49 protein-coding genes and 1 tRNA gene (2 of these 50 only partly in view) are annotated in these 57,671 nt (G+C 63.4%); 24 read left to right on the top strand and 26 right to left on the bottom strand.

Features of this window, described 5'->3' with window-relative positions; all coding sequences use genetic code 11:
* Positions 1-1,196: the 5' portion of a lysine--tRNA ligase gene (locus I0K07_RS05430; protein WP_203291802.1), read on the bottom strand. 394 nt of this gene lie to the left of the window's left edge; 1,196 of the gene's 1,590 nt are visible here — the first part of the coding sequence; the start codon lies at positions 1,194-1,196; the stop codon falls past the left edge of the window.
* A 555-nt stretch (positions 1,197-1,751) separates the two neighbouring features.
* Here I0K07_RS05430 and I0K07_RS05425 point away from each other — a divergent pair.
* Together I0K07_RS05425 and I0K07_RS05420 are read left to right on the top strand one after the other, a co-directional pair.
* Entirely contained in the window at positions 1,752-2,963 is a 1,212-nt protein-coding gene (locus I0K07_RS05425; RefSeq protein ID WP_203291801.1) for an RtcB family protein, read from the top strand.
* A gap of 39 nt (positions 2,964-3,002) precedes the next feature.
* Positions 3,003-3,488: a hypothetical protein gene (locus tag I0K07_RS05420; RefSeq protein ID WP_203291800.1), complete on the top strand. Its 486-nt coding sequence runs from the start codon at positions 3,003-3,005 to the stop codon at positions 3,486-3,488.
* Here I0K07_RS05420 and I0K07_RS05415 read toward each other — a convergent pair.
* Entirely contained in the window at positions 3,485-3,937 is a 453-nt protein-coding gene (locus I0K07_RS05415) for an ABA4-like family protein (RefSeq protein WP_203291799.1), read from the bottom strand. The two genes, I0K07_RS05420 and I0K07_RS05415, sit on opposite strands and share 4 nt — an antisense overlap.
* A gap of 111 nt (positions 3,938-4,048) precedes the next feature.
* On the opposite strand from I0K07_RS05415, the gene I0K07_RS05410 reads away from it, so the two are divergent.
* From I0K07_RS05410 to I0K07_RS05395, 4 genes are read left to right on the top strand one after another with little or no spacing between them, the layout of a single operon-like run.
* The gene (locus I0K07_RS05410) at positions 4,049-4,684 is read left to right on the top strand and encodes a TetR/AcrR family transcriptional regulator (protein ID WP_203291798.1); all 636 of its coding nucleotides are present in this window, start codon (positions 4,049-4,051) and stop codon (positions 4,682-4,684) included.
* Entirely contained in the window at positions 4,684-5,634 is a 951-nt protein-coding gene (locus I0K07_RS05405; protein WP_203291797.1) for an HlyD family secretion protein, read from the top strand. The genes I0K07_RS05410 and I0K07_RS05405 overlap by 1 nt, the downstream gene beginning before the upstream one ends.
* A complete protein-coding gene (locus I0K07_RS05400; protein WP_203291796.1) occupies positions 5,631-6,557 on the top strand; it encodes an ABC transporter ATP-binding protein in 927 nt (308 codons plus the stop codon). Before I0K07_RS05405 ends, I0K07_RS05400 begins: the two co-directional genes overlap by 4 nt.
* Positions 6,554-7,660: an ABC transporter permease gene (locus I0K07_RS05395; protein ID WP_203291795.1), complete on the top strand. Its 1,107-nt coding sequence runs from the start codon at positions 6,554-6,556 to the stop codon at positions 7,658-7,660. Before I0K07_RS05400 ends, I0K07_RS05395 begins: the two co-directional genes overlap by 4 nt.
* On the opposite strand, the gene I0K07_RS05390 is transcribed toward I0K07_RS05395, so the two are convergent.
* From I0K07_RS05390 to I0K07_RS05380, 3 genes are read right to left on the bottom strand one after another with little or no spacing between them, the layout of a single operon-like run.
* Complete coding sequence (locus tag I0K07_RS05390) at positions 7,657-7,857, bottom strand: helix-turn-helix transcriptional regulator (RefSeq protein ID WP_203291794.1); 201 nt, start codon at positions 7,855-7,857, stop codon at positions 7,657-7,659. The two genes, I0K07_RS05395 and I0K07_RS05390, sit on opposite strands and share 4 nt — an antisense overlap.
* Positions 7,854-8,264 carry a hypothetical protein gene (locus I0K07_RS05385; protein WP_203291793.1) on the bottom strand — a complete coding sequence of 137 codons (411 nt, stop codon included), beginning with the start codon at positions 8,262-8,264 and terminating at the stop codon, positions 7,854-7,856. Before I0K07_RS05385 ends, I0K07_RS05390 begins: the two co-directional genes overlap by 4 nt.
* The gene (locus tag I0K07_RS05380; RefSeq protein ID WP_203291792.1) at positions 8,261-8,524 is read right to left on the bottom strand and encodes a hypothetical protein; all 264 of its coding nucleotides are present in this window, start codon (positions 8,522-8,524) and stop codon (positions 8,261-8,263) included. The genes I0K07_RS05385 and I0K07_RS05380 overlap by 4 nt, the downstream gene beginning before the upstream one ends.
* A gap of 223 nt (positions 8,525-8,747) precedes the next feature.
* On the opposite strand from I0K07_RS05380, the gene I0K07_RS05375 reads away from it, so the two are divergent.
* Positions 8,748-9,239, top strand: a complete 492-nt coding sequence (locus I0K07_RS05375; RefSeq protein ID WP_203291791.1) for a SixA phosphatase family protein — start codon at positions 8,748-8,750, stop codon at positions 9,237-9,239.
* A 69-nt stretch (positions 9,240-9,308) separates the two neighbouring features.
* On the top strand, positions 9,309-10,892 hold the full coding sequence (locus I0K07_RS05370) for a glycosyltransferase (RefSeq protein ID WP_203291790.1): 1,584 nt from the start codon (positions 9,309-9,311) through the stop codon (positions 10,890-10,892).
* Between the two features lie 152 nt (positions 10,893-11,044).
* Here I0K07_RS05370 and I0K07_RS05365 read toward each other — a convergent pair whose 3' ends face one another.
* The 5 genes from I0K07_RS05365 to I0K07_RS05345 form a co-directional block, all read right to left on the bottom strand.
* The gene (locus I0K07_RS05365; protein WP_203291789.1) at positions 11,045-13,015 is read right to left on the bottom strand and encodes an alpha/beta hydrolase family protein; all 1,971 of its coding nucleotides are present in this window, start codon (positions 13,013-13,015) and stop codon (positions 11,045-11,047) included.
* A 114-nt stretch (positions 13,016-13,129) separates the two neighbouring features.
* Positions 13,130-15,139 carry a hypothetical protein gene (locus I0K07_RS05360; protein ID WP_203291788.1) on the bottom strand — a complete coding sequence of 670 codons (2,010 nt, stop codon included), beginning with the start codon at positions 15,137-15,139 and terminating at the stop codon, positions 13,130-13,132.
* A gap of 66 nt (positions 15,140-15,205) precedes the next feature.
* Positions 15,206-15,279: transfer RNA gene (locus I0K07_RS05355), tRNA-Gly, on the bottom strand.
* A gap of 106 nt (positions 15,280-15,385) precedes the next feature.
* Positions 15,386-17,269, bottom strand: coding sequence for an alpha/beta hydrolase family protein (locus tag I0K07_RS05350; protein ID WP_203291787.1), 1,884 nt, complete (start codon positions 17,267-17,269; stop codon positions 15,386-15,388).
* A gap of 200 nt (positions 17,270-17,469) precedes the next feature.
* Positions 17,470-18,483 (bottom strand): 2'-deoxycytidine 5'-triphosphate deaminase, encoded by a 1,014-nt coding sequence (locus I0K07_RS05345; RefSeq protein ID WP_203291882.1) that lies wholly within the window; start codon positions 18,481-18,483, stop codon positions 17,470-17,472.
* 159 nt (positions 18,484-18,642) lie between these two features.
* On the opposite strand from I0K07_RS05345, the gene apaG reads away from it, so the two are divergent.
* Together apaG and I0K07_RS05335 are read left to right on the top strand one after the other, a co-directional pair.
* Complete coding sequence (apaG, locus tag I0K07_RS05340; protein WP_203291786.1) at positions 18,643-19,035, top strand: Co2+/Mg2+ efflux protein ApaG; 393 nt, start codon at positions 18,643-18,645, stop codon at positions 19,033-19,035.
* 33 nt (positions 19,036-19,068) lie between these two features.
* A complete protein-coding gene (locus tag I0K07_RS05335) occupies positions 19,069-20,523 on the top strand; it encodes a TrkH family potassium uptake protein (RefSeq protein ID WP_203291785.1) in 1,455 nt (484 codons plus the stop codon).
* Between the two features lie 12 nt (positions 20,524-20,535).
* On the opposite strand, the gene I0K07_RS05330 is transcribed toward I0K07_RS05335, so the two are convergent.
* The 4 genes from I0K07_RS05330 to I0K07_RS05315 all read right to left on the bottom strand — a co-directional run bounded on the left by I0K07_RS05330 (position 20,536) and on the right by I0K07_RS05315 (position 24,827).
* Positions 20,536-21,705: a GGDEF domain-containing protein gene (locus I0K07_RS05330; RefSeq protein ID WP_203291784.1), complete on the bottom strand. Its 1,170-nt coding sequence runs from the start codon at positions 21,703-21,705 to the stop codon at positions 20,536-20,538.
* A 114-nt stretch (positions 21,706-21,819) separates the two neighbouring features.
* On the bottom strand, positions 21,820-22,743 hold the full coding sequence (locus I0K07_RS05325) for an Hsp33 family molecular chaperone (protein ID WP_203291783.1): 924 nt from the start codon (positions 22,741-22,743) through the stop codon (positions 21,820-21,822).
* 15 nt (positions 22,744-22,758) lie between these two features.
* Positions 22,759-23,943: an aspartate aminotransferase family protein gene (locus tag I0K07_RS05320; protein WP_203291782.1), complete on the bottom strand. Its 1,185-nt coding sequence runs from the start codon at positions 23,941-23,943 to the stop codon at positions 22,759-22,761.
* Positions 23,944-24,014: 71 nt separating this feature from the next.
* On the bottom strand, positions 24,015-24,827 hold the full coding sequence (locus tag I0K07_RS05315) for an ABC transporter permease (protein ID WP_203291781.1): 813 nt from the start codon (positions 24,825-24,827) through the stop codon (positions 24,015-24,017).
* A 205-nt stretch (positions 24,828-25,032) separates the two neighbouring features.
* Between I0K07_RS05315 and I0K07_RS05310 the strand changes: the two genes are divergently transcribed.
* Both I0K07_RS05310 and I0K07_RS05305 read left to right on the top strand, forming a co-directional pair.
* Positions 25,033-25,572 carry a GcrA family cell cycle regulator gene (locus tag I0K07_RS05310; RefSeq protein ID WP_203291780.1) on the top strand — a complete coding sequence of 180 codons (540 nt, stop codon included), beginning with the start codon at positions 25,033-25,035 and terminating at the stop codon, positions 25,570-25,572.
* Positions 25,573-25,731: 159 nt separating this feature from the next.
* On the top strand, positions 25,732-26,118 hold the full coding sequence (locus I0K07_RS05305; protein WP_203291779.1) for a TM2 domain-containing protein: 387 nt from the start codon (positions 25,732-25,734) through the stop codon (positions 26,116-26,118).
* A 3-nt stretch (positions 26,119-26,121) separates the two neighbouring features.
* Here I0K07_RS05305 and I0K07_RS05300 read toward each other — a convergent pair whose 3' ends face one another.
* Positions 26,122-27,072, bottom strand: coding sequence for a cellulase family glycosylhydrolase (locus tag I0K07_RS05300; protein ID WP_203291778.1), 951 nt, complete (start codon positions 27,070-27,072; stop codon positions 26,122-26,124).
* Between the two features lie 243 nt (positions 27,073-27,315).
* Here I0K07_RS05300 and I0K07_RS05295 point away from each other — a divergent pair, with 243 nt between their 5' ends.
* Positions 27,316-28,047 (top strand): carbonic anhydrase, encoded by a 732-nt coding sequence (locus I0K07_RS05295; protein ID WP_238934563.1) that lies wholly within the window; start codon positions 27,316-27,318, stop codon positions 28,045-28,047.
* A gap of 85 nt (positions 28,048-28,132) precedes the next feature.
* On the opposite strand, the gene I0K07_RS05290 is transcribed toward I0K07_RS05295, so the two are convergent.
* Together I0K07_RS05290 and I0K07_RS05285 are read right to left on the bottom strand one after the other, a co-directional pair.
* Positions 28,133-28,438, bottom strand: a complete 306-nt coding sequence (locus I0K07_RS05290; RefSeq protein WP_203291777.1) for a hypothetical protein — start codon at positions 28,436-28,438, stop codon at positions 28,133-28,135.
* Positions 28,438-29,403, bottom strand: coding sequence for a sodium-dependent bicarbonate transport family permease (locus I0K07_RS05285; RefSeq protein ID WP_203291776.1), 966 nt, complete (start codon positions 29,401-29,403; stop codon positions 28,438-28,440). The genes I0K07_RS05290 and I0K07_RS05285 overlap by 1 nt, the downstream gene beginning before the upstream one ends.
* A 205-nt stretch (positions 29,404-29,608) precedes the next feature.
* Here I0K07_RS05285 and I0K07_RS05280 point away from each other — a divergent pair, with 205 nt between their 5' ends.
* Positions 29,609-30,517, top strand: a complete 909-nt coding sequence (locus tag I0K07_RS05280; RefSeq protein WP_203291775.1) for a hydrogen peroxide-inducible genes activator — start codon at positions 29,609-29,611, stop codon at positions 30,515-30,517.
* Between the two features lie 27 nt (positions 30,518-30,544).
* Here I0K07_RS05280 and phoB read toward each other — a convergent pair whose 3' ends face one another.
* From phoB to I0K07_RS05250, 6 genes are all read right to left on the bottom strand, one after another.
* Complete coding sequence (gene phoB, locus I0K07_RS05275) at positions 30,545-31,234, bottom strand: phosphate regulon transcriptional regulator PhoB (RefSeq protein ID WP_203291774.1); 690 nt, start codon at positions 31,232-31,234, stop codon at positions 30,545-30,547.
* A gap of 25 nt (positions 31,235-31,259) precedes the next feature.
* Complete coding sequence (gene phoU / locus I0K07_RS05270; protein ID WP_203291773.1) at positions 31,260-31,949, bottom strand: phosphate signaling complex protein PhoU; 690 nt, start codon at positions 31,947-31,949, stop codon at positions 31,260-31,262.
* A gap of 28 nt (positions 31,950-31,977) precedes the next feature.
* Positions 31,978-32,763: a phosphate ABC transporter ATP-binding protein PstB gene (gene pstB, locus I0K07_RS05265; protein ID WP_420828479.1), complete on the bottom strand. Its 786-nt coding sequence runs from the start codon at positions 32,761-32,763 to the stop codon at positions 31,978-31,980.
* 32 nt (positions 32,764-32,795) lie between these two features.
* Positions 32,796-34,538 carry a phosphate ABC transporter permease PstA gene (gene pstA / locus I0K07_RS05260; protein ID WP_203291771.1) on the bottom strand — a complete coding sequence of 581 codons (1,743 nt, stop codon included), beginning with the start codon at positions 34,536-34,538 and terminating at the stop codon, positions 32,796-32,798.
* Entirely contained in the window at positions 34,531-36,231 is a 1,701-nt protein-coding gene (gene pstC / locus I0K07_RS05255) for a phosphate ABC transporter permease subunit PstC (protein WP_203291770.1), read from the bottom strand. Before pstC ends, pstA begins: the two co-directional genes overlap by 8 nt.
* A 149-nt stretch (positions 36,232-36,380) precedes the next feature.
* Positions 36,381-37,778, bottom strand: coding sequence for a sensor histidine kinase (locus I0K07_RS05250; RefSeq protein ID WP_203291769.1), 1,398 nt, complete (start codon positions 37,776-37,778; stop codon positions 36,381-36,383).
* 271 nt (positions 37,779-38,049) lie between these two features.
* Between I0K07_RS05250 and I0K07_RS05245 the strand changes: the two genes are divergently transcribed.
* The 7 genes from I0K07_RS05245 (at position 38,050) to I0K07_RS05215 (ending at position 50,343) form a co-directional block, all read left to right on the top strand.
* Positions 38,050-39,450, top strand: a complete 1,401-nt coding sequence (locus I0K07_RS05245) for an efflux transporter outer membrane subunit (protein WP_238934561.1) — start codon at positions 38,050-38,052, stop codon at positions 39,448-39,450.
* Between the two features lie 2 nt (positions 39,451-39,452).
* Positions 39,453-40,730: an efflux RND transporter periplasmic adaptor subunit gene (locus I0K07_RS05240; RefSeq protein WP_203291768.1), complete on the top strand. Its 1,278-nt coding sequence runs from the start codon at positions 39,453-39,455 to the stop codon at positions 40,728-40,730.
* A gap of 27 nt (positions 40,731-40,757) precedes the next feature.
* Entirely contained in the window at positions 40,758-43,976 is a 3,219-nt protein-coding gene (locus I0K07_RS05235) for an efflux RND transporter permease subunit (RefSeq protein ID WP_203291767.1), read from the top strand.
* 90 nt (positions 43,977-44,066) lie between these two features.
* Positions 44,067-46,130, top strand: coding sequence for a M13 family metallopeptidase (locus I0K07_RS05230; RefSeq protein WP_203291766.1), 2,064 nt, complete (start codon positions 44,067-44,069; stop codon positions 46,128-46,130).
* Between the two features lie 153 nt (positions 46,131-46,283).
* Positions 46,284-48,398: a M13 family metallopeptidase gene (locus I0K07_RS05225; RefSeq protein WP_203291765.1), complete on the top strand. Its 2,115-nt coding sequence runs from the start codon at positions 46,284-46,286 to the stop codon at positions 48,396-48,398.
* A gap of 269 nt (positions 48,399-48,667) precedes the next feature.
* The gene (locus tag I0K07_RS05220; protein ID WP_203291764.1) at positions 48,668-49,657 is read left to right on the top strand and encodes a hypothetical protein; all 990 of its coding nucleotides are present in this window, start codon (positions 48,668-48,670) and stop codon (positions 49,655-49,657) included.
* An 80-nt stretch (positions 49,658-49,737) separates the two neighbouring features.
* Positions 49,738-50,343: a hypothetical protein gene (locus tag I0K07_RS05215; protein ID WP_203291763.1), complete on the top strand. Its 606-nt coding sequence runs from the start codon at positions 49,738-49,740 to the stop codon at positions 50,341-50,343.
* Here the strand turns inward: I0K07_RS05215 and I0K07_RS05210 are convergent.
* Positions 50,321-51,967 carry an aminotransferase class V-fold PLP-dependent enzyme gene (locus I0K07_RS05210; RefSeq protein ID WP_203291762.1) on the bottom strand — a complete coding sequence of 549 codons (1,647 nt, stop codon included), beginning with the start codon at positions 51,965-51,967 and terminating at the stop codon, positions 50,321-50,323. The two genes, I0K07_RS05215 and I0K07_RS05210, sit on opposite strands and share 23 nt — an antisense overlap.
* 99 nt (positions 51,968-52,066) lie before the next feature.
* Here I0K07_RS05210 and I0K07_RS05205 point away from each other — a divergent pair, with 99 nt between their 5' ends.
* The 3 genes from I0K07_RS05205 to I0K07_RS05195 all read left to right on the top strand — a co-directional run bounded on the left by I0K07_RS05205 (position 52,067) and on the right by I0K07_RS05195 (position 54,710).
* Positions 52,067-52,522, top strand: a complete 456-nt coding sequence (locus tag I0K07_RS05205; RefSeq protein WP_203291761.1) for an Lrp/AsnC family transcriptional regulator — start codon at positions 52,067-52,069, stop codon at positions 52,520-52,522.
* A 35-nt stretch (positions 52,523-52,557) separates the two neighbouring features.
* Positions 52,558-53,958, top strand: a complete 1,401-nt coding sequence (locus I0K07_RS05200; protein WP_203291760.1) for an MFS transporter — start codon at positions 52,558-52,560, stop codon at positions 53,956-53,958.
* 251 nt (positions 53,959-54,209) lie between these two features.
* Positions 54,210-54,710 (top strand): type 1 glutamine amidotransferase family protein, encoded by a 501-nt coding sequence (locus tag I0K07_RS05195; protein WP_203291759.1) that lies wholly within the window; start codon positions 54,210-54,212, stop codon positions 54,708-54,710.
* An 82-nt stretch (positions 54,711-54,792) separates the two neighbouring features.
* Here the strand turns inward: I0K07_RS05195 and I0K07_RS05190 are convergent, their stop codons facing one another.
* Together I0K07_RS05190 and I0K07_RS05185 are read right to left on the bottom strand one after the other, a co-directional pair.
* Positions 54,793-56,010, bottom strand: a complete 1,218-nt coding sequence (locus I0K07_RS05190; protein WP_203291758.1) for an alginate export family protein — start codon at positions 56,008-56,010, stop codon at positions 54,793-54,795.
* Positions 56,011-56,030: 20 nt separating this feature from the next.
* Positions 56,031-57,671: the 3' portion of a methyl-accepting chemotaxis protein gene (locus I0K07_RS05185; RefSeq protein ID WP_203291757.1), read on the bottom strand. It continues 33 nt past the right edge of the window; the window shows 1,641 of its 1,674 coding nt (coding positions 34-1,674); the start codon falls outside the window, past its right edge; its stop codon occupies positions 56,031-56,033.

The raw sequence follows: 57,671 nt of genomic DNA, 5'->3' as shown, positions 1-57,671 counted from the left end.
ATAAAGCCCCACATCACATCGGTGGAGTGGGCCGAAGCCGCCGAAGCCAGGTTGAGCAGGAGCGCGAAAGAGATCGGCGAGGCATCCTGCGGCGGATTGCCGTTATGGATGTGCCAGGCCGGGTTCTCCAACTGCTTGTCCGGCGTCTGGCCGTGATAGGCGGCCAGGTGCTGCATATACTCATCGACGGCCTTCGGGATGACGTCGAAATAGAGGCGCTTGGCCGTCTTCGGCTTGACGAAGTTGTAGTAGGCCAGCGATTGCTGCGGCGCATATTTCAGCCAGTCCTCGACCGAGAGCCCATTGCCCTTGGACTTGGAGATCTTCTCGCCCTTCTGGTCCAGGAAGAGCTCGTAGACGAATTGCGTCGGCGGCTCGGCACCGAGGATGCGGCAGATGCGCGAATAGATCGGCGCATTGGTCTGGTGGTCCTTGCCGAACATCTCGAAATCGACGCCGAGGGCCGCCCAGCGCATGCCGAAATCCGGCTTCCACTGCAGCTTCACATGGCCGCCGGTGACCGGCAGCGTCATTTCCTCGCCATCCTCGTCGTCGAAGGTCACTGTGCCGGCCTCGGCATCGACGGCCTTCATCGGGACATAGAGGACCCGGCCTGTCTTCGGTGAGATCGGCAGGAAGGGCGAATAGGTCGCCTGGCGTTCCGCGCCCAGCGTGGGCAGCATGACGTCCATGATGGCGTCATACTTCTGGGCCGCCTTCAGCAGCATCGCGTCATAGGCGCCGGACTTGTAGAGCTCGGTCGCGGACTTGAACTCATAGGTGAAGCCGAAACTGTCGAGGAAGCCCTTGAGGCGGCCATTCATGTGGGCGCCATAGCTCTCCGCCGTGCCGAACGGGTCCGGCACTTCGGTCAGCGGCTTTTGCAGATGTTCGGCCAGCATCTCCTGTTGCGGGAGATTGTCGGGAACCTTGCGCATCCCGTCCATGTCATCGGAAACGCAGATCAGCTTGGGCTCGTAGGCGCCGTCCGTCAGCGCATCGAAGGCGCGCAGGACCATGGTCGTGCGCACGACTTCACCGAATGTCCCCATGTGCGGGAGGCCCGACGGCCCATAGCCGGTCTCGAACACGACCGGCCCCGATTTTCGGCCCATCTTGTCCAGACGCTTTTTCAGCAGGCGCGCTTGTTCAAACGGCCAGGCTTTCGCGTTTTGGGCAAGATCGGCGACAGACATCGGGATCACTTTCTTTTCAGGGATACAGAAGCCGAGCGAGGTAGAGGGGAAGGCGCACAGCGTCAAGCACTGCGGCGCGCAGAGCGGGTTTGCGGAACGGGCCCGCCACCGCCCATCTCGTTGCGAAAAAGCCACATCAAGACGAATAGCCATATTCAACGGGCCGATTTCGCTTGAAAGGCGAACCGGGCAGGCTCATAAGCCGCATCCCGATTAACCAACCGCCCCATACGGGGTGCGCAGCAAGAGACGAGCATGAACCAGGTTCAGCGTACATATCGCCTCGATCGCACGGCCATTTGGCCGGTCGCGTTTGCGCGCGCAAAGGGATCGCAGATCACCCGGTAGACTGTCCGACACAGTCCCGGTGACCCGCCCTCCCGAGCGCCGCTCGAGGAGGGCTTTTTTGTTCCGGCTGGCCGCCCTTATCCCCCAAATGGCCGCCTGGAACAGCCCCGGGAGGATGCGTGACCCCAACACGCATCCTCCCCTTGGGCGCCCACCATCACAACGAAAGAAAGAGAAAGGCCCCGCCGGCAAGCGGGGGTGAGAATCATGTTGACCGCGTTTGAAGCCATTGAAACCGAAACCGGCCTGATCAAGGCCTGGACCAAGGGTGTGCCCGTCGAGGACAGTGCCGTGGACCAGTTGCGCAATGTCGCCGGCCTGCCCTTCGTGCACAGCCATGTCGCGGCCATGCCGGACGTCCATTTCGGACGCGGTGCAACGGTGGGGTCGGTCATCCCGACCAAGGGTGCGATCATCCCGGCTGCGGTCGGCGTGGACATTGGTTGCGGCATGATGGCGGTGCGGACCAGCCTGACGGCGCGGCAATTGCCGGACAGTCTGAAAGCAACGCGTGACGCTATTGAACGGGCCATCCCCGTCGGCAATGGCAAGGGTGGCGACCACCGCAACAAGCCAGCCAGCGTGGACACGCATCTGGACACGTCGGGCCTGATGGACCGGCTCGCCCTGATCAAGGCCAAGCACAAGAAGATCGGCACTCACAAGGTGGACGGTCAGCTGGGCACGCTGGGCGGCGGCAATCATTTCATCGAGCTCTGCCTGGATGAAGAGGACCGTGTCTGGGTGATGCTGCACTCCGGCTCCCGGGGCACCGGCAACATGATCGGCACCTATTTCATCGAGCGGGCCCGTGAGGAGCTCGCCCGCCGGGTGCTGGACTTCCATGTGCCGGACAAGGACCTCGCCTTCTTCATCGAAGGCGAGCCGCTGTTCGACGACTATGTCGAGGCCGTGGGCTGGGCCCAGGACTATGCCCGGGAAAACCGGGAAGTGATGATGGCGCGCGTCCTGGGCGCGCTCCGCACCACGCTGGGCCGGTTCAAGACCGACAAGGCCGCGGTGAACTGCCACCACAACTACGTGGCGCAGGAACACCATTTCGGGGCCGATGTCTGGCTCACCCGGAAGGGCGCCGTCTCGGCGCGCGAGGGCCAGCTGGGGATCATTCCTGGCTCAATGGGCGCGCGGTCCTTCATCGTGCGCGGCAAGGGCGTGGCCGACAGCTTCTGCTCCTGTTCGCACGGAGCGGGTCGGACCATGTCCCGGGCCAAGGCCAAGCAGAGCTTCACCCTCGCCGATCACCGCAAGGCGACGCAGGGGGTGGAGTGCCGGAAGGATGCCGGCGTCATCGATGAAACGCCGATGGCCTACAAGGACATCGACGCGGTGATGGCGGCGCAGAGTGACCTGGTGGACGTGGTTCACACGCTCAAACAGGTCGTGTGTGTGAAAGGGTAGGGCCAAACGGCCCTGCCCGCTTTCCCGCGGGAGGATGAAATGCGTGAGGACATGTTCAAGGTGATCGTCGAACGCCCACGCCGGGGCTGGCGCACCCGCAAGCTCTCCCGCGGCAAGCTGAACAAGGCGGGCGACAATCTGCCCAAGAAACAGGGCCTGAAGCGCCAGCGTGAGGAAAACGGCACGCGGACCAAATGGCTCAACGAGAATCTCGCCCCGCTGAAACGCTATCTTGGCCAGCAGGTCGGACGTCCCTGGAACAAGGTCCGGGCCGAAATCGGGGCGCATCTGGACCCGGGTCACACGGTGAAACAACACGTGCTGGAGCATTTGGACGATTTCGTCCTGCGCCCCTCGATCGGGCGCGACGGCGAATGGGTCTGGCCCTGGCTCTGGACCTGGGGCGATGGCCAGCCTGCGCCGGGCAAGCTCTATGTCCACCCGGTCGATGGCCTGCTGAAGCGCTGGAAGCTGAAGAAGGGCGAAAGCCCGCGCCGTGACGGCAAATTGCCCAAGCGGCGCTAGCCGGCCTGCTCGTCCAGCGACCAGCCGCCCTTGCCGGTCAGCCGGCGCGTGAGGAGGTAGATCGCCAGCCCCAGCGGACCGAACATCAGGGTGAAAACCAGGGCGGGCAGGACGACCCATTTCGACAGGCCGACCCGCAGTGCGTCGCGGGCGATCCAGGCGCCGACAAACAGGTCGAAGACCAGGAAATGCGTCCAGCCTGTCAGCACGCCCACCGGGTGGGAGAAAAGCGCCATAACGGCCGCCAGCGTCGACATGCCGGCATCGTGATGCGCTTGGCCAAAGACGATGCCCGCGCTGAGGAAGCTCAGATAGATCGCCGCCAGGATGAGCGGAAAGAGCGCCGTGTGCACGATGCGCCGTGTCCAGATCCAGCCAGGCGCGAAGGCCAACAGCAGCCAGGCCGGAGCGATCAGGATGTGGAGCGCGGTGTAGTAGGTCTCGAACATGGGCACCTCCCTGCCGCCTTTTTCTAAGCTGCTTCGCCAACTTCGCCCCAGAAAAATCGCCCCGCCGCAAATCTCGTTGTTAATGACTGACCGGTCAGTTATAATGCGACCATGCCCCAGACGCACCGCAAACGCCGCCCCGAAGCCCGGCCGGATGAAATCCTGGATGCGGCGCTCGCCGTGTTCACAGAACAGGGTTTCGCCCAGGCCCGTGTCGAGGACATCGCCAAACGGGCCGGCCTCTCCAAGGGCGCGGTCTATCTCTACTTCCCATCCAAGGACGCCATGCTGAGCGCGCTGGTCGAGCAGTCCGCCGGCAAGCTGGCGCGCGCGGCCGAGCAATTGGTTGCCATCGGCGCGCCGCAGGATCCAGAGACCGCCCTGCGCAGTCTTGTGAAAATGCTGATGACGGCCATGGCGGACCCGGACATTTCCGCAGCCCCCAGGCTGGTCCTGACCGAGGCCGGGCGCTCGCCGGAGATCGCGGCCCACTATCGCAGCCAGGTTCTGGACATTGCCCGCCGTGCCATGTCCGCCCTGCTGGAAGCCGGGGTGGAGGCGGGCCGGTTCCGCCGTGTCGACACGGATGCGCTGATGCGCCTCATGGGCGGGCCCTGCATGGCGCATATGGTTCTGACCACGATTTTCGATCTGCAACCGCAGGACATCTCCGACCCGGCCGACATGGCCGGGGCGATCTGCGACCTCGTCCTTTACGGACTGGTCCCGCGCGAAAAGGCTGCCTGATGCGCAAGCTTGCCCTTTACCACCTGCTTCTCGCCGCCGGCCTGAGTCTGGCCGCCTGTCAGGACGAGGACGCCAATGCGCTGCACGGCTATGCCGAGGGCGATTTCATCACGATCGCGCCCGACACGGCGGGCCGGATCGTGGAAACACTGTCCGCCGAAGGGGACAGGATCGAGGAAGGGGCGCTGCTCTTCCGTCTCGACGACCAACAGGAAGAAGCCGCCGTTCTGGCCGCCGAAGCCCGGCTGGAAGCCGCCACCGCCCGGTTCGATGATGCCGCTGCCGGTGCCCGTGCGCCGGAGATTGCTGCGGCGCGCGATCAGTTGACCCAGGCCCAGGCCGCCGCCCGCGACACGGCCGAAGCGCTGGAGCGCACGCAAGACCTCTTCACCCAGGGCCATGTCAGCCAAGCCCGTCTCGACCAGGCCGAGACCGCCGACCAAGCGGCCCGCGCCCGGGTCGCGGAAATGCGCCAGCGCCTCAGCCTCGTGCAATTGCCGGCCCGGGAGAATGCCTTGCGGGCCTTGCAGGCCGATATCCGCGCCGCCGATGCCGAGCTGGACCGGTTGGCCGATCTTCAGGCCCGGCGCTATGTGCACGCGCCCACCGACGGCCGCATCCACCGCCAGATCCGCTTTGCCGGAGAAATGGCCGGCCCGGCCCAGCCCGTCTATGATTTCCTGCCCGAGAGTGCCGTCCATGCCCTGCTCTTCATTCCAGAGACTCAACTGTCCGGCCTGCCGGTGGGCACCCGTTTGCGCGTCAGCTGTGATGGCTGCGCGGCCGGTCTGACAGCCCGCATTTCCACAATTGCCGAAGACGCGGAATTCACCCCGCCTGTCATTTATTCCGATAATGAACGCGATCGTCTGGTCTGGCGCGCCGAGGCCATTTTCGACGGGACACCCCCGCCGCCCGGCACTCCCCTGCGCTTCGAGCCGCAAGAATGAGCGAAAGCCTCGCCATCGATGTGCAACGCCTGACCAAACGTTTTGGTGAGAAGACCGTCGTCGATGATTTCTCGATGCAGGTTCCCAAGGGCCGGATCTATGGCTTTCTCGGCCCCAACGGGTCCGGCAAGACGACGACGATCCGCATGATGTGCGGGCTGCTGAAACCCGATGCCGGCGGCGGCACGGCTCTGGGTCATGACATCATTCATGAGAGCCGCCAGATCAAATCCCGCGTCGGCTATATGACGCAGAAATTCTCGCTCTATGGCGATCTGACCGTCCGCGAGAACCTCACCTTCATGGCGCGCCTGCATGCGCTGAAGAACACGAAATCCGTTGTCGATGCGGCGCTGGAGGAATACGCCCTCGCCCCGCGCGCCGACCAGCTGGCGGACACGCTCTCGGGCGGCTGGAAACAGCGCCTCGCCCTGGCGGCCGCCTCGATGCACGATCCCGGCTTGCTCCTGCTGGACGAACCCACCGCCGGCGTCGATCCCAAGGCCCGCCGCGATTTCTGGGACCGGATCCGGGTTCTGGCGCGCAAGGGCGTCACCGTGCTGGTCTCGACCCACTACATGGATGAGGCGGTCCAGTGCGATAACATCGCCTTCATCGCCTATGGCAAGAAGCTGATCGATGCGCCCTCGGCTGATATTCCCGAACGGGTCGGCCTGGTCACCTGGCGGATCGAGGGCAAGGGGCTGCAGCCCATCTATGACGCCCTGCACGGTGCCGACGGCGTCGACCAGATCGCCCGGTTCGGCTCGGCCCTGCATGTCTCCGGCCGCGATGCCGAACGGTTGGAGCGCGCGATTGCCCCCTGGCGCGGACAGGACGGGCTGATTGTGGAAAAGGCGAAGACGGGGCTGGAAGAAGCCTTCATCTGGCTGATGACCGGGTCGGAGGACAATTTCCAGTGACCAGCTTCTCCCGGATCCTCGCCATCATGGGCAAGGAATTCATCCAGATGCTCCGCGACCGGCTGACCTTCGGCATGATGGTCGGCATTCCGGTCATGCAGCTCCTTCTGTTCGGCTATGCCATCAATACCGATCCGCGCCATCTGCCCACCCTGGTGGAGATGGGGGATAATGGCCCGGCCAGCCGCGCCATCACCCAGGCGATGGAGACCTCGGAATATTTCGACCTCATCGGCCTGACCACTTCGGCTGAGGAGACCGAAAGCGCCCTGCAAAGCGGCGATGTCCTCTTCGTGGTGACCATTCCGCCCAATTTCGAACGCGACCTGTTGCGCGGTGACCGGCCACAAATCCTGCTGGATGCGGATGCCTCCGACCCGGTTGCGGCCGGAGCCGGCGCCGGCGCCTTCCCGACCCTGGTGCAGGAAGCGCTCGCCCCCATGCTGGGCGAGATGCACCCGCCGGTGGAGACGGTGATCCATCGCCGCTTCAATCCGGCTGGACGCACGGCGCTCAATATCGTGCCGGGCCTGCTCGGTGTGATCCTGACCATGACGATGGCGATGATGACCTCCATGGCGCTCACGCGAGAGGCCGAGCGAGGCACGCTGGAAACCCTGCTGGCGACGCCGACACGGCCGCATGAGGTGATGATCGGCAAGATCACGCCCTATGTCTTCGTCGGCTCCATCCAGGTGGCGATCCTGCTGACCGGCGCACGCCTCCTCTTCGGCGTGCCCTTTCTGGGCTCCCCGCTCGCCTTTCTGGCAGCGGTCTCGCTCTTCATCCTGGTCAATCTCTCGCTGGGCTTTTTGTTCTCGACCGTAGCGCGCAGCCAGATGCAGGCCATGCAGATGACCTTTTTCATCTTCCTGCCCTCCATTCTCCTGTCCGGCTTCATGTTCCCCTTTGCCGGCATGCCCGCCTGGGCCCAAACCCTCGGCCAGGCCCTGCCGACCACGCATTTCATCCACGCGGTCCGCTCGATCATGCTCAAAGGGGCAGGGCTGGAAGACGTGATCCACGACATCTGGCCGCTGGCGGTCATCTTCGCGGTGATTGCGACGCTCGCCATGCTGAGATACCGGCGGACGCTGGACTAGACGCCCTCCCCATCATCAAAGATCGTCTCGATCGGCTGGCCGAACAGGCGGCCGATCTTGAAGGCGAGCGGGAGGGAGGGGTCGTACTTGCCCGTCTCCAGTGCGTTGATGGTCTGGCGGGACACATCGAGATGGTCGGCCAGCGCCTGCTGGCTCCAACCCTTCTCGCCGCGCAATTCCTTGAGCCGGTTCTTCATCGCACCTGCACCTGCTGGACCATGGAGGCGATACTGTGCACCACAGCGGCGATGGGCAGGAGCATGGTCATGTTGAGCGGGTCCATCACGCCATAGATTTCCGCCACACCGAAGAATGCACTGGCGAGCAGCATGGCGAGTGTGGCGATGGCGGCCGCCCGCACCTGCATGCGCGCCAGCATCTCATCAATCGAGCGCACATAGCGCACGACTTCATAGCCATAGACGAGAAGCGGCAGACAGGTCAGGACGACCAGGGGCCAGGCTGAAATCGCATCCCAGCCATTGCGGGACGGGTCCAGTGTCTTGTCGATCGCCACCAGGATCGCCGTGAAGGCCATCATGGAGACGAAGGTCCGCCAGAAATAGCGCTGGCTGACCGATGCTTGACGCTCAGACGGGCTCATGCTGCGCCATCCTTGTCACCGAAGAGAAGAACAAAAATACGTGCAAGGGCCATGAGGCCCAGAATGAAGACGGTCATCCCGGCTATCTTCATTTCCGTGGACAGCACGGCCACAGCATCGCGGATCATGTCGAGCCAGGGCCCCACCAAGCCGACCAGGAAAATGGACGGCAGGAAGACGGCCGCAAACAGGGCCAGGGACACCAGGCTCGGCGTTTCGCCGGCCTCTTGCAGATTACCAAACCAGTCACGCAGGGTCATATCGAGCTCCTTCTTGTAAAGTGTGCTTTACGTTATGATGGAAAGAACGCTTTACGTCAAGCGTACTTTACAAGCCGATGAAATCCGGGCCCGCCCACGCCCGCGGTTCAAATGCCGGGCAAAACACTCTAGGAGTATCCGGGCCCGTTCCGGAGGGTGAAATTTCCGGGCCGCAGGGCACATCAATCCGCCTGTTCCACCCTCTCAGACGAGCCGTTTGCCCATGCCGACCACGCTGATCCTGATGCGCCATGCCAAGGCTGTTGACCGCCTGGAAGCCGAGGATGATTTCCAGCGGGGCCTGACAGCGCGGGGACGCGAGGACAGCGCGGCGGCAGCCGATGCGCTGCAGGATGAAGGCCTGAAAGTCGACCGGGCGCTGGTCTCCCCTTCCTGGCGGACACGGCAGACCTTCGAACAACTCATTCCCCAGATCGGCTCGCCCAAGGTGGATGATCCGATGGCGCTCTATCACGCCTCCACCGACATGCTGGAACGGGCCGTGAAAAGCGTGATGGGCGAATGCGAGACCCTGCTCCTGGTCGGGCACAATCCCGGGATTGGCGGATTTGCGCACAAGCTGGCCCAGCGTTGCGACGCCACCGGCCATTTGCCGCTGGGCTATCCCACAGCAACGGCCTGTGTGTTCGAACTGGACAGCGATGATTTCGACCAGCCGCGCTTCCGCTTCATCTTCAATCCCAAGGGTGCATAAGAGCGCAGACTCGCCTTTTGCGTGCATTCATGCTGTTCTTGCAACCTGCATGGAACAGGATGCCCGCCCATGGACGGCTTGCCAGTCACGGACGACACCCGCCCTGTCGCGCTGACAGCCCGGCCCCAACCGGTCCGGACACGGCCCCCCATTCTCTCCCTTCTGCAGCATTTGTGGGCGGAGGAAGCCTCCAGCGGGCTGGCCCGGAAAGCCCCGCAGTTCAGCGCCCGGCTCAACCCCGTACCGCTCAGCCTCATTCTCCTGGGCGGTCTGACACCTTTCGCCATTCTGGCAACCGGGCTGGGCGGGCCATTGGGCCTGGCCGTGCTGGGCTTTCTCATCCTTCCGCTCCTGGCAGCCCAGGCCGGATTGCGGGTGATCGCCGCTTGCCAGCCGGTCCGCTGGGCACCCCGGCAGAATCTGGGCGAAAGCGCCCTGCCCCGCGCCAGCCTGGTCGTCGCGCTCTATCGCGAAGCCGCCGTCCTGCCGCGTCTGCTGCGCGCGCTGGAGCAGATCGACTATCCCCGCGACCGGCTGGAAATCCTGCTGGCGCTGGAATGCGATGACAGCGAGACGCGCAGCGCACTGGCCCGCCTCGACCTGCCAGCCCATGTCCGCACCATACTCGTCCCCCATGGCGAGCCCCGCACCAAGCCGCGCGCCCTAAACCAGGCCCTGCGCCATTGCACAGGCGACATCCTGGCGGTCTATGATGCGGAAGACCGGCCGCATCCCGGACAATTGCGGGCCGCCGCAGAAAGCTTTGCCGCCGGCGCGGCGGGACTGGCCTGTCTGCAGGCTCCGCTCAACTGGTTCAACGGGCGGGAAAGCTGGATCACCCGGCAATTCACACTGGAATATGCGGCGCATTTCCACGCCCTGCTGCCGCTCTATCGCCGCCTGCGCTGGCCCCTGCCGCTGGGCGGGACAAGCAATTACTTCCGGACCCGGCATTTGCGCGCCGCCGGTGCCTGGGACGCCTGGAATGTCACCGAAGATGCCGATCTGGGTCTGCGCCTGCACAATTTCGGCTTCCATTGCGACGTGATCGAACCGATGACGCTGGAGGAAGCGCCCCTGGGCCTCGCCGCCTGGATGCCCCAGCGCACACGCTGGCTGAAAGGCTATCTCCAGACCCTGGCCGTTCACTGGCCCCAGGCCCGCACCCGCCGGGACCGGATGGCGCTTGCCCTCACCCTGGGCGGGACACTGCTCTCCGCCCTGTGTTGTGCGCCGGGCCTGCTGATCGGACTGATTGCCTTGCGGCGCCTGCTCGCGGGAGATCCCGGCGCACCCCTTCTCCTGGGCATTCTGGGACTGGGCTATACGGCCAGCGCACTGTGTGCGCTTGTCGCCGCCCGGCGCGCCGGGCTGACACCCTGCGCCTTTGCCCTGTTCACACAGCCTGTCTATGACGCACTGAAACTCTGGCCTGCAGTCCGGGCATTGTATCAACTCGTCCGCGCTCCCTATCTTTGGGAGAAGACCGAACATGGTGTGTCGGCCCAGTCCGGAGGCGGATCATCTATCTCTCGCTCCCCGCCACCCTCATCGGGCTCGGCGCCATCATCGCCCTTTTCATCCTCGCCCGCTGGCGGGCCGGACAACCCGTCCGCCCGGAAAAGGGTCCGCGCCTCATCCCCTGGACGCTGATCGCCATCATCGCCGCCGGGCTGGGCCTCTTCCTGATTGTCCATCTGGTCGAATTCACCGGTTTTGAACCGGGCAGTGTCCGCCGCTTCTGACGCGCAGCAAAAAGGGCGGCTGCCAGTGCAACCGCCCTTTCCTGAAACCGGACTGAACGCTTAGCGAACCGGCAGGTGCTGCAGCAGGAAGTCCCCGCTTTCACGCAACAGGGTCTCGCGGTCCGAAGCCCGATCGAGATAGTGGTTGGCGCCCTCCATCTGCACGAAGCGTACATTGGAGCGGCCTTCCATAGCCCGGCGCAGCCCGGTGAACTGGTCGATCGGCACCGTCGTGTCCTCATCCCCGTGCAGGACCAGGAGCGGCATGGTCAGAGCCGCCGTCTGCGCGGTGGGCGTGATGCTTTCCTGATAATCATCATCGGAAAAACGGCTGCCCATATATTGTTCCCAATAACGCACGCCGCTGCGGTTATAGCCGCTGGCCAGCAGGCCGAACGGATTGGTCACACCGGCAAAGCTCACCACACAGGCCACATCTTCGCTGTCGCGAATGGCCGCCATCAGCGCGGCATAACCGCCATAGCTGGCCCCGACGGCACAGTAAGGCTGGTCCAGGGCGATGCCCTGTTCGCGCAGATAATCGGCACCATCCGTGATGTCATCGATCATCCGCGTGCCGAACCCGCCATGACCGGCGGTCACATAATCCCAGCCCCGGCCGGTGGAACCCCGGAAATTCGGCTGCAGCACGGCATAACCCAGATCCGCATAATAGGCGGACCACCACTCGAACCGGCCATCATCACTGGCCTGGGGGCCACCATGCGGCAGAAGGATGAGCGGCAAGGCCGGATCGCCCTCCACCCAGCCCGGCGGCGTGGTCAGCCAGGCTCCGATGTCGAGCCCGTCCGACGCGGGATAGGAGATGTAGCGGCGTGAACCGACCGCCTGTCCGTCGGCCAGGCTCATTTCGCTGTCCAACAGGCCCAGACCGCCCGTGGTCAGGTCGAGCAGATAGAAACTGGCCGGCTGGCCGATATCGCGGGCCTCGATAACGATCTTGGAATAGTTCTGCGCCCAGCTCCGGAACACGAAACTGTCCTCGGTCAGAATGTCCCGCAACTGGCCCTGCAGGGCCTCCAGATTGCGGTCCGTGAACAATTGCCGCGGCAAATCATCGACCCAACCAAACCCGACCAGCTTGCCGGTGAAGCGATTGAAGATCGGCGCGCGCTCGCTCATGTCCATGTCCTGGATAACGAAAGGCGACAACTCACCGGTCTCCAGATCCAACCGGCGCAAACCCATATCCGGGAAACGGATGACCAGACCGGACTGATCGCCGGTCAGCCCGTAGGTATAGGGGCGGGCCGCCGGGTATTCCGCGGAGAAGATGGCATCACGGCCTTCACCGCGGGCCGCACTGAACACTTCCCAGCGGCCTGAACCGGTATTGACCCGGATCTCCATGACCGGCTCACCTTCCGCATCGAGGACATAATGCAGGACCGAACCCTGGGAGGTCGCCAGGACGTCATCCACCGTGCCGTCATCCAGATCGACGGAATAGGCAACCGTCTCAACGGAGCGACGGTTCTGACCGATACGAGACCCGGTGCTATTGCCGCCGCTCGGGACGAGTGACAGCTCCATCGCCACCCGGTCAGGATCATTGATCAGCGACGAAATAACCCGGTCATTATTGACAACATTGCCGTATCTGCCGAGCAGGACTGCCGCCTCGCTGGTTTCCAGATTGAAGGAGACCGCCCGGCTGACCGTGTATTCCTCGACACCATTGGCGGTACCCACGGCCTCAAAGGTCTGGATCCAGAAGATCAGATAGTCATTGGACGGGAAGTAGAGATTGGTGAATCGCGCCTCGCCCTGTTGCGGGATCACATTCTGCTCGCCGGTCGCCAGATTGTAGAGACAGATCTCGCGCAGACCCCGCGGGCTGCACCCGGTCGCCAGCCAGGACCCGTCCGGCGACACCGCCGCATCCCAGATATTCGGCAAGGTCGCGAATGTCTCGAGATTGCCGGATTGCGCAGATGCCGGCGCGGACAGCGCCAGCGGCGCAAATACACTCAGGGCGGCCATCGAAATGGCCCCAAGAATCGAACGCATACTTCCCCCCAGGACGCTCAGTTCACGTGCTGATGATCACCCTAGAGGCTGAGACCGAGCCTGCAACCCAATGATGCGGCGCGCGGTGTCAACACGCGACCAGACGGACCCGCTTCAATCCTCCGGATCAACCGGAATGGGTACGGGCTGAGGTGCCGGAACCGGGTCCACCACGAGCGGCTGGACTGGCGGCATTGCGGGAGCCTGGGGCAAGGGCACCGGACCGGGCAAGGGCGTTCCGCCCGGCAGCGGCCCACCCGGCGTCACAGGGCCGGAAGCCCCGAACTGCGCCTCGAAAGCCGTGCGTTGGGGATGGGAGGGCGGATACAGCGCCTCGCCCAAACGTCCGATCCAGCTCGGAGCCGGATTGACGCAGGAGAGCGGCGGCGCGGCATTCGTACCGCAGGCCGCCCGGCATTGGGACGCGCGCTCGGCAATCGCCTCGGGCGACAGGCATCGCATCATCTGCGGCGACTCGGCCTGCCGCCAATATTGCGTCTGCGCCTGTGCCCAGAGCGAAGCTTCGCTGAGGGCTTCGCGCCGATCGAGCAAGGCGACCCGCTGCGCCTCAAGCGCGGCTTCATCGGGCCAGCCCTCCCAGCCTTGCGGCGCAGAGTCTGCACGCCGCGCCAGGCGCAGACTGATCGCCAATCCGGCCAGTTCGTCATCCAGCGCCCGCCTCTGCCGGGCACGATCGGCTTCATCCAGCCGGGCCACATGCGCGATCGCGACCGGCGACTGGGCGAGGATGTAGCGGTCATAATCCCCCATCATCGTGCATTCGGCCTGACAGACGGCCTGGGCGTGGGCCGGGTTGGCATAATTCTGCGGCCAGGCCTGAACCTGCTCATGCCAGGCGGTGCAGCTATTCATGAAACCCGTCATCGGCGTGGCCAGCCGCGCTTGCAGATCCCCATCAAAGGCCTGTACGGCGCCCACCCGGCTCATGCCGAAGCAGACCTGGCGCGCGAGCTCCGCGTCCGGACCGGGGGGCGCCAGGACCGCGGCCAGATCCGTTTCCGTCTCCTCGGCGTCAGCCACAGGCTCGCAGTCAGGCTGCCAGCCTTCCCGCAAGACACGGGCGCTGGTGGCGATGAGGGTCCGCAAATCCTCGATCGCGGCCTGGTCCAGCCGATCTGGATTACCGCCGCGTGCCGGGTCTGCCAGGAAGAGGTGCAAGACTTGCGCGGGCGGTGCACTCGCCCGGCAGGTTGCCGCGCACGGTGCCAGCGCATCGGCTGTCTGGCGTGCCTCGGCTGCAAGGGTGCGCAACAGAGCCGCCTGGACGGCCAGCGCATGGGTGCGGGTCAGGGCCTGGTCCACTTCGCGGCGCTCGCGATAGGCCTCACGCTGCAAGGCATCCACCTCGGCCTGACGGCGCTCCATCTCGGCCTGACCCAGCGCCACCATGCGCCGGGCAATGATGGCGAGCGCGTTGAGCCGGACATCCTTGCCGCCGGCAATATTCGCGACATTGCCCAGCTCGGACCGCAGCGTGGCCATCTCCTGTTCGAACCCACTCGATGACGCGCTGGTGAGGCCGAGCATACCGCGCGAGAGAGAGTCCATGTCACCGGCCAGCTCGCTGAGATCATAGGCCAGCTGGATCACATTGGCGTCCGCCCCGGCCTCCAGGGCCGACTCGATATCCCCGAAGACGAAAACCGTATTGGTGATATGGCCGGCCACTTCGACCAGGAAGCGCTGATAGACGAGGATCTCCGCATCCTGCCGGAACCGGTCCTCCGCGAGCACGGCCTCGCCCTGCAAGGAGGCCAGATGCCGGACTTCCAGATCGTGGAGATGATCCAGAACATCGACCAGCTGCATGAGCGACATGTCGATCTGGTCCGCCGCCGCCAGCGAGGCGACAAGTCCGGCGCAATCGGGCGCCTCACATTCCAGCGGACACGCGCCAGCCTGCCCGCGCAGGACACGCAAGGAGGCCTGCAAATCCCTCAGATCCGGCAGATCGACATATCGGAAGAAGCGCTCATGGGCCTCGACCTCGGCGACCAGCCGTTCCTGCTGCGACGGTGCCTCCTGGGCCAGTACCGCTCCGCACCCCAGCGCGCCCGCAATCCAGGCGCAAAGAACCAAGCCTGCTATCCGCAATCCCGCCATGCCATTCCTCCCGCTGCCAGACTAGGCAGGCCGGATTGGGCAGGCAAACGGTTTGGAAAAGCGCGATGGAGCGGGTGAAGGGAATCGAACCCTCGTCTTAAGCTTGGGAAGCTCCTGCTCTACCATTGAGCTACACCCGCGCTGCGCCGGACGAGGTTATACGCAAGTCCACGGCCGCGAAAAGCGGGCAGATACACAAACGGGCCGGGGAGATCCCCGGCCCGCTCGTCATTCTTGCCGCTGGATCTATTGCGGATCCGGCGGATTATGCTCGAACAGGAAGCGTTCCAGAGCCGTGTAAAGCTCCGTCACATTCTCCACGGTCATCCGGTAGGACTGGTGCGGACCATCCTGGATGGCGACCAGTTCATAGGGCTTGCCGACGGCATCCATGGCTTCCGCCATGATTTCCGCCTGCTCGAACGGCACGATGAGGTCATCCGTGCCATGGATGATCATCAGCGGCGCCTGGACATTGGCCGCCTGACGCGCCGGCGAAATGGCGATCATCTGCTCGCGCTCGCGGCGCCAGTCACCGATATATTCGGCCCAATAGGTCAGCGAACCCCCGCCGAAACGGCCCTGCTCGTATTCCATCATGGCCAGGACGTCCGACACGGGAGCCCCGGCGATGACACAACGATAGAGGTCAGGCGTCAGCGTCGCACCGGCCAGGGCGGCGTAACCGCCATAACTCCAGCCGAACAGGCAAACCCGGTCAGCATCCGCCACGCCGGCATCCACCAGATGCTGGACGGCGTCACTGACATCATCCTGCATGGCCTGGCCCCATTCGCCATGGGCGGCGCGGATGAAGTTCCGGCCAAAGCCCTCGGAACCGCGGAATTCCGGCTGGAAGACCGCATAACCACGCGAAGCCAGGAATTGGGCCCACGGATCGAAGCCGTAATAGTCGCGCGCCTGCGGGCCACCATGCGGCAGCATGACCAGCGGCAAATCCTGGGCCTCACGACCCGGCGGCAGGGTGAGATAGCCGAACAAGTCCATACCGTCGCGGGCTTCGTAATGAACCACCTCGACGGAAGCGACGGCCTCATCCGGAATGCGCTCATAAGCCGAAGCCAGCAGAGCCACCTGACCGGTGGACGTATCCAGCAGATAGTAAGTCAGCGCCACATCGCCGGCTTCGATACCGATGATGATGCGGCGGAAGTCCGCGTCCCAGCTGACCAGATCCACATTGGAATCCGGGAAGAAGCCTTCAATCTGCGTCTGAATGGCGGCGAATTGCGGGTCGAAATACTCGACGCGCTGACGCTCTTCCTGCCAGCTCACACCGATGATGGCATTGTTCCGCCAGTCGCGAATGAAGGAGCCGACATCGGCCAGGTCTGACTGGATGATCGGGCCTTCGATTTCCTCGGTTTCGAAGTCAAAGCGGAAGACGGCAGCCTTGTCGTCATTCACCCGCGAGGTGAAATAGCCATAGCGACCGGTCACATCGAGACCGGAAATACCGGTCATGCGGCCATTCCAGCGATTGGACTCTCGTGCGCCGAAGCGGAATTGCTCGCGCTCGAGACGCTCGGTGTAGACACGGCGCCAGCCACTACCGTCGCGGTTGGCCCAAAGCTCGAACTGGCCGTCCTCGAAATTGTAGCGAACGACCGGCTCATTCTCGGTGTTGAGGACATAATTGTAGCCGCCATCACCGATGAAGACGCGACGGCGGTCACGGTCACGGGTGAAACGTTGCTCAAACAGGCCAACAGCCCGCTCCACACCGTCGCCGGCCGAGCGCGAGCCGCGATTGTCCTGGAGGACCGGCAGCCAGGCCAGGAAACTGTCCGGATTGGAGATGTCCCGGTTGGCCAAGCTCGCCGCACGATTCAGCTCGAAATTGCGCTCACCATCATAGCGCAGCACATAAGGACGGAACACGTCCGCACGTTCACCTTCGCGCGCCAGATCGCGGCGGTCGGAATAGGTGGCGAGCAGGTATTCATCGTTCAGCCAGGTGATCGCAGCCAGAACCTGGTCATCCCCGGCATCAATCACGTTCGTGCCTTCGCCCGTCAGCGAATAGACCACAATGCTGCGCTCTTCCCGGGACGCCCCGGTGATGAAAACGATGCGCTCGCCATTCGGTGAGATTCGCACAGATGACATGTTTGTCATGGCTGCGTAATCGTCGATGGACGGAACCGGAATCTGTGCATGCACAGCGCTCCCGGCCACAAGTGCCAGAATTATCGACAAAAATCGGTACATATACCCCTCCACTAGCAGCCGCCCCACATGGCTGTTTCATGAAGGATTGATCGACGCCTGCCCGATTTCAAGGCTGCGCATCAGGAAACCAGATGAAATCAGACGAAAAACTTCGACAATTTCAGTCCCTGCTTCTGATAGTTCGATGACACTTGGCCATAGGCCCGCCCCGGAGGTTCGGCCATCGGCTCGTAAACAAGGCGGGCGATGGCCTGGGAATGTTCCAGGATGAAGGGCACGTCATGGCCGCGCACTTCCAGCACGGCGCGGGAGCCCGTCCCGCCGGCCTCATCCGTGCCGAAGCCCGGGTCAAAGAAGCCGGCATAATGGGCCCGGAACTCACCGATCTCGGTGGCAATCGGCGCCATCTCCGCCGCCTCGTCACACCCTATCGTCACGGCTTCGCGCGAGGCCAGGATGTAGAACTCGCCCGGGTCCAGGATCAGGCGCTTGTCCGGCGCATAGAGCGGCTCCCAGAAACGGGCGGCCGGATGCGCGCCGATCTTGGACAGATCGACCAGGCCGGCATGACGCCGGGCGCGATAGCCGACAATCCCGTCCTCGAAACCGGACAGGTCGACACTGACCGTAATGTCCCGCAGCGGCGTGTGGACGCCCTGGCGGAAACGGACCTGGGAAAGCCGATCGCCCTCATGGACGAGAATGGAAAATGTGCACGGGCTGATCTCGGCATAGAGCGGACCGTCATAGCCTTCCGGCGCCCGGTCGAAGGCCTCGCCATGATCGGTGATCACGCGCGTGAAGACATCGATCCGCCCGGTCGAGCTTTTCGGGTTCATCATCGCGGTCACACCGGCCGGCAGTTTCAGGCGCTCCTGCAGCGGCGCGAGATAGACACAGCCGGTCTCCAGAACCGCACCCTGGCTCAAATCGACCGTGTGCATTTTCAGATCGCTGTCCAGGCATTCCGAGACCGTCCGGCTCCGCCCCGGCAGGAAGCTGGCGCGCAAGCGATAAGCCGTCCCGCCCAGGCGCAGATCGACGCTGGCCGGCTGGATCTGGCCGTCCGCAGGCGGGCGCTCGGCGGTGATGACGCCGCTTTCGAAAAGGGCGGTCAGCCGTGTGTCGGGAAGAATACCGTTCGCGCTCATATCGGGATGTCTGGCCTGTTGAGAAGCCACGAGATTTCCCCCATCTGCCCGGCCCTGTCCAGCCATGCTGACTGTAGGGGTTGAGCCGGATCGGAGGCGGGACGATGATAGCGCCGGACATGGAGGCCGGATCAACGCCTCCTGATGGGCGGGAAACGCATGTACCAGCACGAAGACAGCGGCCTGAAAATCTCCGTGACGCCGGACTATCTGGAAGATGAGTCCGAGCCGGAGAACAGCCATTATGTCTGGGCCTACACAATCGAGATCGAGAATACCGGCCCGGTTCCCGTGCAATTGATCGCCCGCAAATGGGTCATCACGGATGCCATGGGCCGCACCGAGCATGTCCAGGGCCTGGGCGTGATCGGCGAACAGCCGGTGATCGAGCCGGGCGGACGCTTCCGCTATACATCCGGCGCCCCGCTGACAACGCCATCGGGCTTCATGCAGGGCAGTTATGAAATGCAGCGTGAGGACGGGCAGAGTTTCGCCGCCGAGATCCCCGGCTTCTCACTGGACCGGCCGGGCGACCGTGCCCGTCTGCACTAGTCCGGCGATCCGGCGCGGCGGCGGGGGACTTCCTTGACCACATCCCTGCGACAAGTCCTGTTCATGGTGGGAATGATGGTGGCGGTTCTGGCCAGCCTCATGCTGGCACCGGCCATGCTGGATGCTGCCCATGGCGATCATGACAGCGCCACCGCCTTCTTCCTGTCCGCCATTCTGGGCATGTTCATCGGGGCCGCGCTGGCGCTGGTCAATCGCGGTCCGGTGGACTCGATGACGCCGCGCACGGCCTTCGTCCTGACCGTCGGGGCCTGGCTGGCCCTGGCCGTGTGTGCGGCCCTGCCCATGCGCCTGTCCGGAGAGGGCATGAACTGGACCGATGCCCTGTTCGAGGCGATCTCCGGCCTGACCACGACCGGGGCCACCGTCATCACCGGGCTGGATGATCGCCCGGAAGGCCTTCTGCTCTGGCGGGCCATCCTGCAATGGATTGGCGGGATCGGCATCATCGTCACAGCCATGGCCTTCTGGCCCATGCTGGGCGTGGGCGGGATGCAGCTCTTCCAGCTGGAAAGTGGCGACAAGTCCGACAAGGTCCTGCCCAAGGCGACCCAGATCGCAGCGGGGATTTCCCTTGTCTATCTTGTCCTTACCCTGGTCTGTTTCTTTGCTTTCCTGGCTGTCGGCATGGACTGGCTGCACGCGCTCTGCCACGCCATGTCCACGCTTTCGACCGGCGGTTTCTCGGCTTCGGACAATTCCATGGGGAATTATGTCCATCTGGGCGCGGACATGATCACCACCGTCTTCATGATCCTCGCCTCCCTGCCCTTCGCCCTGTTTGTGCTGGCCGGCCGCGGCAAGCCGGGGCCGCTCTTCCAGGATGCCCAGGTCCGCGGCTTCCTGCTCGTCGTCGTGGTGTGCACCAGCTTCATCGCCCTGGTGATCTGGGCAGTCGGTGCCCATGAGGAAGGCGGCGCCATCCGCCAGGCCAGTTTCAATGTCGTCTCGATCATGACCGGCACAGGGTTCGCCACGGCCGATTACGGCGCCTGGGGCCCGGTGTCCGAAGCGGCCTTCTTCATCTTCATGTTCATCGGCGGCTGCGCCGGCTCCACGACCTGCAGCGTGAAAATCTTCCGCTACCAGATCGCCGGCACCGCCATGCGGCGCTATCTGGCCAAGCTGATGCGGCCGAATGCGGTCATTCCCATGTGGTATAATGGACGGGTTGTCTCGGAGAGCGCCGTCCACTCCGTCATGGGCTTCTTCTTCGTCTTCTTCGCGGTCTATGCCATCACGGCGGCTCTGCTGTCCGCGATGGGATTGGACACGATCACCGCCCTGTCAGGGGCTGCGACGACGCTGGCCAATGTCGGTCCCGGCCTCGGCCCGATCATCGGACCGACCGGCACGTTCGAACCCCTGTCCGACCCGGTGAAATGGGTGATGACTTTCAACATGTTCATCGGACGGCTGGAAGTGCTGGCCGTGCTCGTCTTCCTCAGCCCGCGTTTCTGGCGCGGCTAGGTCCGGGCGGCGTCAGGCTGCCGCCGCCAGCACGACCTGGTTGCGGCCGCCATGCTTGGCCCGGTAGAGCGCCGCATCGGCAATCGCGAAGAGCGCGGAGAAGCTTGCATCTTCCTGCGCATCCCGGGTCGATAGTGGTGCCAGCCCGACAGAGATCGTGACGCGAATGCTCTGGCCGTCGATCTCCAGCGGCGACGCTTCCACAGCGGCGCGCACGCGATCGGCAACCAGGCGGAACCCTTCCGCGTCGACATCGTGCAGCACAGCGACGAATTCCTCACCTCCCAGCCGGGCCACATAGTCGGACTTGCGCAGGCAGCGTGACAGCGTGTCGGCGACATGGCGCAGGACCGCATCTCCGACATCATGGCCATGCTGGTCATTGACGCGTTTGAAGTGATCGATGTCGAACACCGCCAGGGCGGCCCCGAACTCGGCGGCATTACTGGTACGGAATGCCTCATTCACCCGGTGCTCAAAGGCGCGGCGATTGGGCAGGCCGGTCAGATGATCGGTCATCGCGGCCGACCGCAGGTCCGCAACGGATTGACCGGACGACAAAAGGACAAAGCCGAAGATCAGCGTGGTCTCCACCCCGAACAGCGACAAGAGCCCGACCGCGACCAGTTGGCTCGGCGCGAGAATGCTGGGCATGCCCGGTTCGAACAGCATCACGCCGATACTGATCGCGGCCAGGGAAAAGATGAAATAATAGATTGTCCAGCGCAGCAGGCGGACTCCGGTCTGCCCGTCCCGGCGGCCGATCACATCCAGATAGGGCAGCATCAACAGATTGCTCAGGATCACCGCCGCCGCAAAGATCGCCAGCCGGACTGCGGCATTATCCGTGACCCAGGTGAAGACCGGAAAGCCCAGAACCAGGGCCGCTGCGATCGACCCGCTGACCCAGCGCGGCAGGCTCCGCCCGGAAAAACGGGCCACGCCTTCCAGCATGATCAGGAAACCGCCGGCGGACAGGATATCACCCAGCACAACGCCCAGCGCGTCCGGCAAGCCGGCCCGGAAACAGATCAGCGCCTGGCCCAGCCCGTGCACAGCCGTTCCCGCCAGCCACCAGGCCGGACCGGGACGCGATTTGTGCATGAGCGTGTTCACGCCGTGGACAAACACACCGGCCAGGATGACCGGCAGCAAGGCCATGATCAGAGATTGGGGATTCATCACCTGAAACCTGAACGCCAATAACGGGCACAGTCTTAACTGTGTTCTAGTTACCAGAGCCTTGAGGTTGCAGGAACGAACACTGCTGCATCGCAGCAATGTTGGAGTATTTAATTACCGCGCCGCAGCAGAGTCCACGTCGTGCGGCAAAAAGCGCCAATCTTTATTACAGTATTCGCACGTCATGACGATCTGCCCATCGACTTCCATTTCCGCACGGTCTTCCGGCGGGAAGGATGCGATGATGCGCAGCAAGCGGTCTTCCTCGCAGGAACAGCGCCGCTGGATCGTCTTGGGCTCGAGCAGGCGCACTCCATCTTCGTTGAACAGGCGATAAAGCAGACCACCCACGGACAGGTCCGGATCCAGAAGCTCGGCATCCTCGACCGTTTCGAACAGGGCGCGGGCATGATCCCAGTCCGCCTCGGCCGAACCGCGCGTCTCATCACCAGCCACGGATTGCAGCAATAGACCGCCGCCGCGCCAGGCCTTGTCCTCGCCCTCTTTCCAGATCTCCCCGACCGCAATGCGCAGGCGGGTCGGCGTCTGTTCAGACTGGGCGAAATAGGTTTCCGCCGCGGCCGACAGGTTGGGACCTTCCAGCCCGACCACGCCCTGATACTGGTCGCGATCCGGGCCGTAATCGATCGTCATGGCAAAGGCGCCCTTGCCCAGAAGACGGGTCATGATTTCGTCCGCCGGCGGGTTGTCGGCCAGCACGGCCTCGACCGCCTCACGGTCGATCTTGGCAAAACCGCGAACGCCTTCGCCGGACACATATTCGGCCACGATGAAGCTGATCGGTCCGGAGCCATTGGCCTGCACGATCAGACGGCCATCGAATTTCAGGGAATCCCCGACCAGGGCCGCAATGATGACCGCCTCGCCCAGAAGGCGGGCCACCGGCACCGGATAGGCGTGAGCGGACAGGATCAGATCCAGCGTCCCGCCCAGGCGGCAGGCCCGTCCGCGCACGGTCCGGCCCTCCACCTGATAGGCGGCAACAATATTGTCCTCTTCACCCAGCGGATCGCTCACGCCTGATACTCCGGTCTAGCTTTTCTGAAGAACGCCCAGCGCCTCATCGAGGATGCTGACAGCCTCGCTGGCGTCTTCCTTGGTGATGATGAGCGGCGGAGCCATGCGCGAGACATTGTCGCCGGCGGCCCCGACCAGAAGATTGCGCTCACGCGCCAAGGCGCCGAGCATTTTCGGGTCATAGCCCTCTTTCAGCTTGATGCCGACCAGCAGGCCCTTGCCGCGCACTTCAACAATCTTGTCGGCATGACGGTCCATCAGGCCGTGCAATTGCTGGCGCAGGAAGTTCGAGACTTCCACGACATGGTCCATGAAACCGTCAGAGGTGAGCTCGTCAAACACGACATTGCCCACGGCCATGGCCAGCGGGCCACCGCCATAAGTGGAGCCATGCGTGCCGACGACCATGCCTTCAGCTGCCGCTTCCGTGGCCAGGCAAGCGCCCATCGGAAAACCGCCGCCAATACCCTTGGCCGCTGCCATGATGTCCGGCTCGGCACCGTCGACCCATTGGTGGGCAAACAGTTTGCCGGTCCGGCCAGCGCCCGACTGGACTTCATCATAGATCAGCATCAGGCCGTTTTCATCGCACAGCTGGCGCAGACCGCGCAGGAAGCTGTCTTCCGGCGCACGCACACCGCCCTCACCCTGGACCGGCTCGACGCAAATGGCGGCCGTCTCTTCGGTGATGGCATTCTTCACGGCGTCCAGATCACCGAACTCGACCTGGTCAAAGCCTTCCATCGCCGGGCCGAAACCTTCCAGGTATTTCGGATTGCCGCCGGCATTGATCGCGCCATAGGTCCGGCCGTGGAAAGCGCCGGTGAAGGTGATGATGCGGTAGCGCTGCGGATTGCCATTCACGAACTGGTAGCGGCGCGCCGTCTTCAGCGCGCACTCCATCGCCTCGGCACCGGAATTGGTGAAGAAGACCCGGTCTGCAAAGGTTGCGTCGGTCAGCTTCTTGGCCAGCTCCACGCCTTTGGGGACCTTGAACATGTTGGAGAGGTGCCACAGCTTGCCTGCCTGCTCCGTCAGGGCCGCCACCGCCTTGGGATGCGCATGGCCCAGGCAGTTCACGGCAATGCCCGAGATGAAGTCCAGATAGGACGCGCCGTCTTCAGTATACAGGCGCGCTCCCTTGCCATGGTCGAAAACGAGATCCGGCGGGGAATAGGTGTCCATCATCGGAGCGGGCATACGGGGTTCCTCCAAACAGGTTTGGCGCCCGCACGCACGGGCGCTCTTTCCTCTCGTCTAGGCCTGTCAGCTCAGCTCTTCAAGCGCCAGCCTGCGCGCAGCAGCAGGTAGCATGCAGCCCCCAGAATGAGGTTGATCACGGCAACCAGAATGACACCGATGGTCAGGTTGCCGTCCGCGTGACCGATAAAGCCATAGCGGAAGCCGTCGATCATGTAGAAGAAGGGGTTGAAATGGCTGATCGTGGAGATCGGCTCCGGCAGCGCCTCGACCGAATAGAAGGTGCCCGACAGGAAGGTCAGGGGTGTGATGACAAAGGTCGTCACTGCCGCCATGTGATCAAACTTCTCAGCCCACAGCCCACCGATCACACCCACCATGCCCAGCATGGCGGCGGCCGAAATCCCGAAATACAGGACCGCCCACCAATGGTCCGGCCAGACATTGATGAAGGGGATCAGGGTCAGCGCTGTCACCACAGCCACCATGAGGCCGCGCGTCATCGCCCCTCCGATGAAGCCGATGCTCAATTCCAGGGCTGACAGGGGCGGCATCAGGAAATCCACCGAATTGCCCTGCACCTTCGACACGAGGATGGAGGAGCCGGAATTGGCAAAGGCATTGTTCAGCAGGCCCATCAGGATAAGGCCCGGCGCCAGGAATTCGATAAAGGGCGTACCGGCCACATCACCCCGGCGCGCGCCGATCGCAACAGCAAACACGGTCATGTAAAGCAGTGTCGTCGCCACCGGTGCAGCGACGGTCTGCATCCCGACCTTGAGGAATCGGCGGACTTCCTTCTTGTACAGGGTCCACAATCCCAAGCCGTTGATAAGGCCGAATTTTTTTGGCTCGTTTACGAGAGTTAAGTGAGCATTACTCATATCGAATTACCCTTAATTTCCCAGTAACCATCGCCGTTAACGATTAGGCCTGCAAGCGAGGTTTCCACAGGAAGGTTCACCACCCAATCTTGTGGTATCGGTTCGCGTGGGTACAATATCTAGTGTAATTAAACATGAACTGACATATGCCTCTTTTACCGACATTCAAGGTGATAGAGCGCATCCCAACCGGGAGATGAGTGCGATGGCCTGGACTGATGAACGCGTTGAAGAGCTCAAAAAGCTTTGGTCTGAAGGGCTGAGCGCCAGCCAGATCGCCAAACAGCTGGGTGGTGTGACCCGCAATGCCGTGATTGGCAAGGTCCACCGCCTCGGTTTGTCAGGTCGCGCGACCCCGTCGCGTCCGGCCCGCCGCACGGCCAAGCCCTCCCGCCCGCGCACCACTACGGCTTCCACCGCGCCGACGCCGCGTCCGGCTTCGCGCCCCTCCCCCTCAGCGCCCCCGGCCGCTCCCGCGCCGGCGCCGGTGGAGCCTGCCGTCCTGCCGTCCGGTGAATTTGCCACCGTCCTGACCCTTCGGGACTCCATGTGCAAATGGCCGATCGGCGACCCGGCCCAGGCTGAGTTCCGTTTCTGCGGCCGCAAGACCGCCGGCGGCAACGCCTATTGCGAAGCGCACTCCTCCATGGCTTACCAGCCCAGCGCCAAACGCCGCCGCCGTCCGGGCGCCGACGCCGGTGCCGCCTTGGACGCGATTGCCGCCACGCGCCGGTATAATTTCTAGGATTACGCGTCAGCGTACGGACCCTCCCTCACCCCGAAGGTCCGAGAGTAGCGGCCGCTCCTTCCCCGGAGCGGCCGTTTTTTATGGCCCCAATCCGGGCTTCATGATTGACACACGCCCCGGTCGCGCCACCCTGTACACGTCACACAGGGGAAGATCATGAATTCCAAGTCCTACACGATGGAATTGGCCACCATCATCAACGGCCTGCCAGAGGCCAACCGCCAATCCTTCATCACGGCCTTCCAGGCATCGGAAAAGAATCCGGTCCTGGTCTTCGGTTTCAGCGTCTGGCTGGGCGGCCTGGGCATTGACCGCATGCTGGTGGGTGATGTTGTCGCTGGCATTCTGAAACTGCTCACGCTGGGCGGGTTCGGCATCTGGCAGATCATTGACTGGTTCCTGATCGGCGGCCGCACCCGCGACAAGAATATCGCCCTCGCCCGTTCAATGGCGGCGTCCTTCATGCACACGGCGGCTCCGGCCGCCCCCGCAGCGCCCCCAGCCCCGGCCGCACCGGCTCCGGCCGAAAGCGATGACGACTGAGGCTTAATCGGACCCCGGCAGAAGCGCCTCGCGCATGGCCGGGATCCATGCGTCCGCCTCGAGGTCATAACTGCGAAGGGAGCTGGCGAAGCCCCAATGGCACCAGGCCATGCCCTGCGCCTCGGCCGCCTCGCGCACGGCCCCGACCCAGCGCGCGCGCAAATGCTCCGGCACCCCGGCATAAACGCCAAACTCGCCGAGCAAGACGGGCACGTTTCGCGCTGACATCTGGGCCGCGATCGCCTCGAAATCCTGCGCCAGGGCCAACTCGTCGCGCGGCCCGCCCCAGCTGATCCCCGTTTCTGTGCGGTTGGACCAGGGCGCGCCCTGATGGGTGAAGTCGAAGGGCGCGTAATAATGCACCGTCATCATCACGCGCGGATCTGGCGGCAGGGCGGCCGCCTGTTCCAGTCCGTCAATATTGTTCCAACGGGCCGAGGTGAGGATCACCCACCGTTGCGGCGACACCGCCCGGATCACCGGAAGGATCCGCGCATTGATCGCATCCACCTGGGCAGCGCTGACCCGGTCGGTTGGTTCATTCAGGATTTCAAAGACAAGATCGTCCGGCTGGTCGGCATAATGCGCCGCCAATTGCCGCCAAATCGTCTCCAGCACCGGCAATTGGCCCAGCGGATCATCCATCATCGCCTCGAAATGATGGACATCCAGGATCACGGCAAGGCCGCGGGACCGGGCATGCGCAATGATCCCGTCCACACGTGCCAGAAGCGCCGGATCAATCCGGTGATCCGGTCCGGACAGATGCGCTGACCAGCGCACCGGGACACGGACCGCATCAAATCCGGCATCGGCAATGGCATCAATATGGTCAAACCGGATCGTATAGCCCCACTCGCCCTCATAATTCGCTTCCAGCGCATTGGAGAGGTTCATGCAGCGCGACAATGGCGGCGCCTCGACATCGAGCGATTGTCGCGCGGGCTCGGGCACAGCCTGTCCCGTTGACGGTCCGCAGGCCGATATCAGGACAAATCCCGTCAAGAAGAGCTGGGCAATGGGCCGCATGCGATGCCTCCACGATCGATCCGAGTGTGACGTGATCCGCACCAACGGGTCCAGCGCTTCGGCCGCCACCTATTCCATAGCTTTAGACTATTGAAGGCGAGGCTTAATTCAATTGGATACCAATACCGGAAAACCCCACATCGCCCTCGGCTACAGAGAGGAGATGCCATGAAATACATGCTTGCCGGCCTGCTGGGTGCAGCGGGCACCCTGGGTGCAGCCCAGGCTGATGAATGGGGTTATGAAGGCGCCGGCGCGCCGGAAAACTGGGGCCAACTCGCTCCGGAATACGCGGTCTGCAGTGCCGGAACGCAGCAAAGCCCGATCGACCTCACGCAGGCCCTGCCCAGCGATGGGGTAAAGCCGGTTCTCAGTTTCGGCGAAATCAGCGGTTTCGAGGCTGAGCGCAATGCCCACGGTGTGACCTACCACATGCCGTCCGGCGCAGCACAATTGGAGCTGAACGGCGACACGTATGATCTGCTGCAATTCCACTTCCACGCCGCCTCCGAACACCATGTGGATGGCGCGTCATTCCCGCTGGAAGTTCATTTCGTGACCTCCAATGGCACGGGCCTCGCCGTAGTCGGCGTGCTCTTTGAAACGGGCGCCGCCAACGCGACGGTCGATGCACTGTGGTCGGCCATCGGCGAGCCCGGTGAACGCCAGTCCATCGACACTTCGCTGGACCTGACAAGCCTTCTGCCGGCGGACCAGACCGCCTACCGCTATGAAGGATCGCTGACGACCCCGCCCTGTTCGGAGATCGTTTCGTGGACCGTATTCACGTCTCCGCTGACGGTTTCGCAGGAACAGGTCGATGCCTTTGTCAGCCTGGTCGGTGAGAATGCCCGCCCGCCGCAGCCACTCAATCGCCGCTACGTTCTGCTGGACGATTGATCCACGGCCATCCGGCCCCGACAGCACAAAGGGCGCGCGAAATTCGCGCGCCCTTTTTTTGTTCCGGCCATTGACCGCTTTCAGCCTAGCCGAACCGCGCAGAGACGGGGAAGGCGATGATGTCGCCATGCAACTGTTCGAGCGTGGTGTGCAATTCAGAGCTGATCCGGTCCGCCTCATCCTGCGTCAGTGTCAGCACAGCCAGCACCCGGCGTCCGGACGGCGCAATCTGACCGGTCCGGTTCCAGCGGCCCTCCGGCGTACGCCCTGACTGCCCCGGCAAGACCAGCCAGCGCTCTACGCTGAGCCGGTCCAGCAGGTCCTCCAGGCGGGATACCTGCACGGAATCGATTTCCAGTTCGAACCGAATATGGGTTTCAGATTGCGTCATCACTGACCTCCCAGAACCAGTTGCGCCAGGGTGAAGTAGAGCGGAATTCCCAGCAGGAGATTGAAGGGGAAAGTAATCCCGAGCGACAGGGTGAGCGACATGGCAGGCCGCGCATCCGGCAGTGCCAGGCGCATGGCGGCGGGAACCGCGATATAGGAGGCGGACGCGGCGAGTGTCATCAGCAAGGCAGCATTGCCCGGTGTCAGACCGATCAGGGCCGCCATGCCAAGGGCGATGCTCGCGGAGACCAGCGGCATGTAGAGACCGTGCAGGACCACGGCCGGTTTCATCCGCCGGCCATGCTCGACAAGTCCCCGGCCGGCAATCAGGCCCATATCCAGCAGGAAGAGGCAAAGCACGCCGCGGAAGGCATCCACAAAGAGCGGTGACACAGCCGCCATCCCGGCATCCCCTGACACCCAGCCAATCACGAACGCGCCCAGCAGCAGGACAATCGAGCCATTGGTGAGCGGCTCGACCAGGCGAAGCCCACCAGTACGGCCGGCCGCTCCGGCAAGAAGAAGACCGGTCAGGATGGCCGGAGCCTCCATTGCGGCGGCAACCGCCACCATCGCGCCATCACCCGGCAGACCCAGAAGGCGTGCCGCATCGGTGGCTGCAATGAAGGTCACGATCGAGATCGATCCATAGTGTGCGGCGATGGCGGCAACATCGACCCGCGGCAGGGACGAGGTCGTCCGCAGCAGGCCGAAGCTCAGCGCCGGCAGGCCGGCCGACAGGATGATCCCGGCGACCAGGACCGGCACAACATCACTCAGGCTGGCACGGGCCATTTCCGCGCCACCTTTGAAGCCGATCGCCATGATCAGGAAAAGTGACAATCCCTTGGCAAAAGCCTCGGGAAATTTGAGGTCGGAGCGAATGAACGCCGCTGCCAGGCCAAGAATGAAGAAAAGAACGGGGGGTGAGGCGAAAGTCGCCACGGCAATGGATCCAAGTTCCAAGAAACAAGCCTCCAGACATGAAACGTCCGGCGGTTGCTGCAAGAGGGGGGCGAGGCAACAACCGCCGGACAAGACCCTGGGCGCCGACACTGACAGGACCATCGAACAGGCCGGAACCGCAGAGCGGGATGGGCACGCTCTAGACCTCGACCGTGATAAATAACAATATATGTGAATTACCGATCAATTAGCCTGAGGCTATGGAATGCGCCCGACTTTCCGACAGCTTGAATACCTCGTTGCCGTCGATGAAACCGGCCGGTTCTCGGCCGCCGCCCAGAGCTTGCACGTCAGCCAGCCCAGCCTGTCTGCACAAATCGCCGAAGCGGAATCCCATCTGGGCTTCAAAGTGTTCGAACGGGGCCGTCATGGCGCGATAGCGACACCGCTTGGCCGGGAGTTGTTGGAGCGCGCTCGTGCCGTGCTCACCTCCATGTCCGACATCAAACGCCTCGCCCAGTTTGGCCAGGATGGCTTGATCGGACAGATCCGCCTCGGCGTCCTGCCAACCATCGGCCCTTACCTCCTGCCACGCTGCACAGCCCGGCTGCACGGGCGCTATCCGCAATTGCGGCTATCGATCCGTGAGGAATCCTCCGTCATTCTGAACCAGGCGCTCTCGGACGGGCGGATGGATATTGTGATTTCTGCGCCGGAAGACCATCCCGGTTGCGTCAGCGCGCCGCTGTTCCATGAACGTCTATGGGCCGCCTTTCCGCCCGACGACGCCCTCGCCCGGAATTCCGGTCCGCTGACACTGGACGAGCTGTCCGGTCGGGCTTTTTTGACACTGGGGCTGGGTCACCGCCTCAACCGGCTCGTCGCCGACCTGGCGCAGCGGGCCGATGGCCACCTTCCCTCCGATTATGAAGGGACCAGTCTGGACGCCATAAGGCACATGTCGGCTCTGGGCGCCGGCATCGCCGTCCTGCCCGAACTCTATGTCCGGTGCGAGGCCGAACGCGACAACAGCCTGGTCTACCGCCTGATCGACGACCCCGGAGCCCAGCGCGACATCTGCCTGATCTGGCGCAACAACTCGCCCCTGGCCTCCGGCTTCCAGGCCATCGCCGATGTGCTGAGCGAAGCCGCCGCTCAGATACTGGACGGATAGAAAAAGGGGCGCCGCAGCGCCCCTCAATCACGCATTCACGTCGAAGGCATAGCCCGCGGAGCGGACCGTTCTGATCGGGTCACGCTCTTCCTTGTTGTTGAGCGCCTTGCGCAGACGCCCGACATGGACGTCCACCGTACGGGCCTCGACATAGACGTCGGAACCCCAGACAGCGTCCAGCAGCTGTTCGCGGGAAAAGACACGGCCCGGGTGCTGCATGAGATAGTCCAGCAGGCGGAACTCGGTCGGGCCGAGATGGATTTCCCGATCGGCGCGCTTCACCCGGTGGGCGACCCGGTCCATCGTGATATCACCGGCATTGATGACATCCTCGGCCAGGCCCGGACGGATCCGGCGCAGCACGGCGCGGATGCGGGCAAACAGCTCGGTCATGGAGAAGGGTTTCACGACATAATCGTCAGCGCCCGTATCCAGACCGCGCACGCGATCGGTTTCCTCACCGCGTGCCGTCAGCATGATGATCGGCACATTGGCTGTTTCCTGGCGGCCGCGCAGGCGGCGGCACACCTCGATGCCGGAGACTTTCGGCAGCATCCAGTCGCACAGGACCAGGTCCGGCGTGGTTTCCTCGGCCTGGATGAGGGCTTCCTCACCATCGCGGGCGACCGCAACCGTATAGCCTTCCTTCTCGAGATTGTACTGCAGCAGGGTGGCGAGGGCGTCTTCGTCTTCGACCACGAGTACTTGAGGCTTCATCCCTGTCTCTCCACGATCAAGGTCTTCAGGATGCCGGAGGGGTGTCCGCTTCAAGCGGCGCGGCGGTCACCATGAAATGCAGCGCTTCCGCGATATTGGTCGCGTGATCACCGATGCGTTCCAGGTTCTTGGCGACGAAGAGTATGTGCACGCCCGGCTCGACCAGGCTGCTGTCCTCACCCATCGAAATCAGCATTTCGCGGACCAGCGCATTATAGCGCTCATCCACCTCGTCATCGGCGCGCCAGACCCGGATGGCCGGCTCGACATCGAGCGATGACAGGGCGTCCAGAACTTCGTGCAATTGCTGGATGACGATGGCGCCCAGGCGCTCGACCCGGTCCATCAGGCCCAGGGCCGGATAGGCGGAAAGGTCCTTGGCGCGGTAGGCGATATTCTTGGCCAGATCCCCGACCCGTTCCAGATCCGTGGAGATTTTCAGGGCCGAGATCGTCATGCGCAGATCTGTGGCGAGCGGCTGACGCAGGGCGAAAAGGCGCAGCACGCGCTTTTCGATGTCCACGTGCATCGCATTGACCTGCTTCTCGCGCTGGCGCACCTCGCCGGCCACGCCGGCATCGCGCCGCACGATCGCATTGATGGCGGCCGTGAGCTGGGTTTCCACCAGTCCGCCCATCCGGGCGAGTTCGTCATTGAGCTGGTCCAGCTCTTCGCCATAGGCCGTGACGATATGTGCAGTCTTGGACAGCGCCATGGCGCCACCTCCTCAATAGGGCCGGCCTCTAGCCGAAACGCCCGGTAATGTAGTCCTGGGTGCGCGGATCGCGCGGATTGGTGAAGATCTCTTCGGTCGTGCCGTATTCCACGAGATTGCCCATGTGGAAGAAGGCGGTCTGCTGGGAGACCCGCGCCGCCTGCTGCATGGAGTGCGTCACGATGATGATGCAGTAGTTTTCCCGCAGCTCATCGATCAGCTCCTCGATCTTGGCCGTGGCAATCGGGTCCAGCGCCGAGCAGGGCTCGTCCATCAGGATGACTTCCGGATTGACCGCGATGGCGCGGGCAATGACCAGGCGCTGCTGCTGGCCACCGGACAGGCCGGTACCGGGATGGTTCAGCCGGTCAGCCACCTCATCCCACAGCCCCGCCTTTTTCAGCGAGTCCTCGACAATCGCGTCCAGCTCGTCCTTGGACAGGGCGAGACCATGGATGCGCGGCCCATAGGCGACATTGTCATAGATGGATTTGGGAAACGGGTTCGGCTTCTGGAACACCATGCCGACATTCGCGCGCAGCACGACCGGGTCGACGGATTTGTCGTTCACTTCCAGACCATCGATCTTCAGCGACCCGACGACCTTGGCGCCCTCGATTGTGTCATTCATGCGGTTGAGACAGCGCAGGAAGGTCGACTTGCCGCAGCCCGACGGGCCGATGAAGGCGGTCACGGACCGGTCCGGCACGTCGATGGAGACATGGTTCAGCGCCTGCTTGCCGCTATAGCTCACGCAGACATCACGGGCCTGGACCTTGATCGGCAGTTCGGCCTGGCCGGCACCGGCACTCATGTCGGGATGGGATTGATTATCGGGCATGGGGTTTACCATCTCCGCTCGAAACGGCGGCGCAGATAGATGGCCAGGGCATTGAACCCGATCATCAGCGCCAGAAGAACAAGGATTGCGGCCGCGGTCCGCGCCTCGAAGGCACGCTCGGCACCATCGGACCAGAGGAAGACCTGGACAGGCATCACGGTGGCCGGCTGGGTCAAACCTTCCAGACCCAGGGTCGGCGCGTCGGCGATGAAGGCGACCATGCCAATCATCAGAAGCGGCGCGGTTTCACCCATCGCCTGGGCCAGGCCAATGATGGATCCGGTCAAAATGCCCGGCGCGGCCAGCGGCAGGACGTGGTGGAAAACGGTCTGCGTCTTGGACGCGCCGACAGCCAGCGCGGCCTGGCGGATGGACACCGGAACCGCTTTCAGCGCGGCCCGCGTCGCGATGATCACGGTCGGCAGCGTCATCAGGGACAAGACCAAACCGCCAACCAGGGGTGCTGATCGCGGCAGGCCGAAAGAGTTGATGAAGACCGCCAGGCCCAGCAGACCGAACACGATGGAAGGAACGGCCGCGAGATTGTTGATATTGACCTCAATCAGGTCCGTGAACCGGTTCTTCGGCGCGTATTCTTCCAGATAGAGCGCCGTGAATACGCCCACCGGGACCGACAGGGTCAGGGTGATCAGCATAGTCAGGATGGAGCCGAACAGAGCGCCCTTCACCCCGGCCAGTTCCGGTTCGCGGCTGTCCGCATTGGCAAAAAGTGCTGTGTTGAAATCCAGCGAAACCAGGCCGCGATCGACCAAGGCCCGCGTCCAGACGATCAGCTGATCGGACACACGGCGGCGCGCTTCCGGCGTATCGATCACATAGAGCGACCAGTCCGCCAGTTCGCTGCCGGTTTCGTCCCCGAGAAGGCTTTCCGCGCGCGCCGAACGGCCATCGGCCGACAAGGCGGTGAGACGAAGATGGGTTTCACCGGTTTCCACCAGAATGCTGGGCAGGGTGTCGGAGAGTTCAACCCAACCGCTTTCCAGCTCGGCTTCGGCGCGCAAGGCGTCGGCATCTGCCGACAGGCGGCCGGCCTCGTAGAGGGAATCCTCGCGATCCTCGCCCGTCTGGCCCTCGGCCCGGTTGCGCGCCTGCTCGGCCCGGGTATCCAGGCTCGCCGCTTCTGCGCGCAGCAGGTTGGACACCGTATCGCGCAGACCTTCGAAGTCTGCGGCGCTGGAGGTCAATTCGAAATCCCGTCCGGCCTCGGCGACCGTCAGACGTCCTGCGGTCTCCAGCGTCCGGTCCTGGACCAGCCGGCCCTTGAGATAGAGATCCAGATCATCCGCGATCGGCATGCGGAAAGTATGGGTTTCGCCCACCAGACCCGGGTCGGCGAGGACCTCATCCATCAGCCGCGTCGAGTTCAGCGCGGTGTATAGGGTGAACAGGGTGCGCAGCTGACGCCGGTCGCGGACGCCCGGGAATTGCTCGCGCACGGCTTCCTGCAGCACACGCCCATAGGAGCCGCGGCGCAGCGAAGCTTCCGAACCATCGCCCTGCGGATCCACCAGATCGCTTTCCAGCCGCACCGGCAGGACAAGCTGGTTCACCGTGAAGGCCGGGATGGCCTGCATCACGATGGACCCGACCAGAAGGACGAGAATCGCCACGGCCAGGCCGACCGCGGACAGGCCGGCCACGCGGAAGCGCATCTCGGCCCGGTAGCGGCGGGGCAGATGATCGCTGATCGCCTGGCGAAGCTTCGGGATATCGGCCGTATCAGTCATATTTTTCCCGATATCTCTGGACGACGCGCAGGGCGACGACATTCATGATCAGGGTGACAACAAACAGAACCAAGCCCAGCGCAAAGGCGGACAGGGTCTTGGGACTGTCGAATTCCTGGTCACCGGTCAGCAGCATCACGATCTGCACCGTGATCGTGGTCACCGATTCCAGCGGATTGGCGGTCAGATTGGCGCCCTGACCGGCGGCCATGACGACGATCATGGTCTCGCCCACCGCCCGCGACACGCCCAGCAGAACGGCACCGACAATGCCCGGCAGGGCTGCCGGAAGAACAACATGGGAGATCGTCTCGGAGCGGGTCGCGCCCATGGCGTAGGAGCCGTCGCGCAGGGTTTGCGGCACCGAATTGATGACGTCATCGGACAGGGAGGAAATGAAGGGAATGATCATGATCCCCATCACCAGACCGGCCGACAGTGCGCTCTGGGTGACCACATCCTCAAATCCCAGCCAGGAAAACAGGCCACGAATGAAGGGACCAACCGTCAGCAGCGCAAAGAAGCCATAGACGACGGTCGGGATGCCCGCGAGAATTTCCAGGAGTGGCTTGGCCGTCGCCCGGAAGCGGGGACCGGCATATTCCGACAGGTAGACAGCCGCCAGCAGGCCGATCGGCACCGCCACAACCATCGCGATCAGCGTGATCAGTGCCGTACCGGCAAACAGCGGAACCGCCCCGAAAGCCCCGGATTGGCCGACCTGGTCAGCGCGCAGCGCAATCTGCGGCGACCATTGCAGGCCGAACAGGAATTCCGATACCGGAACCGTGGAGAAGAAACGCAAGCTCTCGAACAGCAGCGAGAAGACAATGCCCACCGTGGTCAGGATGGCGATCACGGAGGAAAAAAGCAGCAGCGCCGTGACCAGGCTCTCAACATGATTGCGCGCCCGGAAGGCCGGTTCGACTTGGCTGCGTGTCCGCCACAGACCGGCAACAGCCACGACCAGCGCCATCGCACCGATCAGATAGCGCAGCTGGTTCTGGTGGCGCGTGGCGATACTGGCGGCCGCGACCAATTCCCGGCTTTCCCGGCTGGGCAGTTCGCCATGGGCAATATTCAGCGTGTCGGCCAGGAAAAGCTGGCGGCGTTCGCGCGGCGCCTGGGTCAGTTCGAACCCGGCCAGGGCCCGAACCGGCGCCCCCGCTTCGCGCGCGGCAGCCGCGACGCCATCGACCAATTCCATGCGCCGGTCGAGGACAGCTTCATCCGCCGAAGTAACGGCGTTCAGGGCGTCGAGCCGTTGGCTGTCGAGCGCCTCCATGCGTTCGGGATCCCGGTCTTCACCGGTAGCGCTGCGCAGACGCTCCAGATCACTGGCGATCGAATCGGCACGCCCCCGCAGCTGCACGGCATCCGCACGCAGCGCTTCATAGACGGTGTCGGTTGAGAGGGCCTCATCCAGCTGGGCATTCAGCGCAGCCGCATCGCGGCGCAGCTCAGCATAGGTGAGATTCTCAACCACCTTGTCGGCGAACAGGCCGTGCGCCACCAGCAGGAGCAAGGCTGGCAGCCCCGTCCAGATGGCGACGTAATAGCCATGATAATTGGGCAGGGAATGAAGACGGACCGTATTGCCCGCGACGGCCTGGATGGCGCGGGAGCGGCCTGCATAGAATCCGCCCGCCAGCATGACGAGAATGGCCAGGGCGATCAGTGCGGTGACAGACATGCGTCCAATGAGTCCTTCAGCCGGGCCACCCGCTGGCAGCGTCCGATTCCGGCCCTTCCTACAGGGCGTCGCGGCCCCCGTTTATGACAAAGCGACTACAGTTTTGTGACAACGCTCGCCCTGTCCGCAGGGAGACAGGATATTTCGGATTATCCCGTTGTTTCTTCGGCTGAATTCTTCTCATCAACTCGCGCGGGCAAGAAGACGGAAAACACGGAACCTTCGCCCGGAGCGCTCTCGACCGTGAAACCACCCCGATGGCGATTGACGATATGCTTGACGATGGCCAGCCCCAGCCCGGTGCCCTCTTTGGGACCGCTTTTCTGCCCGTCCACCCGGAAAAACCGTTCGGAAAGGCGGGGCAGATTGCGCCGCTCAATGCCCGGCCCGCCATCCTGAACCCGGACACAGGCATAGCGGTGCCCCGGTTCGGAGGTGGGCGCCGCCAGGGTCAGCCGGCTGGCATTCGCGCCCAGCAGGAGGGAGGGACGCTCGGCCTCATCGCGCAGGAGGGACTCGGACACGCTGATCTTCAGGCCCGAGCCTGCCGGTGAATACTTGATGGCGTTCTCCACCAGATTCATCACGACCTCGGTCAGCTGATCCCGGTCTCCGACCGCTGGCGCGTCTTCCGGCATGTCCAGATGAAGGTCGATCGACTTCTCCTGCAATTGCGGGCGCAGGAAGGCCGTCACATCCTCGACCAGGCTGACCAGATCGGCCTCACCGGCTGGCGGCACATGCTCATCCATCTCCACCCGGGACAGGGAGAGAAGGTCATTGATCAGGCGCTGCATGCGCTCGGTCTGGTCGAACATGATGCTGAGGAATTTGTCCCGCGCATCCGGGTCATCCTTGGCATGGCCGCGCAGCGTCTCGATGAAGCCCGCCAGCGAGGCCAGCGGCGTGCGCAATTCATGACTGGCATTGGCCAGGAAATCGGCCCGCATCCGGTCGGCCCGCTTGATCGAGGTCTCGTCGGACAGAACCAGCATCGCCTGCCAGGCCGGGCGTCCATCCAGCGCCTGGCGCAAGGGCGCAACATGGGCGCGGACATGGCTCTCAACAGGCGCCATCAGCGAATATTCAACGGGATCGACCGCCTGCCCGCGCAGGGCGGCGCTCACAGCTTCCAGCACTTGCGGCTGGCGCAGCACCGCCGACAAATGCCCGGTCGCAGAACCCAGGCCGAGGAATTCGCGAGCCGCCGGATTGGCCAGCTCGATCCGACCGCCCGAGCCGATCAACAGGACCGGAATGGGCAGGCTGTCCAGCATGAGCTGGGCATTGACCCCACCGGCCTCATCCGGTTCCGGCTCGGCCTTCTGCGCGACCCGCAATTGCGGGTTCAGCGTCGTCGAGACAGTCAGATAGTAGAAGATCGACAGGGCTGCGATCGTGGCTGTCGCGACCAGGGTTTCCAGGAAGCCCAGCTCCCCGAACATCCAGAACAGGAGGAGCACGAATCCGCCGATGCCGGCCACGGCCGCCGTGTCCCGGCGCCGAATGCGGATGGAGGGCTGATCATGCGGGTTTTCGGGTTTCATGCGGAGGTCGTGCATCCATTCGCCGACTTGGCGGCATCTAACAAAAATATAAGTGCCCATTGGGCGGAACGCGTTCTATCGCATACCCGCATCACGCCGCGAAGCCAACGCGGTATGGAGGGGGTCGCGCTCGGGGCGCATCTCGAAAATCGAGAGAGTTTTCATGCCATTCGATAGTGTTTTAGTGTTTTTCGATAAATATCTGTTGACTTTCGAGATGCCCTACCTAGGATACGCTCATCATCGAAACCGTGACGTGCGGGGACAACGCATGCGTAAAAGCTTACTAGTCGCAGCCACAGCCTTGGTGGCCACCTCCTGTGCAAGCCTTCCGGCCTATGAGCCGGGAGACAGCCTGCCGGCGGCACCGGGCGCGTGGAGTTCTGCTCCGGCCTCCACAGGGCCTTATGAAGCCCAGGATTGGGTCAACAGCCTGGACGATGCCCAGCTGACCAGCCTGATCGACGAGGCTTTCCAGTCCAATCCCAGCCTCAACCAGTCCTTTGCCCGCTATCGCGCGGCACGGGCTGCTGCGCGTGTGGCCGGCGCCAATCGCCTGCCCTCGCTGAATGCCGGTCTGGACTATACCCGCCGCGAACCGAATGTCGGTTCCGGCAGTGACACATTCTCCCTCGGCCTCTCCGCCGCCTGGGAAGCCGACCTTTGGGGTCGTGTCGCCGATGGCGCCAATGCCAGTGCACGCGATGCCGAGGCCGCCGCTGAAGACGTGCGCGCGTCGCAACTCTCCATCGCCGGCCTGGTCGCCAAGCAATGGTATGCCCTCACCGAGGCGCATCTGCAGACCGAACTGGCCGAGCGCGATGTGGCCACCCGCCAATCATTCCTGTCACTGACCGAACGCCGCTTCGCGCGGGGTCTGGTGCGCAGCTCGGATGTGCGGACGGCCCGCAGTGCCCTGGCCTCTTCGGAAGCCGCCCTGGCCTCGCGCCGTCGCTCCGAGGCCTCCACCGCCCGGGCGCTGGAAACGCTGCTGGGCCGATATCCGGCGGCCAGCCTGGTGTCGGACGGTGATTTTTCCGAACTCGATCCGCTGACGGCCATCGGTTCGCCGGAGGACATCCTGTCCCGCCGGCCCGATGTCCGCGCCGCGGAACGCCGCCTGGAAGCTGCCGGCCTGCGCGCCGATGCGGCTCGCAAGGCGCTCTATCCCAGCCTGTCGCTCAGCGGCGGCTCGGGCACGGGCGGCCCCAGCGCGGAAGACATGCTGGATCTGGACACGATGGTATCCAGCCTGACGGCCTCCCTGTTCGGACCGATCTTCAATGGCGGTTCCCTGCGCGCCCAGCGCGAGCAGGCTGAAGCCAATGCTGAAGCGCAATTGCAGGCTTATGTCTCAACAGTGCTGACGGCCTGGCAGGAAGCGGAAAACGCCATCCATGCCGACGCCATCCTCGAAACCCGCGTGGCCAGCCTGCGCCAGGCCTTCGAGGAAGCGGCTGAGGCCGAGCAATTGGTGATCCGCCAGTATGCCAGCGGCGTAGCCACGATATTCGACCTGCTCAACGCCCAATCCCGGCGCATCAGCGCTGAAAGCCAGTACATCTCGGCGCGTCGCGACCGTGCGACCAATCGCGTCGATCTTTATCTCGCCATCGCCGGCGATTTCTCCGCGGCCCAGTCCGCAGACCCGGCCGCCCTGACAGGAGAATAGTTATGGGTAAGCTCATCGGACGTTTCATCATCATCGGCGGCGTCGGCGCAGTCGTTGTCGGGATCATCTTCATGCTCGCTGTCGGACAACCGCAGCCGCAGCGCGCCAATGCCGCGCCGCGCCCTGTGGCGGTCTTCGTCGAGGAAGCCCAGCGCAATACCGTCGCACTCACCGTCCGTTCGCAGGGCGAGGCCCGGCCGCGCACCCAGATCAATCTGGTCCCGCAGGTTGCCGGCCGTATCACCTTTGTGAACCCGGACTTCATCGAGGGCGGTTTCTTCGAAGCCGGTGAAACCCTCATCCAGATCGAGGATGCCGATTACCGTCTCGCCGTGACCCGGGCGGCCGCCCAGGTGGCCCAGGCCGAACAAGCCCTGGCTCGCGAACAGGCCGAATCCGATCTGGCCGCCAGCGAGTGGGCGCAATTGGGTGAAGGCGAAGCCTCTGCCCTGACCCTGCGCGAACCGCAACTGGCCGAAGCCCGCGCCCAGCTGGCTGCCGCCAATGCCGCCCTGCAATCGGCCCGTCTGGACCTGCAGCGCACCCGCGTTTCCGCACCCTTCTCCGGCCGTGTCCGCACCAAGAATGCCGATCTGGGCCAGTATGTCGCTCCGGGCACCAATCTGGGTGAGGTCTTCTCGACCGATACCGTGATGGTGCGCCTGCCGCTGACCGATAATGACCTGGCCCTGCTGGGCATCCCGGTCGCCTATAATGCGGCTCTGGCCGAAGATGGCGGTGTGCCGGTGACCCTGTCGGCCACGATTGCCGGCCGTCACCAGGAATGGGCTGGCCGCATCACCCGCACCGACAGCGCCATCGATCCGCAGACCCGCGTCCTGTACGCCATCGCCGAGGTCGAAGATCCGTACGGTGCTGCCGCCCAGGGTGGCTCCCCGCTGGCCATCGGCCTGTTCGTGGACGCCGAGATCCAGGGCCGCGAGATTGACGGTGCCTACATCATTCCGCGCAATGCCCTGCGTGGTGAGGGCAGCGTCTATGTGGTCGAAGAAGGCGGTACGCTGTCGGTCCGTTCGGTCGAGATCATCGACTCCAATCCGGACCGGGTTGTCCTGGCGGGCGGTGTCCGCGGTGGCGAGCTCGTCGTGACCTCCCCGATCCGGGGGGCCAGCGACGGCATGCGCGTCCAGACCTTCGATGACGAAGGCGAGATGATGGCCAGTTTCTCGGCCACCTATGACGACGCTCCGGATGCAACGGAATCCGCCGAAAACGATGAAGCCAATGCGGACGGCAACGCCGTCTCGAGCGCCGGCTAAGCCGGACGCCAGGAGGAGGAAACGGCCATGACCGATCCGAACCAAACACACGAAGAAGCCCCGCGCGGCGGAATCATCGGCTGGTGGGCGCGCAACTCGGTTGCCGCCAACCTCCTCATGATCGTCGCCGTGCTCGGTGGCCTGCTGGGCTACCAGGCGCTCAATCGCGAAGTCTTCCCCTCTGCCTCGTTCAACGGCGCGACCGTGTCCGTGGCCTGGCCGGGAGCCTCGCCGCAGGAGATCGAGGAACAGATCGTCGTGCGGATCGAGGAAGCGCTCGCCGACATGGACGGGATCGAGACGATCACCTCGACCGCCCGTGAAGGCGCCGGCTTCGTCAACATCGAAGGCAAGCGGAATGTCGACATTTCCGAGTTCATCGACAATGTGAAACTCGAAGTCGACTCCGTGAACAATCTGCCGCCCTCGGCCTATCGTCCGATCGTGTCGCAATGGCGCAACCAGGACCAGGTCGTCGGCTTTGCCGTTTACGGCAATATCGACCGTCGTGAACTGCAGGCCATCGGCCGCGAAGTGCGCGATGAAGTGGCCCAGCTGCCGGGTGCGTCCATCGTCAATCTGTGGGCCAGCCGTAATGAAGAGGTCGCGATCGAGGTCTCCGAGGAGAATCTCCGCCGCTATAATCTGACCTTCGACGAGATCGTACGCGCCGTCCGTGCCTCCTCGCTCAACGCGTCGGCCGGCTCGGTCCGCACCGATCTCGGCGAGTTCGGCCTGACCGCCCGCCAGCTGGCGGATACGGCAGCCGAGTTCGAGGAAATCATCATCCGCCAAACCAGCGATGGCGGCACGCTGCGCATCCGCGATGTGGCCACGGTCACCGACGGCTTCGTCGATTCCAATCTGGAAGCGACCTACAATGCCGAGACCATGGTCCTGGTTGTCGTCGAGCAGGCCCCCAATCTGGACGTCGTCGACACGGCACAAGCCGTCCGCGACTATATCGACCGCAAGTCTGCTGAACTGCCCGAAGGCGTCAGCATGTCGATCTGGTGGGACAATTCGGAAATGTATACCGGCCGGATGGAAACCATCCGGAACTCCGCCCTGGTCGGCGGCGTGCTGGTGCTGATCGTGCTCTTCCTCTTCCTGCGCCCGATGGTGGCGATCTGGGTGACGGTGGGCATTTTCATCGCCTTCGGCGGTGCCTTCCTGATCCTGCCCATGATGGGCGTGACCCTGAACATGCTCTCCCTGTTCGCCTTCCTTCTGGTGATCGGTATCGTCGTCGATGACGCGATCGTCGTCGGGGAGAATATCCATGACAGGGTGGAACGAGGAGAACCCGGCCTGACCGCGTCCATCGTCGGCACGCAAATGGTCGCCAAACCGGTCATCTTCGCCGTCATCACGACGATCATGATGTTCTCGCCCTGGATGCTGCTGTCCGGTCCGGAAGTGCAGTTCACGCGCCAGATCTCCCTGGTCGTGATTGCCGCCCTGGCCTTCTCGCTGATCGAATCCCTGCTGATCCTGCCGGCGCACCTGTCGCACATGAAGCCGCAGAGCAATAAGGGCTTCTTTGGTCCGCTGATCGCCGTGCAGCGTGCGATTGCTGCCTCGCTCGTCTTCGTGGCGCGCAATCTCTACCGCCCGGTCGTGAAGGTCGCGATCCGCAATCGCTACGCCACCTTCATCGGCTTCCTGGGCGTGTTCATGATCTCGATCTTCATGATGAGCTTCAACTATGTGGGCTCGGTCTTCATGCCGCAGATCGAGAATGAGACGATCCAGGCGAATATCCAGCTGGCCGAGGGCACGCCCTGGAACCGGACCGAACAGGTTCGCCAGCAGCTGGACGATGCCCAGATCGCCACGCAGGAGCACTATCGCGAACTCTATCCGGATGCCGGCGACATGCTGATCTCGCGCTCGACCCTGGCCACGGATGGCCGGATCCGCGCCTGGATCGTGCTGCCGGAGCCGGATGAGCGTCCCGGTCGCCTGCCGACACGCGAAGTGGCCCAGACCATCCGCGATTTCCTGGGCCCGATCCCGGACGCCATGGAGGTCCGCCTGGACTCCACCATCAATGATGGCGGCTCCCGGATGACCTTTGCCCTGTCGCACCAGGATCTGGCCACGCTGCGGGCCGCAGCCGATGAGCTGAAAACCCAGCTGCGCAGCTATGACACGCTGTACGACGTCGTGGACTCCCTGGAGACCTCGACCGAGGAGCTGCAATTCTCGCTGCGTCCGAACGCCCAGTCCCTGGGTCTCACCCTGCAGGACGTCACCCGTCAGGTGCGCCAGTCCTTCTACGGTGAGGAAGCCCAGCGCCTGCCGCGTGACGGCCAGGATGTCCGCGTCATGATCCGCATGGATGAAGCCAGCCGTCGCTCGCTCGACACGCTGCGTGAAATCCGCATCCGCACCAGTGATGGCCGTGAGGTCCCGCTGGATGCGGTGGCCGAGGCGCACTTTGCTCCGGGTCTGAACCGGATCAACCGCCGCAATGGCATGCGCACCGTGACCGTGTCGGCCGAACTGTCCGATCCGGCCGCCCGCGGTGACATCAACCAGAGCCTGAACGCCGACTTCTTCCCGAACTTTGACAGCCATTATCCGGGCCTGTCGCGGGACGAGATCGGCCAGGCCGAAGGCGAACGCCAGTTCATGTCGGAGGTGATCAACCTTCTCCTGCTGGCCCTGGTCTCCATGTACTTCCTGCTGGCGGTGGCCTTTAAGTCCTACTTCCAGCCGCTGGCCATCATGGTTGCCATTCCCTTCGCCCTGACCGGTGCCATCTTCGGACACTTCCTGTTCGACATGCCGATCGCCCTCTTCTCCTACTTCGGGGTGGGCGCAGCAGCCGGGGTCGTCATCAATGACAACCTGGTCCTGCTGGACTTCGTGAACCGGCTGCGAGCCAATGGCGTGGGGGCCTTCCAGGCCCTGGTCGATGCGGGCGTACAACGCTTCCGGCCGATCCTGCTGACCTCGGTCACCACCTTCCTCGGGATTTTCCCGATGATGGCGGAGACCTCGACCCAGGCTGAATTCCTCAAGCCGATGGTCGTGGCGCTGGGCTTTGCGGTTATCTTTGCCCTCGGCCTGACCCTGGTCCTGGTGCCGGCCATGTACGCCATCGGCGTCGACATTGCCCGCTTCTTCCGGATGGTCTGGACGGGCAAGAAACAGCCGGCCATGGGTGAGCACTATGTCGACACCGACTTCGCTCACGGCGAACTGCCGGGTCACCTGACCGAAAACCCCGCCGAATAGGGGCCGGTCCAGCCAACATCTCACGCCCCGCGTTGCATTCAGCGCGGGGCGTCTTATTTTTCACGCATCACTTGATTGGGGAAATCGAAGATGAAGAAGCTTCTGCTCAGCAGCGTCGCCCTGGCTCTGGTCGCCGCCTGCAGCCCGACGGGCACGGAAGAAACCCACGAAACCGCCGCCGCCACGGAAACGCATGGCGCGCCGGTCATCGGCGAATGGGGTTTCGACCTGGCCGGCATGAACAGCGAAATCGCGCCGGGCGACGACTTCAACCAGTACGCCAATGGCGTCTGGCTGGAGACTGAGGAAATGCCCTCCGACCTGTCGCGCTACGGCATGTTCACCGTGCTGGCTCTGGAAGCCGAGCAACAGGTGAAGGACATCATCACCGAAGCCGCCGCCGCCAATGCGGCCCACGGCACGGTGGAGCAGCAGGTCGGCGATCTGTACGGCTCCTGGATGGACACCGAGACGATCGAACAGCGCGGCCTGGAACCGGCCCAGCCTTTCCTGGACCAGATCGCCGCGGCTGAGAGCCATGCCGATATCAACGCCCTCTTCGCCACGATCCACCATCAATCGCCCTTCGGCGTCGGCATCATTCCCGACCCGGCCGATACGACGCGATACACGGTCTTCGTCGGCCAGGGTGGTCTCGGCCTGCCGGACCGCGACTACTATCTGGAAGAGGACAACGCCCGCTATCTCGACGCCTATCGCACCTATATCGAGACGATCTTCGATCTCGCCGGGATTGAGGGTGGCGCCGAGAAGGCCGAGGCCATCCTCGCCCTGGAAACGCGCATCGCCGAAGTTCACTGGACCCAGGCTGACAGTCGCGACATCCAGAAGATCTACAACCCGATGCCGCTGGAGCAACTGGTCTCCCTGGCGCCGCAGTTTGATTTCGGGACCGGCATGGAAGCGCTCGGCCTCGACGGTGTCGCCACCTATCTCGTGGCTCAGCCCAGCGCGATCGAAGGCACGGCCGCCATTTTCGAGGAAACCCCGGTCGATGTATGGCGCGACTACATGACCTTCCACTTCCTCAACAATAATTCCGGCCGTCTGCCGGCTGCCTTCGACATGGCCAGCTTCGAAATGTTCGGACGCACCATGCGCGGCACCGAGGAACAGCGTCCGCGGGATCGCCGCGGTGCCAACCTTGTCGGCGGCCAGCTCGGCGAAGCTGTTGGCCAGGTCTATGTGGAACGCCATTTCCCGCCGTCTTCCAAGGAATCCATGGAAGGCCTGGTGGCCAATCTCATCACCGCCTTCCAGGGCCGTCTGGAAAACCTGGACTGGATGGATGACGAGACCCGAGCCGAAGCCCTGTCCAAGCTCTCCACCTTCGAGCCGCGCATCGGCTATCCGGACGAGTGGCAGGACTATTCCGCGCTGGAAATCCAGCCGGACGATCTGTTCGGCAATATGGTCCGCCTGCGTGAATTCAACTGGAATGAACAGGTCGCCGACCTGTCCGGCCCGGTGGACCGCGGTGAGTGGCCCTACCCGCCGCAAACGGTGAACGCCTCCTACAATCCGCTGATGAACCAGATCACCTTCCCGGCGGGCATCCTGCAGGCACCCTTCTTCGATCCGAATGCCGATCCGGCCGTCAATTACGGGGGTATCGGTGCGGTGATCGGTCACGAAATCGGCCATGGCTTCGACGATCAGGGCCGCCGCTTCGACCAGAACGGGGCCATCCGCGACTGGTGGACGCCGGAAACGAATGCTGCCTTCGAAGAGCGCGCCAACATTCTGGAGCAGCAGTACAACTCCTACTCTCCGGTGGAAGGCCGCTTCGTGAATGGCGACCTGACCATGGGCGAGAATATCGGTGACCTGGGCGGTCTGCAGATGGCCTATACCGCCTACCACCAATATCTGGACAATTGCTGTGGCGGCGAAGCCCCGGTGATCGACGGCCTGACCGGCGATCAGCGCTTCTTCCTGGCCTGGGCGCAGGTCTGGCGGAACCTGATCCGCGAAGACCAGCTGATCAACCAGCTCGCCACCGACCCGCACAGCCCGGCCCAGTACCGGATCAATGGCGTCGTCCGCAATCTGGATGCCTGGTACGAAGCCTTCGGCGTGACCGAAGAGAATGATCTCTACCTCGCCCCGGAAGACCGGGTCTCGATCTGGTAGGTCATCAGACCGATGAAAACAGGAAAAGGCCCGGTCATTGCCGGGCCTTTTTCATGTTCAACTGTCAAAGGTGACAACACCGTCATTTGCGGTCCAGCAATCTCGCCCTACTCTCTTTGCCAACTGAATTCTGGAAAATGATGGGGGTACATCATGAAGAAGTTCCTGCTGGGCACCGCCGCCCTGGCCCTGCTGACAGCCTGTCAGCCCGCCGAAGACGCCGCTGAAACCGAAACGCCGGCCGCTGCCAGCGAGCCTGCCGCATCGGCCGAAATCGCAGCATCCCATGAAACGGCTGATGCCTCCGACTCCGCGCCGGAACTGGGCGCGTGGGGCGTGGAAACCCAGCACATCTCCGACACGGTCGATCCGGGCGATGATTTCTTCCGCTATGTGAATGAAGGCTGGCTGGACACGACCGAAATTCCGGATGGCTTCTCCAATTTCGGCTCCTTCTCCGAGCTCTATCTGCGGTCTGAAGAGCGCATCGAGGGCATCATCATGGAAGCGGCGGCCGCCAATGCGGAAGCCGGCAGCGTCGAGCAGCAGGTTGGTGATCTGTACGCCAGTTACATGAACACCGAACGGCTTGACGAACTCGGCCTCGACCCGGCCCGTCCGGGCCTGGAGCGCATCGCCGCCGCCAGCTCGCATGCTGACATCGCAGCCCTCATGGGCGCACCGTCCACAGATTCCCTGTTCGGGGCCTTTGTCGGCCGCGACCCGGGCAATCCCCAGCGCTATATCGTGTCGCTCAGCCAAGGCGGCCTGGGCCTGCCGGACCGCAATTATTATCTCGACGACAGCGAGCGCTTCGAGACCTACCGCACGGCCTATCTCGACTATATCGCCGACGTGTTCGACATGATCGGTGTCGACGGTGGTGCCGAACGGGCCCAAGCCATCCTCGACCTGGAAACGGCGATCGCCGAAATCCACTGGACACGTGCGGAAAGCCGTGACCGCGTCGCCACCTACAATCTGATGAGCGCCGAGGACCTGTCGAATTATGCGGCCGGCTTCCCGTGGGAAACCTTCATGGCCTCCCTCGACTTCGCCGATCAGGAAGAATTCGTGGTGCGCCAGAACACGGCGATCCAGTCCCTCGCCCAGCTCTTCACGGAAATCCCGGTCGAGACCTGGCAGGACTATCTGTCCTTCCACTGGATGGAGAACCACCGCAACGAGCTGACGCCAGCCTTCTACGAGCGGTCCTTCGACTTCTACAGCCGCACGCTGAACGGAACGGATACGCCGCGTCCGCGCGACCGCCGCGCCATCCAGTTCGTCAATGGCAACATGGGTCAAGCTATCGGCCAGATCTATGTCGAGCACTACTTCCCGCCGGAATACAAGGAACAGATGGAAGAGCTCGTCGGCTATCTGCGCGCCGCCCTGCGCGAGCGCATCGAGACGCTGGAATGGATGGATGACGAGACCCGCGCCGAAGCCTTCGACAAGCTGGAGAAATTCCTGCCGAAAATCGGTTATCCGGACGTGTGGCCGGATTATTCCGACATCGAGATCCGGGCTGACGACTTGTGGGGCAATAATGAGCGTGTGAACGCCTGGTTCCGCGCCGACAGCCGTGACCGCCTGCGTGGCCCGATCCGGGATTGGGAATGGTTCATGTCACCGCAGACGGTGAATGCCTATTATTCCTCGACGTCCAACGAGATCGTCTTCCCGGCCGCCATCCTGCAGGGTCCGTTCTTTGACCCGTTTGCAGATCCGGCCGTGAACTTCGGCGGCATCGGTGCCGTGATCGGTCACGAAATGGGCCATGGTTTCGACGACCAGGGCAGCCAGTCCGATGGTGACGGCGTCCTGCGCAATTGGTGGACCGATTTCTCGCGTGAACAGTTCGACCTGCGCACCGACCAGATCGTTGCCCAGTACGAGCAGTTCTCGCCGGTGGAAGGCATGAATGTCGATGGCCGTCTCACCCTGGGTGAGAATATCGGTGATATCGGCGGTCTCTCCATGGCTTATCGCGCCCTGCAAATGTACGCGGAAGACCATGGCCTGGCCGACGAGCTCGACGGCTACTCCGCTGATCAGCGCTTCTTCCTGGCCTGGGGCCAGGTCTGGCGCCGCCTCTATACGGAAGACGCCCTGGTCTCCCGTCTGACCACGGACCCGCACAGCCCGTCGCAATACCGCGTCAACGGCGTCGTGCGGAATATGGATGTCTGGTACGAGGCCTTCGGTGTGACCGAAGACGACGATCTCTACCTGCCGCCGGAAGAGCGCGTCTCCATCTGGTAGGACGCGACACTGCACCAGGAAACGGCCCGGCCCTGCGCCGGGCCGTTTTGCATTCCAAGACCGGCCCAGCGATACGCAGACCATGAGCCGTCAGAGCTGGCGCGCGCATAACCTTTTGAGGGAATTCAGGATATCAATATTCTCCTGAGAGTTGAAACTTGCGCTTTATGGTTAATATTCCTTAACGCTTCCCCGGCCTTGCGTTAGCATCCCGTGTCTTCGCGGGATGGTTGAAGCCAGCCCCGCGCCGTAAGCGAGGGGGATTTTTTATGTTCCGCAAATCTGTTTTGTGCGGCTCAGCGCTGACGCTGATTACCGCTTCTGCTGCCCTGGCGGGCGATGCCGAATGGTTCCCGCCAGACCCGCCCAATTCCGCGATGGCGGGCGAATGCTATGCCCGCGTCCGAATCGCACCGGAATATGACGTCTACACCGAGCAGGTGACGACGCAGGATTCCTACGAGCGCTACGACGTGTTGCCGCCGCGCCTGCGTCCGGAAGTCCGCGAATATGTCTCGCGCGAAGCCGGTGTGCGCTACATCGTGCACGAGCCCGTGTATGAAACCATCACCGAGACGGTCCAGATCCGCCCGTCCTACGTCGAATACGTGGTCGAGCCGGCTGTGCACAACACGGTGACCGAAACGATCATGGTGCGCGAACCGCGCATGGTCTGGCGGCGCGGTTACACGCCGGGTGCCCAGATGACGCGTTTCGACAGCGAGACCGGCGAAGTCTGGTGTCTTGTCGAGGAAGAGGGTGAATACCAGACCGTCACACGCAATATCGTCGTGACGCCGGCCCAGATCCGCGAGATCAACCATCCGGCCGAATACGACACGATCACGCGTGACGTCCTGGTCCAGGAAGCCCGCGTCGAGGAAGTGCCGATCGACGAGCTGCGCGACACCTATCGGATCGAAGTGCTCGACCAGCACGCCTCGGTCGACAGCCGCGTGATCCCGATGGAGACGGAAACCGTCACCCGTTACTCCCTGCGCACGGAAGAGCGCTGGGAATGGCGTCTGGTGGACTGCAACGATATCGACCTGCCGGGCTACAACCCGCCGACGCAGGCCGACATTCCGCCGGTCGCCCAGAACCAGCACCAGCAGAACTCGGCGCCGGTGGCCCAGGGACGCACCTATCTCTACGGCACCGACATGCCGGCCGAGACGACCTATTCGGAAGAAGTTCCGGTGGCCCAGGCCAGCTATTCGTCTTCCAGCTATTCCACGCGCGGCCGTCGCTCGCAGTAGCGCACTGGACGCATCAGCGTGAAACGCCAAGATGGACGGCGCGGACTTCTGGTCCGCGCCGTTTCCCTTTGGAGGCCGAGTTGGCAGAGCGTGACTTCATGGTCGGGTATGGCAGCCTGCTGAGCGCCTATAGCCGCACGACCTATTCCGGCATCCAGACCGAAGCCCTGCCCGTCATCGCCCATGGCTGGAAACGTGGCTGGACCGTGCGCTATGGCGATGAACAGGCGACCTATGCCGGTGTCCGCCCGGTCACGAATGCCATCCTCCACGCCGCCCTCGTCCCGACCGAGATCAATGACGCCCTGCGCCATCGCGAGCGCGGCTATGTCTTCACGCAAATCGACCCTGCCAGTGTCCGCCCGGCGGCCGGTACGGACATCGCCCTGCCGGAAGGCCGCTACTGGATCGTGGTCAATCGCGAGCAGGTCAGCGCCGATGCGGATCACCCCATCCCGCAGACCTATGTCGACACCTGTCTGATCGGCTGCCTGGAGACCGGCGGCGAAGCCCGCGCTCGCGCCTTCATCCGGGCGACGGAATTATGGGACGCGCCCTGGGTGGATGACCGCGATGCAAAGGCCCCGCTCTATCCCCGCCTGACGCCGCCGACACCGGAACAGCGCGAGCAGATCGATACCCTGCTGGCCGCCGAAGGCGTGCTCAGATACCGGCGCCCACGCTGAGCGTCTCGGCCAGGGCCCGGGCATCCTCCAGGGCGTGCTCACGCAAGCGGGCGATCGCGGTTTCATCCAGGCGTTTGGCCGGCGCACAGGCCGGCGAACCGGTCTCGCAGAGAAGGGAAACCGGAAAACATCCCGTTTCAGGCCGGTCCTGACTGTGTTGCCATCCCCCCGTGATCGCATCGCATACATATTGCGATGCCAGTCTGGCCGCATGATCGGCCAGTAACAGAACCGCTTCGATCAGATATTGGACCTCTTTTGATGTCATGGCCCAATGCAGGCTGACCCGGCACCAGCCCGGCCGCGCACCGGTCTCGCCCGCCAGGACCTGCTGCCGGATCGCCTGTGTGGCCGCCTCATCCAGACCCAGCAGGGCATGCCCATAGGGCCCGGCACAGGAGCATCCGGCCCGAGACTGAATGCCGAAGAGGTCGTTCAGAAGACGCGTCACCAGCCGCGGCGGCACCACACCACCATGGCTATCCCTCAGATTGAACGCGACAATTCCGATCCGGCGCGACGGATCCTGGGGGCCGAGGATCTCGATCCGCGGATGCGCTTGCCACGCCTCGAACGCCGCCTCCAATGCCGCATGCTCACGCCGGGCGATCAGCGCATGACCGATTTCTGCCTGCAGCTGCAGCGCCAGCGCCGCCCGGACGAGTTGCGGAACCCCCGGCGTTCCAGCCCGCTCGCGCGCCTCGATATCCTCAATGAAATCATGACCATCAGGCCAGACATAGCGCACCGTACCACCCGCACTCTGCGTCGGCGGAAGCGTCGCGTCATAGAGCGCTGCATGGAACAGAAGAAGCCCGCAACTGCCTGGCCCGCCAATGAATTTATGGGGTGAGAAATACACCGCATCGATCCGCGCCTCCGGATCTCCCGAAGGATGCACGTCGATCGGCAGATAGGGCGCACTGGCCGCACAATCGAGGCACAGGATCGCATCATGCGCGTGCAAGAGCCGCGCGAGGGCCCGAACATCACTCTTCACGCCGGTCACATTGGAAGCCGCTGAAAACGCACCAATCTTCCGCTTGCCGGCATGGCGCGGATCCGCCAGCTCAGCAGCCAGGGCTGCCAGATCGATCCCACCCTCTTCATCCAGCGGAATGGACACCGTCTCGGCCAGGCTCTCCCGCCAGCTCAGCTCGTTAGAGTGATGCTCATACGGCCCCAGGAAGACCACCGTATCCGCACGCCGGTCCGCCGCCACGCCCAACGCCTTGCGGGAGGCCGGTGGCACGGCAAGTCCCAGAATTTCCTGAAATTTGTGGATCGCGCCTGTCGCTCCGGACGCACAGGCCAGCAGACAATCCTGCGGCCCGGCATTCACGGCGCGCTTGATCCGTTTTTCCGCCTCTCGCATCCAAGCGTTGGAGGCCCGTCCGGTCGCGCTGTCCTCGGTATGAGGATTGGCATAATCGGCCGCCAAACCGGCCATGACATGCTCAATCGGCTCATAGACCCGACCGGATGCCGTGTAATCCGCATACAGGAAGGGCCGCAGACCGAAGGGCGTGGTGAGGGTCTGCCCGGTGCCCGACAGCCCCTTGCGGAGCGTCTCGAGCGCGCGAGCAGCGGTCGTCTCAGTGTGGAAAAAAGCTGTGTCCGGCATGGTTTGCACAGAAAAGCACGAAGCCGGCGGAGATAATCACCAAATATCGCTACAGTTTCCCCGTGACGATGGCGAAAATCACTACTATCCTGCCACGCCATGGAGCTTGATAACTATGATATCCGGCTTTTGCGCGCGGTTCAGAGCGATTCAGACCGGACCGTTCAGCAACTGGCTGACCTGATCGGCCTGTCGGCGACCCCGACGGCCCGCCGCCTCAAACGCCTCGCCGATGTCGGGATCATCCGCAAGCATGTCGCCCTGCTGGACCCGGAGGAATTGGGCCTGCAAGCCACGCTTTTCATCACGGTGCGCACCAGTCAGCACGATGCGGAATGGCTGTCGCGTTTTGCCGAAGGTGTGAGGCGCATGCCGGAAGTCATCGAATTCTACCGGCTCAGTGGCGACATCGATTATCTCATCAAGCTCTGCCTGCCGGACGTGAAAGCCTATGATGCCGTCTACAAGAAGCTGATCGCGATCGCGCCCCTGTCCGATGTCTCCGCCAGCTTCGCCATGGAAGCCATCAAGAACACCACGGAATTGCCGGTCTAGCCCATGCCGGACGGTTGCATGCCCGGCAGTGATGCGTGAAGCTGACCGCACCGGCCACCTATAACCGTACGGGATTCATGACTGATTTTTCGCAAGAGCCCCGCTCCGGCGCGCCCCACAGCGCCTCCGAAAGCTATCGCAATGTCGCGGCTGTCGTGGCGGCCCTGGCCCTGCTGCAGATGGCAGCCGGCGCGCTCTCCGTGGTCGGTCCGCTCTCCCTGATCAGCCAGGGCGCCTCCTCTTTGAAGATCGGTATCATCGTGGCCGGTTATGCCACCGGCTTCCTGCTGGGCGCGACGCTCGCCCCCCGGGAAATTGCCCGGATCGGGCATATCCGCGCCATTGCCGGTTTCGCCGCCGCAACCTCCATCGCTGTCGCCGCGCTCTACCTGTCGTCGGCGACGGCCTGGTGGCTGGTCATGCAATTCATCATGGGTCTGTGTGTCGCCAGCTTCCTCGCCGCCGGTGAAAGCTGGGTTGCCGATTCCGCCCCGCCAGAGCGCCGCGGTGCCATTCTCGCCTTCTACCTCGTTTCCGCGAAAATCGGCTTCATCATCGGTCCCTTCCTGGTGGCGGGCATTGAGCCCGGTGTTGCCGCCGGCTTCCTCGTCGTCGCCGCGCTCTACACGGCCAGTCTGATCCCGGCAGCCGCGACCAATCGCGCCCAGCCCGCCCCGCCCACTTCGGAGAGTTTCGGACCGCGCAAGGTTTTCCAGATCGCCCCGTCGGCGATCATTGCCGCCTTCGCGGCCGGCATGGTCAATGGCCCCGTCATGCAGCTCTATGCGGTCTTTGTCGGGGGTATGGAAACCGTTTCGGTGACGCAGACCGCCGCCCTGTTCAACGCCTTCCTGGTCGGTGGATCGGTTCTGGCACAATGGCCAGCGGGCATGCTGTCCGACCGGATGGACCGGCGTGTCGTGATTGCAGGCCTCGCCCTGGTGGCAGGCGTTTCAGCCCTGGGACTGGGCCTCTTCTCAGGCGTGCTGCCCGTCATGCTGATCTTCGCCGTCGCCGGCCTGTGGGGCGCCGGAGCGCAATCCTATTACGGCATAGCCGTCGCCCATGCGGCCGACCGCGCGCCGGAAGGCCAGGCGACCAATATGATGTCCGGCATCCTGACCATGTACGGGCTGGGCACGATGATCGGTCCCGTCATTGCCGGCGTTGTCATGGCGCTGATCGGGCCGTCGGGGCTCTTTCTCTATGCCTCCATCATTCTCTTCGCCCTGTTCGGGGCCATGCTCTACCGCCGCGGCGACAAGGCACCGGTGAACGACGCCGACAAATCCGATTTCGAACCCATCTCCGCCACCAGTGTCGCCGTCTATGACCTGACCGAACTGGCCAGTGAGGAAGACCCGGACGCTCCGGCTCCGGCATCGTCCACGCAAGACGAGGATGAAGACGATGATGAGAATTACTGGGAGCGCTAGCGCTTAACCGCGCTGGACTTAAACTGCTTTGAAATACCGAATGAGAATTCGGGGAACTCCAGCAAAATAAATTTATGTAATCTTCCCCTAAATTTCGCAAGTTTCCTCGAATGAACAATTCGAATGCGCGGGATTTTATTACATATTCAGCGGGCAACCTTGATTCTCTCCTGAAAAACTCTATCCCTCTTGGCTCACTCGATTAGACAGCCCACCCGGGCTGCACGCTGAAACGGAGTTAGCCAAACAGTATGAGACATCGCCATCGCCCGAGCCGGGTCGCCACTTTCGTCGCCGAAGCCGTCAATGTTCGCCAGATGCAAACCACGACCGAGGCCCTGCAGCGCTCCAACCGCCGCGCCGTCCTCGTGTCTGACCAGCACGCCCTCCTGCGGGGCTATAACGGACAGGCTGAATTGAACTTTGCCGTCGCCGAACAGACGGAGAATGTGGACCCTGCCGGACATGATGCGCTCATCCTGATGGAAGGCGCCGCGAAGCTGGCCGATAGCGCCAGCGGCCTGGCCCGCCGCTTCATGGAAGCAGGCAAACCCGTCATCGCCCTGACCGGCAGCGCCGGCATCATTTCGGCCCTGGTCGGCAATGACGCCCCCGCCGAGCAGACGGCCTCGGCTTTGGTCAACGGCCAGCTCTACCAGATCACCGATGAAGATGCCGACTGGAAGATCCTCAACGCAATCGGCGAGCGCCTCGACGCCGAGCGCGGCCTGCCTGCGGCTGCCAACGCCTGATTGGCCCCACTATCGGAACAAAGAAAAAAGGCGTGCCGGTCTCCGGCACGCCTTTTTCCGCCCAATGCGACACTGACCGGGGTCAGCGCGAATAGCTCAGAATGATCCAGTTCTTGACGCGATCCGCCGGGGCCGGCGCCACGTCCGGACCGTCATAGTCCGCGAACTGCCAGGACAGTTCGAACCCACCCGGGAATTCCGCGGTGATGAAGGCATCCCATTCTTCACCCAGATCATCACCCAGACGCTCGGACGAGAAATCATGGTAGCGCACGCCGGTTTCCAGACCGCGCAGCCAGCCGCTTTCCCAGCCCAGCCCGTAGCTGGCCATGACATTGAAATCCTCGACACCATCGACCGTGCCCTGACGGCCACCACCGGAGAAGGCATCGGCCCAGCCCAGCACGCCGTGATTCTTGCCCAGCGGGTTGGACACGCCGGTCGAGCCATTGCCTTCAACAATGTCATAGCCGACAGCAAACTCAGCGCCGCCGCGTGACACCGAGAAATCGGTCGAGATCAGGCCGAGGTCAAAATCCGTGGTCGCGGACCCATAGTCCTGCTGACGCGAGAACATGACGGCATAGTCGATTTCATAATCGCCATGCTCGATGCCACCATTCATCCGGCCGCCCCAGGTCTGGTTGGAACGCTCGCCACGGCCCGGCTCTGTGATGTCGATCAGGTAGAGAAAGCCCGACACGGTGAGCGCCGGCGCCACAGCATAGCGGACATTGAAGAGATGGCTGTCGCTGTCCCAGTTGGAATCATCGCCCGGACCGCGATTGATCTGGTCATGATAGACATAGGTCGCACGCCAGTCGCCGCGGGTATAATCGACGCGCAAGGCGTCGTGCGAGTTCTTGTCCTGGCGGTGCCCGGCCGAAGCCACGAAACGCCCATCATCCAGATCCAGATACTGGCGACCGACCGTCACGGACACGTGCTCATTGAAGGCATAGCTCGCCTGAAGCCGGTTCAGCTCGGTGAAGGCCCCATCAGAAATAGACGTGTACTGGGACAGGCCGTTGAGCCCCGAATTATAGTCATCATCCCCGTCCAGGGCGACGACATTCTCGACTTCACCCAGGAAGGTGAACCCGTTCCAGTCCGGCGAACGCCAGCCCAGCCGGGTCCGCAGCGTGGTCGCGTCCGCGCCCAGCTTGCCGTCCTGGTCGGCATTCTCATAGCGCGCACGCATATCAAGGAAGACAGTCCCGTTTTCGCCATCGGCGAGAGTCGCAGCCGGGAAAGCCATCATCAGGCCGGCAGAGGCCAGCAGAAGGTGTTGGGGTTTCATCATCATCTCCTGTGGACGCCTTAGGCCGCCCGAATGCTATCGAGGAATTGTTCGAACTCGGTCTTCCACGCCTTGTGGCGCGTCGACATTTCCGAAGCGGCATCAAGAACGGAACGCGACACGGAATCGGTCTGGCTGGTGAAGGAGGCCACACGATCCACATCATCCGCCGCAGAGGTTGTACCATCCTGGGCACGCTGCGCGGACTCCGCGATTTCCGACGTCGCCACACGCTGCTGTTCGATGGCAGAGGCCGAAGCCACGGCCAGCTCGCCCAGCTGGTTCACCGCTTCCAGGGCCTTGGCCGCCGAAGCCGTACATTCATCCGTCGCCGACTGGATCCCCGAGACTCGCTCGGCAATCTGCTGCGTGGCCTGCGTGGTCTGTTCGGCCAGCGCTTTCACTTCCGAGGCCACGACCGCAAAGCCCTTGCCGGCTTCGCCGGCGCGGGCTGCTTCGATCGTCGCGTTCAGCGCAAGCAGATTGGTCTGGCTGGCAATCGTCTCGATGAGGTCGATGATCTCACCGATCGCCGAGGCCGACTGGGCCAGGTCCTGGATCACATCCACGCTGTTGGAGGTTTCCTGGCCGGCCTGTTGGGACAGCTCGCTGGTGCGGGTCACCTGGGTGGAAACTTCGCTGATCGAAGCTGCCAGTTCTTCGGAAGCCGCAGCCACGGCCTGAACACTGGATGCCGCATGACCGGCTGCTTCCCGGGCAGAGCCGGACGCTGTCGCCGCCTCACCGGAGGTGGACTGCATCTGGGAGGCCGACGCGGAAAGCTGTTCCGAGGCTGCCATAACGCTGGCGAGAAGCTCGGTCGACACCTGTTCGAAATGCACCACGGCCTCTTCGGTCCGTGCCTGACGCTCGGCCTTGGATTTGGCTTCCTCGACTTCGCGGGCCCGCATCTCGTCGGCAGATTTGAGCGCGTCATGCAGGGTCGTGATCGAGCGCGCCAGAGCGCCGAACTCATCCTTGCGTTCCGTGCCCGGGATATCCATGCCACGCCGGCCGCCGGCCAGTGCGCCCACGACCTCCATGACAGTCTCGATAGCGGCCCGGATCGTGCCACCAATGATACGGGTCAGGAGGAAAAGGCCGGCCGCCGTCAGGATCACAGCGGCAATCGCGATCCAGAAGGTAATCTGGCCGAGACGGTCAAGCTCATCCCAGGCCTGCTCGAGATCCGCACGTGAACCGTCCCGCACTGTTTCCACGGCCGTGTCCAGGCGATCATCATATTCGGCGAGTGCATCAACAAAGCGCGCAGTCTCTGCGTCGGTGCGAGACGCCGCGGCGGCCGTATAGTCAAGCATCAGACGGCTGAGTCCGAGAAAATCCTGCTGCATGTCCTGCAGGGTCGCCCGATAGGCCGGCTTGTGGACGATGCCTTCCGCTTCATCCAGGGACGCGCCGAAATCGGTCAGATTGCCCTCTGCGGCCTCAACGCGTTCCGCCGTCGGCTGAGCCGCCATCAGATAGGTGTCGCGCAACAGCGAGGCCAGATCCTTTTCCGCGGAATTGGCCGCGATCAGGCTCATCGTGGCTTCCTGGGCTTCCACCTCGATCCGGTCGATCGAACCACGGACCATCGTGTTCACACCGACATAAGCCAGCATGAGCGATACGGAGGCGATGGCGAGAAGGTTTAGCCTGGC

The sequence above is a fragment of the Maricaulis parjimensis genome (assembly GCF_016817355.1).
GTDB classification, from domain to species: domain Bacteria; phylum Pseudomonadota; class Alphaproteobacteria; order Caulobacterales; family Maricaulaceae; genus Maricaulis; species Maricaulis parjimensis.
This window is presented reverse-complemented; position numbering and strand designations above follow the sequence as displayed.

What these genes read in the sequence shown, in the direction of transcription:
- I0K07_RS05235 (WP_203291767.1), top strand. Translation starts at nt 40,758, where the DNA reads ATGACCGATCCGAACCAAACACACGAAGAAGCCCCGCGCGGCGGAATC.
- apaG (WP_203291786.1), top strand. Translation starts at nt 18,643, where the DNA reads ATGTACCAGCACGAAGACAGCGGCCTGAAAATCTCCGTGACGCCGGAC.
- I0K07_RS05320 (WP_203291782.1), bottom strand. Translation starts at nt 23,943, where the DNA reads ATGCCCGCTCCGATGATGGACACCTATTCCCCGCCGGATCTCGTTTTC.
- I0K07_RS05370 (WP_203291790.1), top strand. Translation starts at nt 9,309, where the DNA reads ATGGACGGCTTGCCAGTCACGGACGACACCCGCCCTGTCGCGCTGACA.
- I0K07_RS05190 (WP_203291758.1), bottom strand. Translation starts at nt 56,010, where the DNA reads ATGAAACCCCAACACCTTCTGCTGGCCTCTGCCGGCCTGATGATGGCT.
- pstA (WP_203291771.1), bottom strand. Translation starts at nt 34,538, where the DNA reads ATGACTGATACGGCCGATATCCCGAAGCTTCGCCAGGCGATCAGCGAT.
- I0K07_RS05220 (WP_203291764.1), top strand. Translation starts at nt 48,668, where the DNA reads ATGTTCCGCAAATCTGTTTTGTGCGGCTCAGCGCTGACGCTGATTACC.
- I0K07_RS05350 (WP_203291787.1), bottom strand. Translation starts at nt 17,269, where the DNA reads ATGTCATCTGTGCGAATCTCACCGAATGGCGAGCGCATCGTTTTCATC.
- I0K07_RS05420 (WP_203291800.1), top strand. Translation starts at nt 3,003, where the DNA reads ATGCGTGAGGACATGTTCAAGGTGATCGTCGAACGCCCACGCCGGGGC.
- I0K07_RS05425 (WP_203291801.1), top strand. Translation starts at nt 1,752, where the DNA reads ATGTTGACCGCGTTTGAAGCCATTGAAACCGAAACCGGCCTGATCAAG.
- phoB (WP_203291774.1), bottom strand. Translation starts at nt 31,234, where the DNA reads ATGAAGCCTCAAGTACTCGTGGTCGAAGACGAAGACGCCCTCGCCACC.
- I0K07_RS05405 (WP_203291797.1), top strand. Translation starts at nt 4,684, where the DNA reads ATGCGCAAGCTTGCCCTTTACCACCTGCTTCTCGCCGCCGGCCTGAGT.
- I0K07_RS05365 (WP_203291789.1), bottom strand. Translation starts at nt 13,015, where the DNA reads ATGCGTTCGATTCTTGGGGCCATTTCGATGGCCGCCCTGAGTGTATTT.
- I0K07_RS05290 (WP_203291777.1), bottom strand. Translation starts at nt 28,438, where the DNA reads ATGACGCAATCTGAAACCCATATTCGGTTCGAACTGGAAATCGATTCC.
- I0K07_RS05390 (WP_203291794.1), bottom strand. Translation starts at nt 7,857, where the DNA reads ATGAAGAACCGGCTCAAGGAATTGCGCGGCGAGAAGGGTTGGAGCCAG.
- I0K07_RS05250 (WP_203291769.1), bottom strand. Translation starts at nt 37,778, where the DNA reads ATGAAACCCGAAAACCCGCATGATCAGCCCTCCATCCGCATTCGGCGC.
- I0K07_RS05345 (WP_203291882.1), bottom strand. Translation starts at nt 18,483, where the DNA reads ATGAGCGCGAACGGTATTCTTCCCGACACACGGCTGACCGCCCTTTTC.
- I0K07_RS05330 (WP_203291784.1), bottom strand. Translation starts at nt 21,705, where the DNA reads ATGAATCCCCAATCTCTGATCATGGCCTTGCTGCCGGTCATCCTGGCC.
- I0K07_RS05195 (WP_203291759.1), top strand. Translation starts at nt 54,210, where the DNA reads ATGAGACATCGCCATCGCCCGAGCCGGGTCGCCACTTTCGTCGCCGAA.
- I0K07_RS05210 (WP_203291762.1), bottom strand. Translation starts at nt 51,967, where the DNA reads ATGCCGGACACAGCTTTTTTCCACACTGAGACGACCGCTGCTCGCGCG.
- I0K07_RS05315 (WP_203291781.1), bottom strand. Translation starts at nt 24,827, where the DNA reads ATGAGTAATGCTCACTTAACTCTCGTAAACGAGCCAAAAAAATTCGGC.
- I0K07_RS05205 (WP_203291761.1), top strand. Translation starts at nt 52,067, where the DNA reads ATGGAGCTTGATAACTATGATATCCGGCTTTTGCGCGCGGTTCAGAGC.
- I0K07_RS05360 (WP_203291788.1), bottom strand. Translation starts at nt 15,139, where the DNA reads ATGGCGGGATTGCGGATAGCAGGCTTGGTTCTTTGCGCCTGGATTGCG.
- I0K07_RS05415 (WP_203291799.1), bottom strand. Translation starts at nt 3,937, where the DNA reads ATGTTCGAGACCTACTACACCGCGCTCCACATCCTGATCGCTCCGGCC.
- I0K07_RS05225 (WP_203291765.1), top strand. Translation starts at nt 46,284, where the DNA reads ATGAAGAAGTTCCTGCTGGGCACCGCCGCCCTGGCCCTGCTGACAGCC.
- I0K07_RS05380 (WP_203291792.1), bottom strand. Translation starts at nt 8,524, where the DNA reads ATGACCCTGCGTGACTGGTTTGGTAATCTGCAAGAGGCCGGCGAAACG.
- I0K07_RS05295 (WP_238934563.1), top strand. Translation starts at nt 27,316, where the DNA reads ATGAAATACATGCTTGCCGGCCTGCTGGGTGCAGCGGGCACCCTGGGT.
- I0K07_RS05245 (WP_238934561.1), top strand. Translation starts at nt 38,050, where the DNA reads ATGCGTAAAAGCTTACTAGTCGCAGCCACAGCCTTGGTGGCCACCTCC.
- pstB (WP_420828479.1), bottom strand. Translation starts at nt 32,763, where the DNA reads ATGAGTGCCGGTGCCGGCCAGGCCGAACTGCCGATCAAGGTCCAGGCC.
- I0K07_RS05400 (WP_203291796.1), top strand. Translation starts at nt 5,631, where the DNA reads ATGAGCGAAAGCCTCGCCATCGATGTGCAACGCCTGACCAAACGTTTT.
- I0K07_RS05230 (WP_203291766.1), top strand. Translation starts at nt 44,067, where the DNA reads ATGAAGAAGCTTCTGCTCAGCAGCGTCGCCCTGGCTCTGGTCGCCGCC.
- phoU (WP_203291773.1), bottom strand. Translation starts at nt 31,949, where the DNA reads ATGGCGCTGTCCAAGACTGCACATATCGTCACGGCCTATGGCGAAGAG.
- I0K07_RS05310 (WP_203291780.1), top strand. Translation starts at nt 25,033, where the DNA reads ATGGCCTGGACTGATGAACGCGTTGAAGAGCTCAAAAAGCTTTGGTCT.
- I0K07_RS05280 (WP_203291775.1), top strand. Translation starts at nt 29,609, where the DNA reads ATGCGCCCGACTTTCCGACAGCTTGAATACCTCGTTGCCGTCGATGAA.
- I0K07_RS05375 (WP_203291791.1), top strand. Translation starts at nt 8,748, where the DNA reads ATGCCGACCACGCTGATCCTGATGCGCCATGCCAAGGCTGTTGACCGC.
- I0K07_RS05385 (WP_203291793.1), bottom strand. Translation starts at nt 8,264, where the DNA reads ATGAGCCCGTCTGAGCGTCAAGCATCGGTCAGCCAGCGCTATTTCTGG.
- I0K07_RS05305 (WP_203291779.1), top strand. Translation starts at nt 25,732, where the DNA reads ATGAATTCCAAGTCCTACACGATGGAATTGGCCACCATCATCAACGGC.
- pstC (WP_203291770.1), bottom strand. Translation starts at nt 36,231, where the DNA reads ATGTCTGTCACCGCACTGATCGCCCTGGCCATTCTCGTCATGCTGGCG.
- I0K07_RS05410 (WP_203291798.1), top strand. Translation starts at nt 4,049, where the DNA reads ATGCCCCAGACGCACCGCAAACGCCGCCCCGAAGCCCGGCCGGATGAA.
- I0K07_RS05240 (WP_203291768.1), top strand. Translation starts at nt 39,453, where the DNA reads ATGGGTAAGCTCATCGGACGTTTCATCATCATCGGCGGCGTCGGCGCA.